The sequence below is a fragment of the Streptomyces cinereospinus genome (assembly GCF_042430725.1).
In the GTDB taxonomy this organism is placed as follows: Bacteria; Actinomycetota; Actinomycetes; order Streptomycetales; family Streptomycetaceae; genus Streptomyces; species Streptomyces cinereospinus.
In genome coordinates this window covers 1-56,206 of sequence record NZ_JBHMCY010000027.1, presented here as the reverse complement: position 1 = coordinate 56,206, position 56,206 = coordinate 1, and the positions used below count along the sequence as shown (strand labels likewise).

General features: G+C 72.7%; 48 protein-coding genes and 2 pseudogenes (1 of these 50 cut by a window edge). 26 read left to right on the top strand and 24 right to left on the bottom strand.

From position 1 onward, the window contains the following. Together ACFF45_RS16180 and ACFF45_RS16175 are read left to right on the top strand one after the other, a co-directional pair. Positions 1-767, top strand: the 3' portion of a protein-coding gene (locus ACFF45_RS16180; protein WP_381346731.1) for an amino acid deaminase. The gene continues 520 nt to the left of window position 1, outside the view; the window shows 767 of its 1,287 coding nt (coding positions 521-1,287); the start codon falls outside the window, past its left edge; it ends in the stop codon at positions 765-767. Positions 768-777: 10 nt separating this feature from the next. Beyond that, complete coding sequence (locus ACFF45_RS16175; protein WP_381346730.1) at positions 778-2,394, top strand: N-acyl-D-amino-acid deacylase family protein; 1,617 nt, start codon at positions 778-780, stop codon at positions 2,392-2,394. A gap of 19 nt (positions 2,395-2,413) precedes the next feature. Here the strand turns inward: ACFF45_RS16175 and ACFF45_RS16170 are convergent, their stop codons facing one another. Next, positions 2,414-3,040 carry a hypothetical protein gene (locus ACFF45_RS16170; protein WP_381346729.1) on the bottom strand — a complete coding sequence of 209 codons (627 nt, stop codon included), beginning with the start codon at positions 3,038-3,040 and terminating at the stop codon, positions 2,414-2,416. Positions 3,041-3,165: 125 nt separating this feature from the next. Here ACFF45_RS16170 and ACFF45_RS16165 point away from each other — a divergent pair, with 125 nt between their 5' ends. The 6 genes from ACFF45_RS16165 to ACFF45_RS16140 all read left to right on the top strand — a co-directional run bounded on the left by ACFF45_RS16165 (position 3,166) and on the right by ACFF45_RS16140 (position 9,582). Beyond that, the gene (locus ACFF45_RS16165) at positions 3,166-4,377 is read left to right on the top strand and encodes a pyridoxal phosphate-dependent aminotransferase (protein ID WP_381346728.1); all 1,212 of its coding nucleotides are present in this window, start codon (positions 3,166-3,168) and stop codon (positions 4,375-4,377) included. A gap of 99 nt (positions 4,378-4,476) precedes the next feature. Further along, positions 4,477-4,890, top strand: a complete 414-nt coding sequence (locus ACFF45_RS16160) for an SCO4983 family protein (RefSeq protein WP_381346727.1) — start codon at positions 4,477-4,479, stop codon at positions 4,888-4,890. A gap of 256 nt (positions 4,891-5,146) precedes the next feature. Next, entirely contained in the window at positions 5,147-6,238 is a 1,092-nt protein-coding gene (locus tag ACFF45_RS16155) for a hypothetical protein (RefSeq protein ID WP_381346726.1), read from the top strand. Continuing rightward, the gene (locus ACFF45_RS16150) at positions 6,235-7,446 is read left to right on the top strand and encodes a toxic anion resistance protein (RefSeq protein WP_381346725.1); all 1,212 of its coding nucleotides are present in this window, start codon (positions 6,235-6,237) and stop codon (positions 7,444-7,446) included. The genes ACFF45_RS16155 and ACFF45_RS16150 overlap by 4 nt, the downstream gene beginning before the upstream one ends. Then, the gene (locus ACFF45_RS16145; protein WP_381346724.1) at positions 7,443-8,981 is read left to right on the top strand and encodes a substrate-binding and vWA domain-containing protein; all 1,539 of its coding nucleotides are present in this window, start codon (positions 7,443-7,445) and stop codon (positions 8,979-8,981) included. The genes ACFF45_RS16150 and ACFF45_RS16145 overlap by 4 nt, the downstream gene beginning before the upstream one ends. Next, on the top strand, positions 8,968-9,582 hold the full coding sequence (locus tag ACFF45_RS16140) for a hypothetical protein (RefSeq protein WP_381346723.1): 615 nt from the start codon (positions 8,968-8,970) through the stop codon (positions 9,580-9,582). Before ACFF45_RS16145 ends, ACFF45_RS16140 begins: the two co-directional genes overlap by 14 nt. A 120-nt stretch (positions 9,583-9,702) precedes the next feature. Here the strand turns inward: ACFF45_RS16140 and ACFF45_RS16135 are convergent, their stop codons facing one another. Next, entirely contained in the window at positions 9,703-11,526 is a 1,824-nt protein-coding gene (locus tag ACFF45_RS16135) for a phosphoenolpyruvate carboxykinase (GTP) (RefSeq protein WP_381346722.1), read from the bottom strand. 323 nt (positions 11,527-11,849) lie between these two features. On the opposite strand from ACFF45_RS16135, the gene trhA reads away from it, so the two are divergent. The 3 genes from trhA (at position 11,850) to ACFF45_RS16120 (ending at position 14,033) form a co-directional block, all read left to right on the top strand. Continuing rightward, positions 11,850-12,563, top strand: a complete 714-nt coding sequence (gene trhA, locus ACFF45_RS16130; protein WP_381346721.1) for a PAQR family membrane homeostasis protein TrhA — start codon at positions 11,850-11,852, stop codon at positions 12,561-12,563. 67 nt (positions 12,564-12,630) lie between these two features. Further along, the gene (locus tag ACFF45_RS16125; RefSeq protein ID WP_381346720.1) at positions 12,631-13,269 is read left to right on the top strand and encodes a TetR/AcrR family transcriptional regulator; all 639 of its coding nucleotides are present in this window, start codon (positions 12,631-12,633) and stop codon (positions 13,267-13,269) included. Positions 13,270-13,301: 32 nt separating this feature from the next. Further along, positions 13,302-14,033: a Mut7-C RNAse domain-containing protein gene (locus ACFF45_RS16120; protein ID WP_381346719.1), complete on the top strand. Its 732-nt coding sequence runs from the start codon at positions 13,302-13,304 to the stop codon at positions 14,031-14,033. On the opposite strand, the gene ACFF45_RS16115 is transcribed toward ACFF45_RS16120, so the two are convergent. From ACFF45_RS16115 to ACFF45_RS16095, 5 genes are all read right to left on the bottom strand, one after another. Beyond that, complete coding sequence (locus tag ACFF45_RS16115; protein ID WP_381346718.1) at positions 14,030-16,435, bottom strand: galactose oxidase family protein; 2,406 nt, start codon at positions 16,433-16,435, stop codon at positions 14,030-14,032. The two genes, ACFF45_RS16120 and ACFF45_RS16115, sit on opposite strands and share 4 nt — an antisense overlap. Next, positions 16,432-17,625: a glycosyltransferase gene (locus tag ACFF45_RS16110; protein ID WP_381346717.1), complete on the bottom strand. Its 1,194-nt coding sequence runs from the start codon at positions 17,623-17,625 to the stop codon at positions 16,432-16,434. The genes ACFF45_RS16115 and ACFF45_RS16110 overlap by 4 nt, the downstream gene beginning before the upstream one ends. Next, complete coding sequence (locus ACFF45_RS16105; protein ID WP_381346716.1) at positions 17,622-19,271, bottom strand: ArnT family glycosyltransferase; 1,650 nt, start codon at positions 19,269-19,271, stop codon at positions 17,622-17,624. Before ACFF45_RS16105 ends, ACFF45_RS16110 begins: the two co-directional genes overlap by 4 nt. Next, positions 19,268-20,530: a glycosyltransferase gene (locus ACFF45_RS16100; RefSeq protein ID WP_381346715.1), complete on the bottom strand. Its 1,263-nt coding sequence runs from the start codon at positions 20,528-20,530 to the stop codon at positions 19,268-19,270. The genes ACFF45_RS16105 and ACFF45_RS16100 overlap by 4 nt, the downstream gene beginning before the upstream one ends. 204 nt (positions 20,531-20,734) lie before the next feature. Beyond that, positions 20,735-22,768, bottom strand: a complete 2,034-nt coding sequence (locus tag ACFF45_RS16095; RefSeq protein WP_381346714.1) for a thioredoxin domain-containing protein — start codon at positions 22,766-22,768, stop codon at positions 20,735-20,737. A 68-nt stretch (positions 22,769-22,836) separates the two neighbouring features. Here ACFF45_RS16095 and ACFF45_RS16090 point away from each other — a divergent pair. Continuing rightward, positions 22,837-23,204, top strand: a pseudogene (locus ACFF45_RS16090) (hypothetical protein); the annotation flags it as partial. A gap of 856 nt (positions 23,205-24,060) precedes the next feature. Here the strand turns inward: ACFF45_RS16090 and ACFF45_RS16085 are convergent. Continuing rightward, positions 24,061-24,300 (bottom strand): hypothetical protein, encoded by a 240-nt coding sequence (locus tag ACFF45_RS16085; RefSeq protein WP_381346713.1) that lies wholly within the window; start codon positions 24,298-24,300, stop codon positions 24,061-24,063. Continuing rightward, complete coding sequence (mca, locus tag ACFF45_RS16080; protein WP_381346761.1) at positions 24,293-25,153, bottom strand: mycothiol conjugate amidase Mca; 861 nt, start codon at positions 25,151-25,153, stop codon at positions 24,293-24,295. The genes ACFF45_RS16085 and mca overlap by 8 nt, the downstream gene beginning before the upstream one ends. A 166-nt stretch (positions 25,154-25,319) precedes the next feature. Between mca and ACFF45_RS16075 the strand changes: the two genes are divergently transcribed. Continuing rightward, a complete protein-coding gene (locus ACFF45_RS16075; protein ID WP_381346712.1) occupies positions 25,320-25,718 on the top strand; it encodes a DUF4307 domain-containing protein in 399 nt (132 codons plus the stop codon). Between the two features lie 167 nt (positions 25,719-25,885). Next, complete coding sequence (gene greA / locus ACFF45_RS16070; RefSeq protein WP_381346711.1) at positions 25,886-26,386, top strand: transcription elongation factor GreA; 501 nt, start codon at positions 25,886-25,888, stop codon at positions 26,384-26,386. Positions 26,387-26,782: 396 nt separating this feature from the next. Here greA and ACFF45_RS16065 read toward each other — a convergent pair whose 3' ends face one another. From ACFF45_RS16065 to ilvA, 3 genes are all read right to left on the bottom strand, one after another. Then, entirely contained in the window at positions 26,783-27,589 is an 807-nt protein-coding gene (locus ACFF45_RS16065) for an ABC transporter permease (protein WP_381346710.1), read from the bottom strand. Between the two features lie 196 nt (positions 27,590-27,785). Beyond that, positions 27,786-28,808, bottom strand: a complete 1,023-nt coding sequence (locus ACFF45_RS16060; protein WP_381346709.1) for an ATP-binding cassette domain-containing protein — start codon at positions 28,806-28,808, stop codon at positions 27,786-27,788. A gap of 216 nt (positions 28,809-29,024) precedes the next feature. Next, on the bottom strand, positions 29,025-30,254 hold the full coding sequence (gene ilvA, locus ACFF45_RS16055; protein ID WP_381346708.1) for a threonine ammonia-lyase: 1,230 nt from the start codon (positions 30,252-30,254) through the stop codon (positions 29,025-29,027). A gap of 161 nt (positions 30,255-30,415) precedes the next feature. On the opposite strand from ilvA, the gene ACFF45_RS16050 reads away from it, so the two are divergent. The 3 genes from ACFF45_RS16050 to ACFF45_RS16040 all read left to right on the top strand — a co-directional run bounded on the left by ACFF45_RS16050 (position 30,416) and on the right by ACFF45_RS16040 (position 31,893). Next, entirely contained in the window at positions 30,416-30,922 is a 507-nt protein-coding gene (locus tag ACFF45_RS16050) for a MarR family winged helix-turn-helix transcriptional regulator (RefSeq protein ID WP_381346760.1), read from the top strand. Between the two features lie 204 nt (positions 30,923-31,126). Further along, positions 31,127-31,648, top strand: coding sequence for a sigma factor-like helix-turn-helix DNA-binding protein (locus ACFF45_RS16045; RefSeq protein ID WP_381346707.1), 522 nt, complete (start codon positions 31,127-31,129; stop codon positions 31,646-31,648). Beyond that, a complete protein-coding gene (locus ACFF45_RS16040) occupies positions 31,645-31,893 on the top strand; it encodes a hypothetical protein (protein WP_381346706.1) in 249 nt (82 codons plus the stop codon). Before ACFF45_RS16045 ends, ACFF45_RS16040 begins: the two co-directional genes overlap by 4 nt. A gap of 73 nt (positions 31,894-31,966) precedes the next feature. Here ACFF45_RS16040 and ACFF45_RS16035 read toward each other — a convergent pair whose 3' ends face one another. Beyond that, positions 31,967-33,121 carry a cystathionine gamma-synthase gene (locus ACFF45_RS16035; protein WP_381346705.1) on the bottom strand — a complete coding sequence of 385 codons (1,155 nt, stop codon included), beginning with the start codon at positions 33,119-33,121 and terminating at the stop codon, positions 31,967-31,969. Between the two features lie 365 nt (positions 33,122-33,486). On the opposite strand from ACFF45_RS16035, the gene ACFF45_RS16030 reads away from it, so the two are divergent. From ACFF45_RS16030 to ACFF45_RS16015, 4 genes are all read left to right on the top strand, one after another. Beyond that, a complete protein-coding gene (locus ACFF45_RS16030; RefSeq protein ID WP_381346704.1) occupies positions 33,487-34,605 on the top strand; it encodes a hypothetical protein in 1,119 nt (372 codons plus the stop codon). Between the two features lie 102 nt (positions 34,606-34,707). Continuing rightward, positions 34,708-35,421 carry a peptide-methionine (S)-S-oxide reductase MsrA gene (gene msrA / locus ACFF45_RS16025; RefSeq protein ID WP_381346703.1) on the top strand — a complete coding sequence of 238 codons (714 nt, stop codon included), beginning with the start codon at positions 34,708-34,710 and terminating at the stop codon, positions 35,419-35,421. Between the two features lie 137 nt (positions 35,422-35,558). Next, positions 35,559-36,152, top strand: a complete 594-nt coding sequence (locus tag ACFF45_RS16020) for a DUF4291 domain-containing protein (RefSeq protein WP_381346702.1) — start codon at positions 35,559-35,561, stop codon at positions 36,150-36,152. A gap of 221 nt (positions 36,153-36,373) precedes the next feature. Next, positions 36,374-37,597 carry an FG-GAP-like repeat-containing protein gene (locus ACFF45_RS16015; RefSeq protein WP_381346701.1) on the top strand — a complete coding sequence of 408 codons (1,224 nt, stop codon included), beginning with the start codon at positions 36,374-36,376 and terminating at the stop codon, positions 37,595-37,597. 402 nt (positions 37,598-37,999) lie between these two features. On the opposite strand, the gene ACFF45_RS16010 is transcribed toward ACFF45_RS16015, so the two are convergent. Next, complete coding sequence (locus tag ACFF45_RS16010) at positions 38,000-38,578, bottom strand: TetR/AcrR family transcriptional regulator (RefSeq protein ID WP_381346700.1); 579 nt, start codon at positions 38,576-38,578, stop codon at positions 38,000-38,002. A gap of 90 nt (positions 38,579-38,668) precedes the next feature. Between ACFF45_RS16010 and ACFF45_RS16005 the strand changes: the two genes are divergently transcribed. Together ACFF45_RS16005 and ACFF45_RS16000 are read left to right on the top strand one after the other, a co-directional pair. Then, on the top strand, positions 38,669-39,115 hold the full coding sequence (locus tag ACFF45_RS16005) for an anthrone oxygenase family protein (protein WP_381346699.1): 447 nt from the start codon (positions 38,669-38,671) through the stop codon (positions 39,113-39,115). Positions 39,116-39,225: 110 nt separating this feature from the next. Beyond that, positions 39,226-39,651 (top strand): DUF4267 domain-containing protein, encoded by a 426-nt coding sequence (locus ACFF45_RS16000; protein WP_381346698.1) that lies wholly within the window; start codon positions 39,226-39,228, stop codon positions 39,649-39,651. A gap of 276 nt (positions 39,652-39,927) precedes the next feature. On the opposite strand, the pseudogene ACFF45_RS15995 reads toward ACFF45_RS16000, so the two are convergent. Then, a pseudogene (locus tag ACFF45_RS15995) lies at positions 39,928-40,386 on the bottom strand (transposase); the annotation flags it as partial. Continuing rightward, positions 40,323-41,249, bottom strand: a complete 927-nt coding sequence (locus ACFF45_RS15990) for a helix-turn-helix domain-containing protein (RefSeq protein WP_381346697.1) — start codon at positions 41,247-41,249, stop codon at positions 40,323-40,325. The gene ACFF45_RS15990 and the pseudogene ACFF45_RS15995, both read right to left, overlap by 64 nt. A 171-nt stretch (positions 41,250-41,420) precedes the next feature. On the opposite strand from ACFF45_RS15990, the gene ACFF45_RS15985 reads away from it, so the two are divergent. Next, positions 41,421-42,461, top strand: coding sequence for an NAD(P)-dependent alcohol dehydrogenase (locus ACFF45_RS15985; protein WP_381346696.1), 1,041 nt, complete (start codon positions 41,421-41,423; stop codon positions 42,459-42,461). Positions 42,462-42,590: 129 nt separating this feature from the next. Here the strand turns inward: ACFF45_RS15985 and ACFF45_RS15980 are convergent, their stop codons facing one another. The 5 genes from ACFF45_RS15980 to ACFF45_RS15960 form a co-directional block, all read right to left on the bottom strand. Next, the gene (locus tag ACFF45_RS15980; protein ID WP_381346695.1) at positions 42,591-45,899 is read right to left on the bottom strand and encodes a S8 family serine peptidase; all 3,309 of its coding nucleotides are present in this window, start codon (positions 45,897-45,899) and stop codon (positions 42,591-42,593) included. Positions 45,900-46,096: 197 nt separating this feature from the next. Continuing rightward, positions 46,097-46,780, bottom strand: coding sequence for an ABC transporter ATP-binding protein (locus tag ACFF45_RS15975; protein ID WP_381346694.1), 684 nt, complete (start codon positions 46,778-46,780; stop codon positions 46,097-46,099). Between the two features lie 58 nt (positions 46,781-46,838). Then, positions 46,839-48,272, bottom strand: coding sequence for an ABC transporter permease (locus ACFF45_RS15970; RefSeq protein WP_381346693.1), 1,434 nt, complete (start codon positions 48,270-48,272; stop codon positions 46,839-46,841). A gap of 122 nt (positions 48,273-48,394) precedes the next feature. Further along, positions 48,395-49,648, bottom strand: coding sequence for a L,D-transpeptidase (locus ACFF45_RS15965; protein WP_381346692.1), 1,254 nt, complete (start codon positions 49,646-49,648; stop codon positions 48,395-48,397). A 222-nt stretch (positions 49,649-49,870) separates the two neighbouring features. Further along, a complete protein-coding gene (locus ACFF45_RS15960; RefSeq protein WP_381346691.1) occupies positions 49,871-50,215 on the bottom strand; it encodes a hypothetical protein in 345 nt (114 codons plus the stop codon). A 109-nt stretch (positions 50,216-50,324) separates the two neighbouring features. On the opposite strand from ACFF45_RS15960, the gene ACFF45_RS15955 reads away from it, so the two are divergent. Together ACFF45_RS15955 and ACFF45_RS15950 are read left to right on the top strand one after the other, a co-directional pair. Beyond that, entirely contained in the window at positions 50,325-50,630 is a 306-nt protein-coding gene (locus ACFF45_RS15955; RefSeq protein WP_381346690.1) for a hypothetical protein, read from the top strand. Positions 50,631-50,695: 65 nt separating this feature from the next. Continuing rightward, positions 50,696-51,502 (top strand): hypothetical protein, encoded by an 807-nt coding sequence (locus ACFF45_RS15950; RefSeq protein ID WP_381346689.1) that lies wholly within the window; start codon positions 50,696-50,698, stop codon positions 51,500-51,502. A 67-nt stretch (positions 51,503-51,569) separates the two neighbouring features. On the opposite strand, the gene hutH is transcribed toward ACFF45_RS15950, so the two are convergent. From hutH to ACFF45_RS15935, 3 genes are all read right to left on the bottom strand, one after another. Next, positions 51,570-53,108: a histidine ammonia-lyase gene (hutH, locus tag ACFF45_RS15945; protein ID WP_381346759.1), complete on the bottom strand. Its 1,539-nt coding sequence runs from the start codon at positions 53,106-53,108 to the stop codon at positions 51,570-51,572. A gap of 182 nt (positions 53,109-53,290) precedes the next feature. Beyond that, positions 53,291-54,433: a GGDEF domain-containing protein gene (locus ACFF45_RS15940; protein ID WP_381346688.1), complete on the bottom strand. Its 1,143-nt coding sequence runs from the start codon at positions 54,431-54,433 to the stop codon at positions 53,291-53,293. Between the two features lie 78 nt (positions 54,434-54,511). Next, positions 54,512-55,312 (bottom strand): enoyl-CoA hydratase/isomerase family protein, encoded by an 801-nt coding sequence (locus tag ACFF45_RS15935; protein ID WP_381346687.1) that lies wholly within the window; start codon positions 55,310-55,312, stop codon positions 54,512-54,514. Positions 55,313-56,206 lie beyond the last annotated feature (894 nt).

The window sequence follows — 56,206 nt, the reverse complement described above, 5'->3', positions numbered from 1 at the left end:
GGCCGCTGGACGTCGTGGTCGAACTGGCCGCCGGCGACGGCGCCCGCACCGGCGTCCGCACCGGGGCCGAGTGCGCGGCCGTCGCCGACGCGGTGGCCGCCGCGCCGGCCCTGCGCCTGGCCGGCGTCGCGGGCTACGAGGGCGAGGTGCCCGAGGCCGACCCCGGCCGGGTGCGCGCGTGGCTGCGCCGGCTGGTGGCGCTGGCGGCGGAGTTCGACCGGGCGGGGCGGTTCCGGGGCGTGGACGAGATCGTGGTCAGCGCGGGCGGCAGCGCCTGGTTCGACGCGGTGGCGGACGTGTTCGCGGAGATTCCCCGGCTGAGCGCGCCGGTGCTGAAGCTGCTGCGCTCCGGCGCCTACGTCTCGCACGACGACGGCCACTACCGCGAGCTGACCCCGTTCGCCCGGGTCGCCGGGGAGGGCGCGCTGGAGCCCGCCTTCCGCCTGTGGGCGCAGGTGGTGTCGCGGCCCTCGCGGGAGCAGGCCTTCGTCAACGCGGGCAAGCGGGACGCGGCGTACGACCTCGGCCTGCCCGTCGCCCAGGTGGTGCGCCGGGACGGCGCCGAGCGCCCGGCGGCCGGCATCGAGGTCACCGCGCTGTCCGACCAGCACGGCTGGCTGCGCACCGCTCCGGAGGCGGACCTCGACGTCGGGGACTGGCTCGGCATGGGGCTGTCCCATCCGTGCACGTCGTTCGACAAGTGGCAGCTGATCCCCGTGGCGGAGGCGGACGGCACGGTCGTCGACTACGTCCGCACGTTCTTCTAGGAGGCCCGGCATGGCAGACCTCGTCATCCGTGACGCGGACGTCGTCGACGGCAGCGGCGGACCCGCGTACCGCGCCGACGTGGTGGTGGACGACGGCCGGATCGTGTCGATCGTCAAGGAGGCGGCCGCGGCGGGCTGCCAGCGCCCCACCGCCATGCGGGAGCTGGACGCGGAGGGCCTGGTCCTCTCCCCCGGCTTCATCGACATGCACGCCCACAGCGACCTCGCCCTGCTGCGCGACCCCGACCACAGCGCGAAGGCCGCGCAGGGCGTGACCCTGGAGGTCGTCGGCCAGGACGGGCTGTCGTACGCGCCCGTCGACGACCGCACCCTCGCCGAGGTCCGCCGCGCGATCACCGGCTGGAACGGGTACGGCGACGACATCGACTTCGACTGGCGTTCGGTGGGCGGGTACCTGGACCGGCTGGACCGGGGCGTGGCGGTCAACGCGGCCTACCTCGTCCCGCAGGGGACGGTCCGGGCGCTGGTCGTGGGCTGGGAGGACCGGCCGGCCACGCCGGACGAGCTGGACCGGATGCGCCGGCTGGTGGCGGAGGGCCTGGAGCAGGGCGCGGTCGGGATGTCGTCCGGGCTCACCTACCCGCCCGGCATGTACGCCGCGGACGCCGAGCTGACCGAGCTGTGCCGGGTGGTGGCCGGGTACGGCGGCTACTACTGCCCGCACCACCGCTCGTACGGGGCCGGGGCCCTCCGGGCGTACGCGGAGACGGTCGCCCTGGCCCGGGAGGCCGGCTGCCCGCTGCACCTCGCCCACGCCACCCTGAACTTCGGCGTCAACCGGGGCCGCGCCCCCGAGCTGCTCGCCCTGCTGGACGACGCCCTCGCGGCCGGGGCGGACATCAGCCTGGACACCTACCCCTACACCCCGGGCTGCACCACCCTGGTGGCGCTGCTGCCGAGCTGGGCGAGCGAGGGCGGCCCCGAGGAGACCCTGCGGCGGCTCACGGACGACGCCACCGCCGAGCGGATCCGCCGCGACCTGGAGGTGACCGGCGCCGACGGCTGCCACGGCGTCCCGGTCGAGTGGGACACCGTCGAGATCTCCGGCGTGACCGGCCCGGCCCTGCGCGAGTACGTCGGCCGGACGGTCGAGGACTCGGCGGCCCGGCGCGGCGAGGCCCCCTGGGTCACCGCACGGCGGCTGCTGGTCGAGGACCGGCTGGGACCGACGGTCCTCCAGCACGTCGGGCACGAGGAGAACGTCCGGGCGATCATGCGCCACCGTGCGCACACGGGCGGCTCGGACGGCATCCTGCGGGGCGCCAAGCCGCACCCGCGCGCGTACGGCACCTTCCCGCACTATCTCGGCCGGTACGTGCGGGAGCTGGGGGTGCTGTCGCTGGAGGAGTGCGTCGCCCGTCTCACCGCCCGCCCGGCGGCCCGGCTGCGGCTGCCGGACCGGGGCCTGGTCCGTGAGGGGTACCGGGCCGACCTGGTGCTCTTCGACCCGGCGACGGTCGCCGCGGGCGCCACCTTCGACCGGCCGCGCACGCTCCCGACAGGCCTCCCGCACGTGCTGGTCGACGGCCGTTTCGTGATCGAGGACGGCCGGCGCACCGACGTGCTGGCGGGGCGGGCGGTGCGCCGGACGCCCGTCCCGGCCTGAGCCCCGCCCGCGCCGCCGGCTACCTGGGCCGCTTGTCCCCGCCGTGCCCGCGTCCCGGGTGGCCGTCGCCGTCCCCCGACCCGTCGCCGGCAAGGGTCCCGGTGGCGGCCGGAGCCGGCGGGGGTGCCGTCGTGGACGCCTCCGCGGTGGGGGCCGACGAGGCGGTGCCGCCGCTCGCCGACGGGCCCGGGGCCGCGGCGGAGGTGCCGGGGGCGGGGCTGCTCGCGGCGGCGGGCGCCGTGGCCGGACCGCCGCCGTCATCCGTCGCCGCGCGGGACGGCGTCACCGGCCCGGGGTCGTCCGCGGCCGGGCTCGTCCGCTCCCGCTCGCCCTGCACGGCGCCCCCGGAGGACGACCCGGAGAAGGAGAACCCGGCGATCAGCGCCGCCGCGCCCACCGCGCCCACCGCGCCGGCGGCCACCGCCACCCGCCGCTGCCGCCAGGAACCGGGCTTGCGCCGGGACCGGCGGGGCCCCGGGGGCGCCACCGGCGGCAGCTCGCGCGTCTCGTCGTAGGCGTTCTGCCAGCCGTGTGCGGCCGCCGGGTCGGCGTACTCCTCGTAGGCGGGTATCTGGTCCGGCCGCAGCTGCGGCTGGTACACGAACGGCGGACCCTGGGATTCACCCGTTCTGGGGGGCTCTGACATGGCCACGCATCCTAAGGGCTGGCCCGAGGTCAGGGACAGCGGAGGCACACACCCACCCAAACCCGACGTCTCATGTGGCGGAAAGCACGAGCCGCGACGCGGCACACGGCCGTAAGCTCCCAGGCATGCAGGTGATCCAGTCGACCAAGCTCGCCAACGTCTGTTACGAGATCCGGGGCCCGGTGCTCGAGGAGGCGATGCGCCTGGAAGCGGCCGGTCACCGCATCCTGAAGCTGAACACCGGGAACCCGGCCGCCTTCGGCTTCGAGTGCCCGCCGGAGATCCTGGAGGACATCCTCCGCAACGTCTCCACGGCCCACGGCTACGGCGACGCCAAGGGCCTGCTGGCCGCGCGCCGGGCGGTCGTCATGCACAACCAGACGCTCGGCATCGAGACGGACGTGGAGCACGTCTTCATCGGCAACGGCGTCTCCGAGCTGATCACCATGGCGATGCAGGGCCTGCTGGACGACGGCGACGAGGTCCTCGTACCGGCGCCGGACTACCCGCTGTGGACGGCCGCGGTGTCCCTGTCCGGCGGCACGGCCGTCCACTACCGCTGCGACGAGCAGTCCGACTGGATGCCGGACCTCGCCGACGTCGAGCGCAAGGTCACCGACCGCACCAAGGCGATCGTGATCATCAACCCGAACAACCCGACCGGCGCGGTCTACGACGAGGCGGTGCTCAAGGGCCTGACCGACATCGCCCGCCGGCACAACCTGCTGGTCTGCTCGGACGAGATCTACGACAAGATCCTGTACGACGGCGCCCGGCACGTCCCGACCGCGGCCGTCGCGCCCGACCTGCTCACCCTCACCTTCAACGGCATGTCGAAGGCGTACCGGGTGGCCGGCTACCGGGTCGGGTGGGTGTCGGTCTCCGGCCCGCGCGCGCACGCCGACTCCTACATCGAGGGCCTGACGATCCTGGCGAACATGCGCCTGTGCGCGAACATGCCCGGGCAGCACGGCGTGGTCGCGGCCCTCAGCGGACGCCAGTCGATCAACGACCTGGTGCTGCCGGGCGGCCGGCTGCGGGAGCAGATGGACGTCGCCTACGAGATGCTGACGCGGATCCCGGGGGTGACGTGCGTCCGCCCCAGGGGCGCCCTCTACCTCTTCCCCCGGCTGGACCCCAAGGTCTACAAGATCAAGGACGACCGCCGGCTGGTGCTGGACCTGCTCCGGCAGGAGAAGATCATGGTCGTGCACGGCACCGGCTTCAACTGGACGGAGCCGGACCACTTCCGGGTGGTCACCCTGCCGACGGCCGGCGACCTGCGGGACGCGATCGAGCGGATCGGCACCTTCCTGGACGGATACGGCCAGTTCTGAGGCCCGCGCGGCGCGGACCCGCCGGGCTCGGTCGCCACGGCTCAACTTTAGACGAAATCCAATGTAGGATGGCTTCTGCCAAGTACAGGAGGCCATCCCATGTACGAACCGATCCGCGCCAAGTCGGTCCACACGATGGCCGGCACCTCCGACTTCCCCCACCGCTCACGCGAGGAAGAGCTGGACATCCAGCTCGCGGGGCACCTCGCGGCGCTGCTCGCCGTCACCGACGAGCTGCGCGCACGGGCTCCGTCCGACGACCTGGACACCGCCGCCGTCCGCCTCGCGGAGCAGGTCGCCCGGCTGCGGGGAGGCCGTCCGCCGGCCCGCACCCCGGCGACCGCGGCCGCCGGCCCGCACCTCACCGCCCTGCACCGGCGCGCCCACACCCTGGCCGGCCGGGCGCTGGTGGTCGCCGCGTCCCGGGCGGACACGGCGGCGGCGATCCTGACGGCCGAGCGGATGGACGCCCACGCGGCCCGTCTCGGCCCCCGGGAACTCGCCGCCCGCTGAGCCCGACCGGGGCTCCCCCGTACGGCCCCGGTCCGCGTGCACCCGCAGCGACGCGCGGACCGGGCGCCACCGCACCGCGTGCGCCCGCCGTTCCCTCTCCTCCCGCCGCGGGGCCCTGCGCCTTTCCGTTTCGTGAGGGGCTGGTCGCGCGGTTCCCCGCGCCCCTGGGGAGGTCGTTGCGTACCGGGACCTTCAAGTCACCCCCCGTTCACCCCGGACGGCAGGGAACGTTGGGTTCCGGGAGCACGCTCCCGGCGTGAGACGAATCGCAGGCATCGTCCTCGCGGTGTTGCTGATCGGCGGCGTGGTGGCGGCCGTCGTGGCAGGCCGGGACAACGGGGACCAGGGCACGGCAACGAAGACCGTGCGTGGCGTGGTCGGGTCGGAGAAGACGGAGTTCTTCGCCGATCCCCAGGTGGTGGACGCCCTTGCCGCCAAGGGCTACACCGTGCGGGCGGAGCCGTCCGGGTCGTGGGCCATGGAGGACCTGGACCTGAAGGGCTACGACTTCGCCTTCCCGTCCAGCACGGCGCCCGCCTACGCGCTGGCCGACAAGTACCGGGCGCAGCAGCCGCTGCCCCGCCCCTTCTACTCGCCGCTGGTCGTCATCGCGCACCGCAACGCCGCCGAGGTGCTGGAGGCCAACGGGCTCGTCACGCTCGACGCACCGCACCGCGGCACCCTGCGGATGGAGGCCTACCTCGACGCCGCCCGGGACGACCGCACCTGGCAGCAGCTCAAGGGGGCGGACGGGTACGGCGAGTTGCGCGGCACGCTCTACATCGCCAGTACCGATCCCGCCACCTCCAACTCCGGCGCCCTCTACCTCGCCGCCGCGTCCTGCGTCGACAACGACGGCAACGTGGTCGCGAGCGACGCCGACGTCCGGCGCACCGCGCCGCTGCTGCGCAAGCTGGTCGTCGTGCAGGGCGCCCAGCAGTCCAGCTCGGACGGCGCCTTCCGGGACTTCATCAGCGGGGCCGGCAACCCGCTGGTCCTGGTCTACGAGTCGCAGGTGGCCGCCCTGCTGGCGCAGGGCCAGGGCGTCGACGACCTGACCGTCCTCTACCCGGACACCACCGCCACCAGCGACCACACCGTGGTGCCGCTGACCGAGGACGGCCGCGAGCTCGGCCGGCTGCTCACCACCGACCCGGTGCTGCGCAAGCTGGCCGTGCGGCACGGGTTCCGTCCGCAGGGCGCCACCGCCGAGTTCACCGCCGCCACCGCCGACCTCACCGACTACCTGATGCAGAAGCTGACCGTGCGCCAGGCGCCCGTGCCCACCTCCGAGGTGTTGCAGGAGATGGCGCGCCGGGCCCGCGGACAGGGGGGAACAGCCACATGAGCGACTACGGCCTCGGCCACAGCGCCAGCCAGAACATCAGCGCCGGCCGCGACGACTCCTTCAGTCTCACCCCGCCCGAGCCGGTCGCGCCGGTCCCGCGCGAGAAGGCCGGCGGGCTCGTCCCCGTCGACGACGGCGTCCGTACGGAGATGGCCCGCAAGGCGGCCGACTACGTCGCCGGGCTCGCCGCCCTCGACGCCCGCTCCCCCGAGTTCGCCGGCAAGGTCGGCGAGATCACCGCGCTCGGCGCGGGCGAGATGCGCACCGCGGCCGCGCAGTCCAACCGCATGCTGGAGCGGACCGTGCGCAGTCTGCCCGGCAAGGGCGGCGACGCCCAGGCGAAGGTCGCCGGGTCGCTGGTGGAGCTGCGGCGGGTGGTCGAGGACCTCGACCCGCGCGACCTGCCCGCGTCCCGGGGGCGCACGTTCCTGTCCCGGCTGCCCGGCGGCAACAGGCTGCGCGACCACGTCGCCAAGTACGCCTCCGCGCAGGGGACGCTGAACAAGATCGTGGGGGCGCTGCGCGGCGGGCAGGACGAGCTGCGGCGCGACAACGCCGCGCTGCAGACCGAGCGGGTCCGGCTGTGGGAGACCATGGGCAAGCTCCAGGAGTACGTGGTGCTGACCGAGGCCCTGGACAGCGCGGTCGAGGACCACGTCGGCCGGGCCGCCGACCCCCAGCAGGCCGACACCCTCCGCGCGGACGTGCTCTTCCCCGTCCGGCAGAAGCACCAGGACCTGCTCACCCAGCTCGCGGTGTGCGCCCAGGGCTACCTCGCCATGGACGTCGTACGCCGCAACAACGAGGAGCTGATCAAGGGCGTCGACCGGGCCGCCACGACCACCGTCTCGGCGCTGCGCATCTCCGTCATGCTGGCCTCCGCCCTGGACCACCAGAAGAAGGTCGTCGACCAGGTCAACGCCCTGCGCGGCACCACCGAGGACCTGATCCGGGGCAACGCGGAGATGCTCGCCACGCAGTCCGGCGAGATCCAGCGGATCGCCGCCGACCCGGCGGTCGGCGCGGAGACCCTGCGGACCGCCTTCCAGCAGATCTACCGCACGCTCGACGCCATCGACACCTACAAGGTGCAGGCCACCGAGGCGATGGCCGCCACGGTCGAGTCGCTGACCGCCGAACTGCGCAGCGCCGGTGCCCATCTGGAACGCAGCCGCGCGCAGGACGCCCTGGACGGAGGCCGGGCATGAGACGCCGGATCGCCGCCCTCGCGCTCGCCGCCCTCACCGCGCTGTCCGCCTGCACCGGGCAGGACACCCCCGACGACGACCCCACCGCCTACACCCCCGGCACCCTGCGCGTGCTCGCCTCCAGCGAGCTGAGCGACATGGCCCCCGTCCTGGAACAGGTCCGCGAGCGGACCGGCATCACCGTCCGGGCCACCTACATGGGCACCCTGGACGCCGTCGACCTGCTGGCGCAGGACAAGGCGGACCAGGCGTACGACGCGGTGTGGCTGGCCTCCAACGACTATCTGCGGCTGCGCCCGGAGGTGCGGAAGAAGGTCGTGTCGGAGACGCCGATCATGACGAGTCCGGTGGCCATCGGGGTCCGGCCGGCCACCGTGCGGGCCCTCGGCTGGGAGTCCGGGGACGTCACCTGGTCCCAGGTCGAACAGGCCGTGCGGGACGGCGAGCTGACGTACGGCATGACCGACCCGGCCCGCTCCAACTCCGGTTTCTCCACCCTGGTCTCCGTCGCCTCCGCCCTCTCCGGCGCCCAGTCGGCGCTGACCGACGCCGACGTGCGCGAGGCGGCCCCGCGGCTGCGGGAGTTCTTCAGCGGGCAGGAGCTGACCTCCGGCTCCTCGGGCTGGCTGGCCTCCGCCTACACGCGGCGCGGCACCGTCGACGCGCTGCTCAACTACGAGTCGGTCCTCAAGGGCATCCCGGACCTGACGGTGATCCGCCCCACGGACGGCGTGGTCACCGCCGACTACCCGCTCTCCTCCCTCGCCGCCGCCCGGGCCACCGCCCGCGAGGACGTACGCCGCCTCGCCGAGGCCCTGCGCACCCCGGAGATCCAGCGCGCCATCACCGAGCGCACCTTCCGCCGCCCGGTCGTCGTCTCCGTGCCCCCCGCGACCGGCCTGGACCCCACCCGGCGGCGCGAACTGCCCTTCCCGGCCAGCCGGTCCGTCGCCGAGGGGCTGCTGGACTCCTACGAGAACGAGTTGCGCCGCCCGTCGCGCACGGTGTACGTCCTGGACACCTCCGGATCCATGCGGGGCGACCGGCTGGACCGGCTGAAGTCGGCGCTCACCGGGCTGACCGAGGACTTCCGGGACCGCGAGGAGGTGACGCTGATGCCGTTCGGGTCGGACGTGAAGAGCGTGCGCACCCATGTGGTGGACCCGGCGGACCCCCAGTCCGGCCTCGACGCCATCCGGCGGGACACCCGGGAGCTGGAGGCCGCGGGCGACACGGCGATCTACACCTCGCTGGAGAAGGCGTACGGGCATCTGGGCTCCGGCGAGGACGCGTTCACCTCGATCGTGCTGATGACGGACGGCGAGAACACCGCCGGCGTGACCGCCCAGGCCTTCGAGGCGTTCCACGGCTCGCTCACCGGCGGGCAGCGCGACATCCCCGTCTTCCCGATCCTCTTCGGCGACTCGGACCGCTCCGAGCTGGAACGCATCGCCGAGCTGACCGGCGGCCGCCTCTTCGACGCCCAGCGGGGCTCCCTGGACGGCGCCTTCGAGGAGATCCGTGGCTATCAGTGACGGGGGCGGCAAGGTGCTGGCGTACCTGGAGTCGCGCAAGAACCTCACCGGCTGCGCCTGCGGACTCGTGGGGCTGGTGCTGACGTTCACCTCGGTGGCGGGCCCGTACTGGCCGGTCGTGGTCGTGGGGCTGTACGGCGCGGGCGCGCTGATCGCGCCGCCCGAGCGGCCGGCGCTGCCCGACTTCCCGGATCCGTCCGCCCAGCTGGACGAGGTGCGCGGCGACTTCGAGCGGCTGGAGGCCTACCTCGCGGACGTGGAGCTGCCGTCCGCCGCGACCGCGCGGCTCACCGAGCTGACCGGGCTGCTGCGGGCGCTGCTGGAGCCCGGCTGGGTCGCCGCGGTGCTGGCGCAGGACGCCGAGGGGGTGCACGCGCTGTCCCGGGCCGTGCGGCAGGACGTCCCCGAGGCCGTCGACGCCTTCGTCCGCACCCGGTGGTGGCACCGGATGACGCCGGGGCAGGAGCCTCCGGAGCGGCACCTGGAACGGCAGCTGGCGCTGTTGCACGAGGAGGCGCAGCGCCTGGCCACGGCCCTGCGCGAAACGGAGGCGCGCCGGCAGGAGTCGCACACCCGGTACCTGGAGGACCGCAACCGGTGACGGGCGCGGGCCCCGCACGCCGTCGTGCGGGGCCCGCCGTGCCGTACCGCGGCCGGCCGTGACGACACTGCTGTCCAGGGCAGTGCCGGCTGGACCGGCCCGCGGAATCCGGTGGGTGCGTCAGCCCAGGCGGCGCACCAGGGCGTGGTACTCGTCCCACAGCTCCTTGGGCGTGTGGTCGCCGAAGGTGCCGAGGTGCCCGGGGACGAGCGCGGCCTCCTCGCGCCACACCTCCTTGTCGACGGTGAGCAGGAAGTCCAGGTCCTCGTCGGCCAGGTCCAGGCCGTCGGTGTCCAGGGCCTCCTTGGTCGGCAGGATGCCGATCGGCGTCTCGACGCCCCCGGCCCGGCCCTCCAGGCGCTCCACGATCCACTTCAGCACGCGGCTGTTCTCACCGAAGCCGGGCCAGACGAACGCGCCCTCGTCGTTCTTGCGGAACCAGTTGACGTAGTAGATCCTGGGCAGCTTCTCGGGGTCCTTGCCCTTGGCGACGTCGATCCAGTGGCCCATGTAGTCGCCCATGTTGTAGCCGCAGAACGGCAGCATCGCGAACGGGTCGCGGCGCAGCTCGCCGACCTTGCCCTCGGCGGCGGCGGTCTTCTCGCTGGCCACGTTGGCGCCGAGGAAGACGCCGTGGTTCCAGTCGAAGGACTCCGTCACCAGCGGCACGGCGGTGGCGCGCCGCCCGCCGAAGAGGATCGCGGAGATCGGCACGCCCCTGGGGTCCTCCCACTCGGGCGCGATGATCGGGCACTGCGCGGCCGGGACGGTGAAGCGGGCGTTGGGGTGGGCGGCCGGGATGCCCGACTCGGGCGTCCAGTCGTTGCCCTTCCAGTCCGTGAGGTGGGCGGGGGTCTCCTCCGTCATGCCCTCCCACCAGACGTCGTTGTCGTCGGTGAGGGCGACGTTGGTGAAGACGGAGTTGCCCCACAGCGTCTTCATCGCGTTGGCGTTGGTGTGCTCGCCGGTGCCCGGCGCGACGCCGAAGAAGCCCGCCTCGGGGTTGATCGCGTACAGGCGGCCGTCCTCGCCGAAACGCATCCAGGCGATGTCGTCGCCGATCGTCTCGACCGTCCAGCCGGAGACCGTGGGCTCCAGCATGGCGAGGTTGGTCTTGCCGCAGGCGGACGGGAAGGCGGCGGCGACGTACTTGGGCTCACCCTGCGGCGGGGTGAGCTTCAGGACCAGCATGTGCTCGGCCAGCCAGCCCTCGTCGCGGGCCATCACGGACGCGATGCGCAGCGCGTAGCACTTCTTGCCCAGCAGGGCGTTGCCGCCGTAGCCGGAGCCGTAGGACCAGATCTCGCGGGTCTCGGGGAAGTGGGAGATGTACTTGGTGCTGTTGCAGGGCCACGGCACGTCCTGCTGCCCCTCCTCCAGCGGCGCTCCGAGCGTGTGCACGGCACGCACGAAGAAGCCGTCGGTGCCGAGTTCGTCCAGGACGGGCTGTCCCATGCGGGTCATGGTGCGCATGGAGACGGCCACGTAGGCGGAGTCGGTGATCTCGACGCCGACCGCGGAGAGGTCCGAGCCGAGCGGGCCCATGCAGAACGGGACGACGTACATCGTCCGGCCCTTCATCGAGCCGCGGAAGATGCCGTTCTCACCGGCGAAGACCTCCCGCATCTCGGCGGGGTCCTTCCAGTGGTTGGTCGGGCCGGCGTCCTCCTCCTTCTCGGAGCAGATGAAGGTCCGGTCCTCGACGCGGGCGACGTCGGTCGGGTCGGACGCGGCGTAGTAGGAGTGGGGGCGCTTGATCGGGTCGAGTTTGCGGAAGGTGCCCTTCTCGACGAGCTCCCCGCACAGGCGCTCGTACTCGGCCTCGGATCCGTCGCACCAGACCACGCTGTCCGGCTGGGTCAGTTCGGCGATCTCGTTCACCCAGGAGATCAGTTCCTGGTGGTTGGTCGGGATGACAGGGGGAGCCGCGATGTCGCGCGCCACGATCGCTCCTAAATGAGGGATTTTTGTCTGTCTGCCCCGTGGGGGCCGCGACCCGGATGCTTCGCTCACTCCCTTTGGCGCTCATCCGGTGCCGACCGCACTCATTTGATCATCCGAGGTGCGTGCGCATTTGTCCAGAGGGCCGCCCACCTGAGCGGCGCGGGGAGGGCCACTCACCTGCGGGTTCCTCTGCGTTTCTTTGCGCACACGTTGAGTTCGGATGACCGGTTCTTGGGGGGCGCGGAGGCAACTGCCGTGAGATGATGGCCACTCCCGTGGTGACCTGATCCGTAACTTACGGTTCCGTAGGTACGATTCCGCCCATGACTGCGTCCGTCCCCGACACGCCCTCGGACCCGCCGGTCGCCGACCGGATCTCCGGCGCGCTCTCCCTGCCGCACCCGATCAAGCCCAAGCTCCGCGGCTGGCTGCACCTCGGCATGTTCCCGGCGGTGCTGGTCGCGGGGCTGACGCTGACCGCCCTGGCCGACTCGGCACGCGGCCGCCTGGCCTGCGGGATCTACGCCCTCACGGCCTGCCTGCTGTTCGGCGTGAGCGCGCTGTACCACCGGGGCACCTGGAGCCCGCGCATGGACGGCATCCTGCGCCGGCTGGACCACTCCAACATCTTCCTGATCATCGCCGGCACCTACACCCCGCTGACCCTGCTGCTCCTGCCGGGCAGCAAGGGCCTTTGGCTGCTGTGGGGCATCTGGGCCGCCGCGCTGGCGGGCATCCTCTTCCGGGTGCTGTGGGTGGGCGCCCCGCGCTGGCTGTACACGCCCTGCTACATCGCGATGGGCTGGGCGGCGGTCTTCTTCCTGCCCGACTTCCTGCGCACCGGCGGCATCGCCGTGCTGGTCCTGGTGATCGTCGGCGGGCTGCTCTACAGCGCGGGCGGCGTCGTCTACGGCATCAAGCGGCCGAACCCCTCACCGCGCTGGTTCGGCTTCCACGAGGTGTTCCACACGTTGACGCTGGCCGCGTTCATCGTGCACTACGTGGGGATCTCGCTGGTGGCGTACCAGCACGCGTAGCCGCCGGGCCGGCCGGCCCCGGACGACAGCCGGTGTCACCCCGGGGCGCATGGCCGATAATGACCCCATGACCGCCGCGCAGCCCCTCACCCCCGTGCCCCGCCCCCGGCCCGGGCTGCGCGAGCGGAAGAAGACCAGGACACGGGAGGCGATCCGGGCCGCCGCCTACGCGCTGATCGAGGAGCGGGGGTACGACGCCACGACGATCGAGCAGATCGCCGACCGCGCCGAGGTGTCCGCGTCGACCGTCTTCCGCTACTTCCCCACCAAGGAGGACATCGTCCTGCTCGGCGGCGCCGCGGACGGCCCGCCGCTGCTGGCCGCGTTCCGGGCCCGCCCGGCGGACGAGCCCTGGCAGGACTCCCTGCGGCACGTCATGCGCCAGGCCATCGGCCCCGGCGCCGACGAGCGGCCCGAGGTCACCCGGCTGCGGTGCCGGCTGACGGCGGAGATCCCCGCGGTGCGCTCCCGGATGCTGCAGAGCCTGTCGGAGACCGGCCACCTGCTCGCCCGGGCCGTCGGCGAGCGCTCCGGCCGCGACCCGGACGGCCTGGAGGTGCGGGTCTTCACCGCGTGCCTGGCCGGCGCCCTGGTGGAGGTCGCCCAGTACTGGGCCCGCACCGGCTTCCGCGGCGACCTGGCCGAGCTGGCCGACCGCGCCCTGACCGCGCACGGCGGCGGCGGTTCCGGCGCGGAGAACCACTGAGGTCCGCGCCCCGCCCGTGCGATGCTGGGCGGGTGAACCGACCCGAGATCCACGTCGAATTCGCCACCGCGCTGCGCCTGTTCGTCCCGCACGGCCGGCGCGCCGGCGCCACCGCGCTCACCACGGACGGCGTATCGACGCTGGGCCACGTCGTGGAGTCCCTCGGCGTCCCGCTCACCGAGGTCGGCGCGCTCGTCGTGGACGGCCGCGAGGTGCCGCCCGCCCACGTCCCCGCGGACGGCGAGCGGATCATCGTCCGCGCGGTCGGCCGCCCGCAGCGCGTCCCGGGCGCCCCGCTGTGCTTCCTCCTCGACGTCCACCTGGGCACGCTCGCCCGCCGGCTGCGCCTGCTCGGCGTGGACACGGCCTACGAGTCCACCGACATCGGCGACCCGGCCCTCGCCGCCCGCTCGGCCGCCGAGCGGCGCGTCATGCTCAGCCGGGACCGCGGCCTGCTGCGCCGCCGGGAGCTGTGGGCCGGCGCCTACGTCTACAGCACCCGCCCCGAGGACCAGCTCCGCGACGTCCTCGACCGGTTCTCGCCCGAGCTGCGCCCCTGGACCAGGTGCACCGCCTGCAACGGCCTGCTGCGGGACGCCGCCAAGGAGGAGGTGGCCGAGCAGCTCAAGGGCGGCACCCAGCGGTCCTACGACGTCTTCGCGCAGTGCCGGGCGTGCGGGAGGGCGTACTGGAAGGGCGCGCACCACGAGCAGCTGGTGGCCATCGTGGAGCGCGCCCTCACCGAGTTCCCGGGCCGGCGCTAGCGCCGGCGCACGTCACCCTTTCCGCAGGCCACGCCGTCCCGGTCGGCGTCGAGGCGCAGCGGGTCGTCCTTGCCGTTGACCTCCAGGCGGCCGTACTCGTGCTGCTGGAGCCAGGTGCAGCGGGCCGCCGTGCCCGTCACCTCCGCCGGGAAGGCGGTCGGCACGCAGACGTTGGCGGAGCCGTAGTGCCGGTCGCACCCGGAGACGGCGGGGCCCACCTTCTGCGCGGCGCGCTTCTTGCCGGGCCCGGTGACCTTGCCGGACAGGTCGTCCGCGAAGTCGTGCACGTGCGCGGACGGTGCCTGGGCCGCGCGCAGCGCCTTCGGGCCGCTCAGGTGCACCCACTCGGCGACCGACGGCACGCCGTTGGCGTCGACCGCGAAGAGCATGTACCAGCCGGGCGGGGCGAGGTCGGGGTTGCTCGTGACGTTGAGGTCGATGGTGTTGCCGTCCACGCTCAGCGGCAGGTCCACGAACCGCTGGTTGGGGTCGGAGGAGTGCGTCACCGCGGCCGGGCGGATCAGCTCGGCCTTCGCGACGGGCCGGTCGACCGTGATGCGCTGGGTGTCGCCGTAGTTCCACTCGGTGTCGATCACCGAGGTGATCGTCGGGCGCGGGCCCCTGAGCAGGTAGGGCGGGGTGTAGACGGACACGTTGTGGTTCCAGGTGCCGTTGCCCGGGTTGTCGCCGGTGGTCATCACCCGGCCGTCGGGCAGCAGGAACGCCGAGGAGTGGTAGCCGCGGGCCTGGGGGTCGGCGGCCACCGGGTCGAACGTGCCGGTGGCCGGGTCGTAGAGCGACGACTCGAAGACCGGGTCGGCGCGGTTGTGCAGGGCGCCGCCGGTCTCCAGCACCTTCCCGTCCGGCAGCAGCACGGCGGAGACGTACATCTTGCCCTGGCCGCCGGTCTGCGGGACGGGCCCGTTGCCGAGGTCGACCGTGCCCTGCGGGATCGGCGGCCCGGCGACGTACGACGGGCTGGGCTGCTTGAGGTCGATGACGTCCGTCAGCCGGTTCGCCTCCGGGTTGGAGTCGATGTTGCCGCCGCCGAGGGTGAGCACCTTCTGGTCCTGCGCCGGAGGCAGCAGCACGCTCGCCGACTGGTCCCGCTCGTCCTTGTTCCGCAGGCCGGGCACCTGGGTGACGGTGTTGGCGCCGTAGTCGTAGATCGCCGAGCCGGTGCCGGGGATGTTGTTGCCGAAGACATGGCTGCCGGAGTAGAAGAGGCGGCCGTCCTGCATCAGGATCATCGACGGGTACAGGCCCCAGTAGGACCAGGTCTGGTGGACCTTCCACAGCGGCTGCCACCGCTGCTCGTCCGCGGACCACAGCTCGGCGGTCACCGAACCGGTGGAGTCCTCCTTCAGCCCGCCGAAGGAGAGCACGTCACCGTTGCCGAGGACGGTCGCCGACGGGTACCAGTGCCCGTCGTTCATGTCGTTGGTCCTCACGTACGTCTCGGTCGCCGGGTCGAAGACGTACGAGTCCTTGTACCCCTGGTAGCCGATCGTGCCGTCCGCCGACGGGTAGCCCTTGTTGCCGCTCATGATCAGCACGCGTCCGTCGGACAGCTGCACGTGACCGGCGCAGAACATGTCGTCCGGCGTGGGGATCACCTGGTAGCCGCCGTTTCGCGGGTCGTAGACGGCGGAGGTGAACGTGCCCGCCTCGAACATCGAGGGGTCGTTGCCGGAGCCCGCGATCAGCAGCACCTTGCCGTTGTGCAGCACCACGGAGTGCATCGAGCGCACCGGGTTCTGCGCGGGCAGCACGTCCCACCTGCCGTTGGCGCACTCCTGCGCCGTGCCCGTGCACTGCGGCTGCGGGGCCGGGTCGGCGACCTGCTCCATCGTGTAGTCGTCGGTGGTGGCGGAGCCGGTGCCGTAGACGGAGACGCCCCAGGAGATCCGGTCGGTGCCGGCCGGGACCTCGGGGGTGCGCACCGTGGCCTCGGTCCAGGCGCCCGCCGTCTGAAGCGTCTTGAGGTCGGTCCAGTACTGCCAGCCGGCGGTGGCGTCGTGCCGGAACAGGGTGACGTTGGCGTCCGGCGTGGTCGTCTTGTACCACAGACCCAGGTCGTACTGCCTGCCCGGCGTGACGACCGGGGCGCAGGTGGCGGACTCGGTGATCAGGGCCTTGCGGTCGCCCTCCAGGCGGCGGGTGAGCGTGACCTTCATGGCCTTGCCGCCGGAGTGCGCGTCGGTGACCGTCTCATAGGCGAAGTCGTTGTCGCCCCAGCCGGACTTCGACCAGCAGTACGGCATGTCGCCGGTGCCGGCCGTCTCGAAGCCGGGGTTCTTGATCAGGTTGGCGGCGGAGGCGGGCTGCGGCGCGGTCAGGAGCAGACCGCCGGTCAGGCCCGCCACGGCCAGGAGCGCGGTCCTTCTTCGGTGCTTGTTCACGCGGCTCTCCTTGCCTGGCGGCTGCCGCCCGGTTGCCTGCGCGGCAGGTAGACCAGCGCTTCGGTACCGGCGAAGCGCAGGACGAACGTCGTCACCAGCGCGAGCGCGGTGGCGGGCAGCGCGGCCATCGCGAACACGCCGACCAGCAGCGCGATCAGCGGGATGCGCAGCAGCAGGTCGGCGTTGGCGAGCAGCGCGAACCGGCCCAGCCGGTCCCACCAGGCGCGCTCCCCGCGCCGGTCGCGGAACAGCAGCCGCTCGATGAGCAGGAAGTTCCAGGCGACGCCGAGCTGGTTGGCGAGGATCTCGGCGGGGAGGTAGTGCATGCCGAGGCCGGTCAGGGTCCACAGGCCGAGCAGGTTGGGCAGGAAGCCGGTCACCCCGATCAGCCCGAAGACGATCATGCGGGCCATCGGTGCGGCGGTGCGCAGCCCGGCCAGGTGGCGCAGGAAGCGGAAGCCCTCCTGCGCGGTCGACTTGGACTCCCCGGCGAACCGGTCCTGGAAGACGAACGGGACTTCGGTGACCTCGCGCGGACGGCTGCGCACGGCGAGTTCGAGGAGGATCTTGTAGCCGAGCGGCTGGAGGACCTCGGCGGTGACCGCGCTGCGGCGGATGGCGAAGAAGCCGCTCATCGGGTCGCTGATGCCGTGCAGCCGGCGCGGGAACAGCGACTTGGTCAGCCAGGTCGCGCCGCGCGAGACGGCGACGCGGTAGCTGCCGGCCAGTCCGGCTCGGCTGCCGCCCTTGGTGTAGCGGGAGGCGACGACCAGCCCGGCGTTCGCCCGCTCCCCCGTGGCGACCAGCTCCGGCACCAGCGACGGCGGGTGCTGGCAGTCGCCGTCCATGACGACGATCCAGTCCGACCCGGCCGCCTTCATGCCCTCGACGACCGCGCCGCCGAGCCCGCCGACGGGCTCCTCGCGGTGCAGCACGGTCACCGGGAAGGGGCAGTCCTGGGCGGCCCGCCGGATCGCCTGCGGGGTGTCGTCGGTGGAGTCGTCGACGAAGACGACCTCGCAGGGCAGCCGGGAGGGCACCGACTCGGTGATCTGGTGCAGCAGCTGACGGACGTTGGCGGACTCGTTGAAGGTCGGTACGACGATGGTGACGGCGCCCGGCTCGGGCACCTCGGCGGCGTACACCGCCGGATCGCCCAGCTCGCCGGGGACCACGGACTCCTGGCTCATCGGCTGACTCCCGTCCCGGCGCGGTCGATCCGCCGGATCTCGATCCGCTCCTGTCCGGCGCCGAACACGGCGACCGGCGTCGAGTGCTCCATCGCGGCCCTGACGTTCGGCAGGTCGGCCGCGTCCCGTCGTACCGTCGGCGAGGCCACCACGTAGTCGAGGTCCCGCCAGCCGTTCGGCATGGTCTTCGTCACGGCCGGGTCGAGGTCGGCCTTGTAGAACCAGATGACGCCGAGCCCGGGTGCGAAGCCCTGGTGCACGAGGTCCAGCCACAGGGCGTCGTCGACCAGCACCCGGGTGTCCCGCGGTCGCTCCACCTCGGCGTCCAGCCATGCGGCGGCGGCCCGGTAGGGGGCGTTGGCGTCGGCGGTCATGGCGGTGCGGTCGCCGTCGTACCAGCGCGGTACCACGTAGGCGCCCGCGGCGAGCGCGAGGACGGCGGCGAGCGCGTACCGCCCGCCGCTCAGGACCCTGCCCTCGCCCGCCCGGCGCCGGCGGCGCAGCACGGCGTGGGCGACCGAGGCCGTGCCCCCGGCGAGCACCAGGGCGAGGAACGGCAGCGCCTGGATGATGTACATGGCGGGCAGGTAGCCCGGCCGCAGCGCCATCCCGGCGAGGATCGCCACGGCGAGCGCCGGCCCGGCGAGCGCCCGCGCGGTCACCGACCAGCGCCAGGTGAGCACCAGCAGCAGCGCGCCGGCGAGTCCGCCCAGCGGCAGCACCCGGTCGTAGTACAGCCAGGACTGGAGCACGCCGTAGGAGCCGGTGCCGGGTTCGAGGACGGAGCCGGAGCCGGGGCGGCTCATCTGGTAGACGATGCCGTCCCACAGCGACACGTGCCCGCTGCCCGGCAGCAACTCGCCCTTCAGCAGCGCGAAGAGCGGGTACGAGACGCCCAGCAGCGCACAGGCGGTGACCGCGCCGGTGAGGGCGAACTTGCGGGTGTCGCGGTGGCTGTGCCGCCACATGGTCACCAGCACGGCCGGCAGCACCAGCAGCATCGTCTCCTTGGTGAGCACCGCGGCCGCGGCCGCCATGCCCGCCCCGAAGTGGTGCCACAGGTGACGGCTCGGGGAGGCGGCGAGGGTGAACGCGAGCAGCGTCCACATCACCGCGATGTTGTCCAGGAAGATCTCGCGCTGGAGGACCACCGACAGCGGGGAGAGCCCGAACAGCGCCATGGCGAGCCCGGCCGCCCAGCGGGGCAGCGACAGCCGGCGCGCCAGGACGTACACGAGGACCGCGCTGACCGCGCTGACCAGCAGCATCATGGCCCGCATCGAGCCGACGGTCATCGACTCGGGTGCGAGGTGGGCGGGGATCCAGGTCAGCAGGGCGAGCTGGATCCAGCCGAGCGGCGGGTGGTCGTACCAGTACGTGTAGTGGGCCAGGCCCCGGCCCTCCTGCACCGCCCAGGCCTGGGCGAGGTAGGTGCCCTCGTCGTCGCTGAGGGAGGGGTAGTCGGCGATGTTCCAGCCCTGCACGACGAGGACCGCCACGAGCAGCAGGCCGCACAGGACGAGGTCGGGGCGGGAGGAACGGAGTCTCTTGGGCGGCTTCGTCTGGTTCGCCGGGCTGGTTCTGGGCGCAACTGTCCGCTGCGCGGGGACCTCGACTCCGGTCGCCGCGGGAAGTGTGGAGGTCACGCAGGAACGTCCTCTCGGTCCACGTGCGCGAGATGTGCGCCGACGTGGCTGGTCAGCTCCCAGTCGTTGCGGCCGCGCTGCTCGCGCCAGACGGCGCGGACCGCGGCCCCGGCCAGGAGCACCTGGTAGAAGGGCCCGCCGACGATCAGCTTGAGATAGTGCACCAGGCGGACCCGCAGTCCGTACTGCTTGCCGAAGTCGTGCAGTCCGACCACCTCGAAGACGAAGGTCACGAGGGCGGTCACGGCCGGCAGGAAGGTGATGAAGGCGACGCCGACCGGTACGTCGAGGAAGAGCGCGATGGCCACGTTGAGCGGGATGACGACGCCGGAGACCGCCTGGAGGTAGGGCGTCATCAGGGTGTAGCGGGCGAGCAGCCGCTGGCGGAAGCCGGGCAGCTGCTTCCAGTCCCGCTTGCGGTAGACCTGGAGGAAGCCCTGGTTCCAGCGGGTGCGCTGCTTGAGCAGGGACATCAGGGTGCCCGGGGTCTCCTCGCGGGTGACCATGTCGGAGTCGTAGGCGACGACGACCTTCTTGCCGACGCTGGACAGGCGCACGCCCAGGTCGCAGTCCTCGGCGAGGCAGTCCGGGTCCCAGCCGCCGGCCTCGCGCAGCACCCCGGTGCGGACGAAGACGGTGTTGCCGCCGAGCGGGATGAACCCCTTCTGCGCGTGCAGGTGCAGCCGGGAGCGGAACCAGAAGAAGTACTCCAGGCAGTTGCGCAGGCTGTACCAGCTGGAGTGGAAGTTGATCAGCTGCACGCCGCCCTGGACGACGTCCGCGCCGGTGGCGCGGAAGGCGTGGTCGACGTGCGCGAGCAGTTCCGGGTGCACCTGGTCCTCGGCGTCGAAGACCCCGACGACGTCGCCGCGGCAGTGCGGCAGCGCCGTGTTCATGGCCTTCGGCTTGTTCTTCTTCTCGTGGGTGTCGACCACGACCCGCACGCGCGGGTCCCGGGCCTCCGCCCGCCGGGCCACCTCGGTGGTCTCCGGGTCGTCGTGCCCGACGATGACGACGATCTCGAAGTCGGTGTGCGTGGACTCCAGCAGCCGCTGGATGGTGTGGTCCAGCACGGCCTGCTCGTGCCGCGCCGGCAGCAGCAGCGAGAACGACAGGTGCTCCGCGCCGTCCGGCCGGCTGAAGCGGGTGGAGGCCAGCACCTCGGGCGTGCGCCACGCGTGCATCTGCCACCACAGAGTGAAAGCCGCCATCCAGAACAGAGCGAACGAGACGACGGCTATGAAGACAGACGTCAGCAAAAGATCCCCCCAGATCTTTGAAATCCCCCCAGCCGCGGCGGAGTTGCACGCCCGCCTCGGCACTGTGGAGAGAGTAGGGGGGAACGGTGAAGCGCGGTAGCTGTTCCGATAAATAGTTTGTTTCGCGACGGTCCGGGGTCTAGCAGGATGTGGGGGGACGTGTCCGAACACATGCGTAATTGCGCACCGACGTTCGACTTGTGATCAGGTGTTCAGCGCCGCGCGCAGCCGCTCCGGATCGGTCGTCGGGGCGTCGCAGGTGAAGTTGCGGCAGACGTACGCCGTCGGTTCACCGCCGCTCAGCGGACGGTCGGCGAGCAGCGGGAACTCGTCGCTGCCCGGGACGCCGTACGCGACCACCGCGCCCGGCGCGGTGCCCAGCAGCGCCGTGCGGTGCAGGGACCTCGCCGCCGCGTCGTCGAGCGCGGGCCCCACCACCGCGACCTCGCGCGGCCCGTCCAGCCGGGCCTCGGCGACCGCCAGACCCCAGCCGATGAACCGCGGCACCCGCGGCCCGAGCGTCTTCACCACGCCCAGCGCCCGTTCGGCGGCGGTGCGGTGGGGCTCGGCACCGGTCTGGGCGGCATAGCCGAGCAGGGCGCCCGCGGCGGCGGTCCAGCCGGACGGGGCGGCGTTGTCGGTCGGGTCCTGCGGGCGGCGGATCAGCTGCTCGGCGTCGGCGGCGGTGTCGAACAGCGCGCCCGTCCGCTCGTCCGTGAACCGGACCAGGACGTGGTCCAGCAGCAGCCCGGCGAACTCCAGCCAGACGCCCTCGCCGGTCACGGACGCCAGCGCGAGGAAGCCCTCGGCCACGTCGGCGTAGTCCTCCAGGACGCCCGCGTTGCCGCCGACCCGGCCGTCCCTGCTGGTCCGGGCGAGCCGGGCGTGGTCGTCGAGGTGGACGCGGACGAGCAGGTCGGCGGCGGCGACGGCGGCCTCCACCAGATCGGGGCGGTCGAAGTAGGCGCCGGTCTCGGCCAGCGCGGCGATCGCCAGGCCGTTCCAGGCGGCGACGACCTTGTCGTCCCGGCCGGGCGCGGGCCGCTCGGCGCGCGCCGCGCGCAGCCGCCGCCTGACCGACTCGACCCGCTCCGCGTCGGCCATGTGCTCGCTCAGCGGGAGCTGGAGCACGGAGGCGCCCTCCTCGAAGGTGCCCTCCTCGGTCACGCCGAAGTGCCGGGCGGCGAGTTCGGCGTCGTCGTCGCCGAGGACGTCGCGGAGCTGCGCGGGGGTCCACACGTAGTACGCCCCCTCGACGTGCCGGCCCGTCCCGTCGTCGCTGTCGGCGTCCAGCGCGGAGGCGAAACCGCCCTGTTCGGTGCGGAGTTCGGCGACCATGAAGTCGGCGGTCTCCAGCGCGACCCGCCGGGCCAGCTCCGAGCCGGTGGCCCGCCACAGGTGGGCGTACACCCGGCAGAGCAGGGCGTTGTCGTACAGCATCTTCTCGAAGTGCGGCACCACCCAGTCACGGTCGACGGAGTACCGCGCGAAGCCGCCGCCGAGCTGGTCGTAGATGCCGCCCCGGGCCATCCGCTCGCAGGTGTCGCGGGCCATCTGGAGCGCGCCCTCGGCGCCGGTGCGGGCGTGGTGGCGCAGCAGGAACTCGATGACCATGGACGGCGGGAACTTCGGCGCCCCGCCGAACCCGCCGCGCTGCGGGTCGTACTCCCGGGTCAGCCCGAGCAGCGCCTGCGCCGTCTGCTGCTCGCCGGGCGCCTCGCTGCCGCCGAAGCCGATCTCCCGCTCCGCCAGGTCCCGCGCGATCTTCCCGGCCACGTCGGTGACCTCCGCGCGGCGGGCCCGCCAGGCGTGGCTGACGCCCTCCAGGACCTGCCGGAAGGACGGCATCCCGTGCCGCGGGGCGGGCGGGAAGTAGGTGCCGAAGTAGAAGGGCTCGGCCCCCGGCGTGAGGAACACCGTCATGGGCCAGCCGCCCTGCCCGGTCGCCGCCTGCACCGCCTCCATGTAGACGGCGTCCACGTCGGGGCGCTCCTCGCGGTCGACCTTCACGTTGACGAAGTGCTCGTTGAGGTAGTCGGCGGTGGCCTGGTCCTCGAACGACTCGTGCGCCATGACGTGGCACCAGTGGCAGCTGCTGTAGCCGACGCTGAGCAGGACCGGTTTGTCACTCCCGCGCGCCTCCTCGAACGCCTCCCGCGACCAGGGCCACCAGTCGACGGGGTTGTCGGCGTGCTGGAGCAGGTACGGGGACGTCTCGTGAGCCAGTCGGTTCGGCATACCCCCATCCTGCCCGACGGGGAGGCGGGCCGCCGGGACGACCGGCCGGACCGCGTGATCGCCGCCCTCTCGCCATCGCGGTGGTCGACGCGGGCAACGCCCGTGCGGCGGCGGCGCTGGCGCCGTGCGACGAGGCGGCCGGCCTGTTCGCCTCGTACGGCGACCGGCGCGGCGAGGACTGGGCCCGCTTCCTGCGCGGCACGCTGCTGCCGTACGCCGCTCCGGGCGGCGTCGAGGTCGGCACGGCGGTGGCCCAGGAGAGCCGGCGCAGCTGTCCCGCGCCGGCCGTCCGGCCCGCGACGAGAAGCTGGACGACTACCTGGAGGCCTCCCAGCTGCTGCTGGAACGCGGCGTGGAACTGGAGGCCGGCTGGCAGGCCTGGCGCCTGGGCATGGTCCCCAGCCGCCGCGCCCGGGAGATCATGGGCGTACCGATCCCACCGACACCCTGGCCCCGGGGGACCGTCCGGGGGCGACCGGCTGGACGGGGTCGGCGGGGACCACCCCGGGCCGGGGCGGGGACCGCCCCGGGCCGCGCAGGCACCGCCCCGGCGGGGGACCGCGCAGGCACCGCCCCGGGGGCGCAAGGGCCGGGGCGGCAAGGGGCCGCCCCGAGGGCCGCCGGGGCCGGGGCCGCAAAGGACCGCTCCGGGCGCCGGTACCGGGGCCGCAAAGGACCGCTCCGGGGGCAGAGGCGGGCCGAGCGTCCCTCGGGCGGGCGCGGGGCGCGGGACCACCCCGAGCAGAGGCGCGCCAAGCATCCCTCGGACAGAGACACCTCACGGGACCACCCCGAGCAGAGGCGCGCCAAGCATCCCTCGGACAAAGACGCCTCACGGGACCACCCCGAGCAGAGGCGCGCCAAGCATCCCTCGGACAAAGACGCCTCACGGGACCACCCCGAGCAGAGGCGCGCCGAGGTGCCGCCCGCAGAAGCCGCCCGGGAGGCCGCCGACCGCGCACAGCGTCGTGGGACCACCCTCGGCGGGAGCGGGCCCGGGTGCCGCCCCGGCCAGGCCCGGCGAGAAGCCGCGGTCGGGACAGGCCGCGGAGTCACTCCGGACGGCATGGGCCAGGGAGCCGCCCCGGCAGGAGCCGGCCGACAGGCCGCCCCCCCCCGGGGCGGAGGCGAGCCGACCGGCCGCCCCGGCCAGGCCCGGCGAGAAGCCGCGGTCGGGACAGGCCGCGGAGTCACTCCGGACGGCATGGGCCAGGGAGCCGCCCCGGGCGCGACAGGCGAGGACCCGTCCCGGCGGGGCAGCCGGGTGGCTGGCTCCGCCGGGGACGGCTCGTTCAGCCGCGGGCCGGCCTGCCCGGGTCGCTCGCGGGGGCCGCCGGGTCCGGGGCCTCCCTGAAGTCGACCCGGCCCATGTGCCGGTTCATCGACTTCATCAGGCCCCAGACGGCCAGGGCCATCACCGCGAAGACGATGAAGCCGAGGACGCCGGGGGTCACCTTGTCCTCATCGACCTCCTTGGCGAGGGTGACGAGGTGGGTCATTGCCAGGCTCGCGCTTGCGCTCATGTCAGGCATTGTCCCGGATGCCCGCGAAGAGGTCGTCCTCGGGGAGGGAGGTGTCCACGAGGGACTTCGCGAGCTCGTACTCCTCCGTGGGCCAGACCTCCTTCTGCAACTCCATCGGCACCCGGAACCAGCCCCCGTCGGGGTCGATCTGCGTGGCGTGCGCGATCAGCGCCTTGTCGCGGATCTCGAAGAAGTCGGCGCACGGGACGTGCGTGGTGAGCGTGCGGTCCTTGTGGCCGGAGTCGTCCCAGCGCTTGAGCCACTCCCCGTAGGGCGACTCCAGACCGCGGTCGAGCATCGCCTGGTGCAGTGCCTCGGTGCGCGGCCGGTTGAAGCCCTGGTTGTAGTACACCTTCAGCGGCTGGTACGCCGGGCCGTACTCCGCCTCCGGGTACTTCTCGGTGTCCGCCGCCCCCTCGAACGCCACCATCGTGATCTTGTGGGTCATGATGTGGTCGGGGTGCGGGTAGCCGCCGTTCTCGTCGTAGGTGGTGATCACCTGGGGGCGGAAGGAACGGATCTTGCGCACCAGCTCGCCGGCCGCCTTGTCCACGTCCTCCAGGGCGAAGCAGCCCTCCGGCAGCGGCGGCAGCGGGTCGCCCTCGGGCAGGCCGGAGTCGACGAAGCCGAGCCACTCCTGCTCGACGCCGAGGATCTCGCGCGCCTCGTCCATCTCACGCCTGCGCACCTCGTGAATGTGCTCCTCGATGTACGAGTCGCCCTGGAGCTTGGGGTTGAGGATGGAGCCGCGCTCCCCGCCCGTGCAGGTCACGACCAGCACGTCCACCCCCTCGGACACGTACTTCGCCATGGTGGCCGCGCCCTTGCTCGACTCGTCGTCGGGGTGCGCGTGGACGGCCATCAGTCGCAGCTGGTCAGTCAAGACTCAATCCTCGTTTGGTCGGCGCCCGGTGTGACCGGGTGCGAACGGCGGCTTCTATAGTGACCGAATCGGGGGGCGATTAATTCCGGGCACGGCCCGGAAGCCCCTACGGGACCCCCGTCCCGCCCCGGCCGAGAGGACGATCATGAGCACGGTGAGCACGCGACTCCCCGAGGGCCGTTACGGCCGCTCCTCGGACGAGCGCGCCGACCGCACCCTCAGGACCCTCGGCACGGTCCTCGGCGTGCTGTTCCTCGCCGTGATCGGCTTCTTCGCCTATCACTACATCGCCCAGAACAAGATCAGCGCCGAAGTGATCAGTTTCGAGCTCTCCGACGACGCGGTGCGGGTCACACTGGCGGTGGAGAAGGACGCGGGCACCTCCGGCTACTGCACGATCCGCTCGCAGGCGGCCGACGGCGCCGAGGTCGGCCGGGCGGACTACCGCTTCGGCGGAGACGCCACCCGGGTCACCGAGGTCGTCACGCTGCGCACCACGGCGCCGGGCTCCACGGCGGAGCTGCTGGGCTGCCACGCCGACTGATCTCACCCGTCAGACGTAGGCACTGACCTGCATTGACGTGATTTGGGCACTAATGTCCTCCCCTTTTCGCCACTGAATTGTTAGGCTCGTGGTTTCGCCCACTCATGGAGGACCATTCTTCTGGGTAGGGCGATGCTTTGTATTCCCAGTACCGACGAGGAGCACCTGTGACCCAGACCAGCGAGAACGTCACCTGGCTGACCCAGGAGGCGTACAACAAGCTCAAGGACGAGCTTGAGTACCTTACTGGTCCTGCGCGCACGGAGATCGCCGCCAAGATCGCGGCTGCGCGCGAGGAGGGCGACCTGCGCGAGAACGGCGGGTACCACGCGGCCAAGGAGGAGCAGGGCAAGCAGGAGCTTCGTGTGCGCCAGCTGACCCAGCTGCTGGAGAACGCCAAGGTCGGCGAGGCGCCGACCTCGACGGACGGTGCCGTGGCACCCGGCATGGTCGTGACGATCGCCTTCGACGGTGACGAGGACGACACGCTGACGTTCCTGCTCGCCTCGCGCGAGTACGCGAGCGCCGACATCGAGACCTACTCGCCGCAGTCCCCCCTGGGGGCCGGCGTGATCGGGCACAAGGTCGGCGAGGACGCGGAGTACGAGCTGCCGAACGGCAAGAAGGCCTCGGTGAAGATCCTGAAGGCCGAGCCGTACAGCGGCTGACCCCGCGCGCCCCGTTCCCGGCCGGGCCCCCGGCGTCCGCACGACGCAGGGGGCCTCGTCATGCTCAGGTCAGCCCGGCGCGGCCGGCAGGGCGCCGGCCTGCGTCCCGCCTTGTGCTCGCCCTCACGGCCGCGCTCGCGGCCGGCCTCCGCGGCGACGCGGAGGCCGGCACCGACGCCCGCTCGGCTGGCGTCAGTGGATCTTCCAGGGCCTGCTGGTCGCCGCCTGTGCAGGGTCATGGCTCTGTACTGGATCTCGACCTCTTGGTCTTCCGCCCCCGAGGTGACTGCCCGGCCGTATTCCCCCTGGCAGAACGCCTCAAGGGCGGAACCCGGCGAAGGAAGCCCTCCCTTCTCGGGAAAGGGCTTCCTCGTCCTTGATGCAGAACGGAACTGATCAGCCGTCCGCCGCCCGGTACTTCCGCACTGCCAGGGTCCGGAAGACCGCGATGATCAGGACCGACCAGATCAGCGAGGCCCAGGCGGGGTGCTGCATCGGCCAGGCGTCGGACTGCACGACGCCGGGGTTCCCGAACAGCTCGCGCGCCGCCTGCACCGTCGCGCTGAACGGGTTCCACTCGGCGATGTGCCGCAGCCAGGGAGTCATCTGGCTGGAGTCCACGAAGGCGTTCGAGATGAACGTGACCGGGAACAGCCAGATGATCCCGCCCGAGGTCGCCGCCTCCGGGGTCCGGACGGACAGTCCGATCAGCGCACCGATCCAGGTGAAGGCGTAGCCCAGGAGCAGCAGCAGGCCGAAGGCGCCCAGGATCTTCCCGGCGTTGGTCGGCTCGGCCGAGCCCGTGCGCCAGCCCACGATCAACGCCACGATCGCGAGGACGAGCACAGTGATGCACGTCTGCACCAGGTCCGCGACGGTACGGCCGGTCAGTACGGCACCGCGAGCCATGGGCAACGACCGGAACCGGTCGACGAGGCCCTTCTGCATGTCGTCCGCGATACCGGCGGCCGATCCGGCGGTGGCGAAGGTGACGGTCTGCGCGAAGATGCCGGCCATCAGGAAGTCCTTGTAGACGTCCGGGTCGGTGGACCCTCCGACGCTCATCGAGCCGCCGAAGACGTACGTGAAGAGGACGACGAACATCACGGGCTGGATGACCCCGAAAAGGATCATCTCAGGAATCCTGGTCATCCGGATCAGGTTCCTGCGGGCGACGACCAGCGAATCGGCGACCATGCTCATGCGGGGCACCCCTTCCCGGCACTCGGGCGCCGACCGGGAGCGCCCAGCGAGTTGACACGAAGTCCGAGCGAGCGAACGGGATTCTGGACCCAGGACATCCGGACCAGGTTGCGCCGGGCGACCACCAGGGAGTCCCGGACGGACTGGCCCGGCGGATGCGGGCGGGCGGCCCGGGGGGCGGCGTCGGTGGCGGCACTCACGTGGCGGACTCCTTCTTGCGCTTGCGGCCCCTGGCGTCGGCGGGCGTGCCGCCGTGGCCGTCCCCGTCCCCGGCCTCGACTGCGGCCGCGTGCCCCGTCAGGGACAGGAACACGTCGTCGAGGGTCGGGCGGCGCAGGCCGATGTCGTCGATCTCTATGCCCCTGGTGTCCAGCTCGCGGATCACCTCGGCCAGGAGCTTGGCACCGCCGGTGACGGGGACGGTCAGCTTGCGGGTGTGCTCCTCGACGGTGGTGTCGCCCTTGCCGAAGCCGGCCAGCACCTCGGCGGCGGACGCCATGTCCTCGCGCTCGTGCACCACGACCTCGACGCGCTCGCCGCCGGTGCGGGCCTTGAGCTGGTCGGAGGTGCCCCGGGCGATCACGCGGCCCTGGTCGACCACCGCGATGTCGTGCGCGAGGTGGTCGGCCTCCTCCAGGTACTGCGTGGTCAGCAGCAGCGTCGTACCGCCGGAGACGAGCTGCTTGATGACCTCCCACAGTTGCTGGCGGTTGCGCGGGTCGAGGCCGGTCGTCGGCTCGTCCATGAACATCACGGGCGGCGAGACCACCAGCGCGGCGGCCAGGTCGAGCCGGCGGCGCATGCCTCCCGAATAGGTCTTGGCGGGCCGGTCGGCGGCGTCCGCGAGGCGGAACTGCTCCAGCAGCTCGCCCGCGCGGGCCTTCGCCGCCTTCGCGCCCATCTGGTAGAGGCGGCCGACCATCTGGAGGTTCTCCCGGCCGGTGAGGTATTCGTCGACGGCGGCGAACTGGCCGGACAGGCCGATGGAGCGCCGTACGTCGTCGGGTCGGTCGAGCACGTCGATGCCCGCGACGACGGCACGGCCGCTGTCGGGGCGTAACAGGGTCGTCAGACAGCGCACCGTCGTCGTCTTGCCCGCGCCGTTGGGCCCGAGCAGGCCGAGGACCGTGCCCTCGGGGACATCGAGGTCGACGCCGTCCAGTGCCCTGACGTCACCGAAGGTCTTGACCAGGCCTTCGGCATAGATGGCGCCTGGCATATGAGTCTCCACGTCGTCGGGGACAGTTCACGAACTGGGGAAGAGCGGGGTGGTCCGAGCAGTGCGGACCACCCGATGGTGCTGCCACGCGAGCCACCATATCGCGATGTATCGCGTCCCTCAACGGTCTTTCCCGAACGGGTGACGAAGAGTCAGCGATCTTGACCCGGCTCCGGCCCGGCACGGGCCTTCGCGGGTCGTCCGCCGCCCGGCGGCTCAGTCGATGACGGTGTAGCCCGCGGTGCGCAGGGCCTCGCCGACCTCGACGCAGTGCGCCGGGCCCTTCGTCTCCAGGTGCAGCTCGACCTCCGCCTCCGCGAGTCCGAGCCGGGGGTCGGTCCGCACATGGCTCACGTCCAGGACGTTGGCGTCGACCGCCGACAACACCCCCAGCAGCGTCGCCAGCGCACCCGGCCGGTCCGTCAGCCGCAGCCGTACGGCCAGGTAGCGGCCCTGGGCCGCCATACCGTGCCGCAACACCCGCTGCATCAGCACCGGATCCACGTTGCCGCCGGACAGCACCGCCACGACCGGACCCTCGAAGGCGTCCGGACCGCTCAGCAGCGCCGCCACCGGACTCGCCCCGGCGGGTTCCACGACCAGCTTGGCCCGCTCCAGGCAGAGCAGCAGCGCGGCGGACAGCTCATCCTCGCTGACCGTGCGCACCTCGTCCACCAGATTTCCGACGATCGCGAACGGCACGTCGCCGGGCCGCCCGACCCTGATGCCGTCGGCCATCGTCGCCGGGTTCCCGATCGACACCGGGCGCCCCGCCGCCAGCGAGGGCGGGTACGCCGCCGAGCCCGCCGCCTGCACGCCGATGATCCGCACGTCGGGCCGCAGCGCCTTGACCGCGACCGCTATACCGGCCGCGAGACCGCCGCCGCCGATGCCGACGACGATCGTGCGCACCTCCGGGCACTGCTCCAGGATCTCCAGGCCGACGGTGCCCTGACCGGCGATGACGTCCGGGTGGTCGAAGGGGTGAATGAAGACGGCGCCGGTCTCGGCCGCGTACTCCTGCGCGGCGGCCAGGGTCTCGTCGACCACCTGCCCGTGCAGGCGCACCTCCGCGCCGTAGTCACGGGTGGCACTGATCTTCGGCAGCGGGGCGCCGTTCGGCATGAACACCGTGGAGCGGACGCCGAGCAGCGAGGAGGCCAGGGCGACGCCCTGCGCGTGGTTGCCGGCGCTCGCGGCGACCACGCCGGCCGCGCGCTCCTCGGGCAGCAGGCCGGCGATCCGGACGTAGGCGCCGCGCAGCTTGAAGGAGCCGGTCCGCTGGAGGTTCTCGCACTTGAGGTGGACCGGGGCACCCACCAGCTGGGTGAGGTATCTGCTGCCCTCCATCGCGGTGACACGTGCGACGCCGCTGAGCATCTTCTGCGCGCCGCGCACGTCGTCGAGGGTGACCGGGGGCAAGGGGTCGGCCTTGCGGTAGTTCATGAGTCGAGTCTCGCAGTTCACACGCCGCGACAGCGGTTGTGACCAACGTCCGGGACCGGTTTCCGCAGCGCCGGTACGACCCGCGTCCCGGCCGCGTACCCTGTCCCCCAACCCAGCACCCAGCATGAAGTGAGCCTCCGGCCATGCCCACAACACCTGACATGTCGATGGACATGACGACCGTCGGTGACACCGGCCTTCTCGACGCGTTGCAGCACGAGATGGCGGTGTTCGCCCGACGTGCCGAACAGACCCGGCTCGGCGGGGTCGGGCAGGTGCGCAACTCCATGGACCGCGCCGCGTACCTGCTGCTCAACCGGCTCGACAAGGAGGGGCCGATGGGCGTCAAGGCGCTCGCCGCGAGCATGGGCATCGACTCGTCGACGGTCACCCGGCAGGTGGCTCCGCTGGTCGACACGGGCCTGGTCAAGCGGACCTCGCACCCCGAGGACGGGCGGGCGGTGGTCCTCCAGCTGTCCCCGCGCGGGTCGGCGCGGCTGGAGGAAGTGCGCTCCTCGCGGCGTCAGTTGATGGCTGAACTGACCCACGACTGGGCGCCGGAGGAGCGCGAGGCGTTCCACACGCTCCTCACCCGCTTGAATCACGCCCTCTCGGCCCGGATGTCGCCCCAGGGCGTGCCGGGGGCGGAGGCGTCGCCGGCTTCCTGACCGCCGCCGGGCACCCGCGCGGGACCGGGGGCACGGGCCTGGCCGGGCCCGGGCAGCCACGTCGTGCGCGGCTCTTGACCGAAAGCGCGCACCTGCCCTCAGATGAGACCGGGTTCGCGGTCGTACGCCGGTGCGCAGCCCGTACCGGGACGCGCCGGTGCGCCGCGAGCCCTCTCCTCAGGTCGGCCTCAGGCGGGAGGCGCGGTGCGAGCACGGCAAGCGTCCCGAGGTGCCCGCCGGGGCCGGGAGTTCGAGGCGTTCGTCGCCGGGGCGGCCGGGCGGCTGCTGCACACCGCCACCCTGCTGACCGCCGAGGCCCCGGACGCCAACCCGCGCGCGCGGCGGCTGCTGACCCGGGCACTGGCCCACACCTACGCCGCCTGGGGACGGCTGCGCGGTGAGGACCCGTACGACCGCACGCGCGCGTACCTCGCCCTGCGCTTCGCGCACCGCGCCCGGCACCGGTACGGCGCCCGGGGCCGGGCCGGGCCGGCCCCGGGCAGCACCCTGGCGCACCTCACCCCGAGGGAGCGCCTGGTCCTGGCCCTGCGGCTGTACGAGGGGGTCGCCGAGGAGCAGACGGCAGCCCTGCTCGGCCTGCCCGCGGACCGCGTCCGCACCCTCTGCGACCGGGCCACGGCGACCCTGCTGCACCCGCCCCGGCCGCGCGCGCCCGAGGCGGCGGGCGCCGAGGCGGCGGGCGCCATGACCAGGAGGCCCCGGTGAGCCGGCCCGGACGGGAGGCCGCCGCACGGCGGATCATGGAGCGGACGCCGCCGCGGGTGCCGCCGGACCTGTGCGCCGACGCGGTCCGCCGCGGCGAGCGCCTGCTGCGGCGCCGGGCGCTCGTCCTGCGCGTGGCCTGGCTGCTGCCGGCCGCGGCGACGGTGGCGTTCACCGTCTGGGCGCTCACCGCGCGCCCGTGGGCGGTGCCGCCGGCGCGGAGGACCCCACCGCTCACCGGCTGGTAGCCGCGGGCCGGGTGCGCTCCGGCAGTCGGCGTCGCCGGGCGGACGGGAACGGCCGGGGAGGACCCGGGTGTCTCTAGCCCAGCGCCTGCTGCAGGTCCTCCAGCAGGTCGTCGACGTTCTCGATGCCCACGGACAGGCGCACCAGGTCGCCGGGGACCTCCAGGGCCGAGCCGGCCACCGAGGCGTGCGTCATCCGGCCCGGGTGCTCGATCAGCGACTCGACCCCGCCCAGCGACTCACCCAGGGTGAACACCTCGGTGCGGTTGCAGACCTCGACGGCCGCCTCCTCGCCGCCCTCGACCCGGAAGGAGATCATGCCGCCGAACGCCCGCATCTGCTTGGCGGCGATCTCGTGACCGGGGTGGTCCGGCAGCCCCGGGTACAGCACGCGCGTCACGCGCGCGTGCCGGGTGAGCATGTCGGCGACCTTCGCGGCGTTCTCGCTGTGCCGGTCCATGCGCACGGAGAGGGTCTTGGTACCGCGCAGCACCAGCCAGGAGTCGAAGGGCCCGGCGACCGCGCCCATCGCGTTCTGGTGGAAGGCCAGCTCCTCGCCCAGACCCTCGTCGGCGGTGACCAGCGCGCCGCCGACGACGTCGGAGTGGCCGCCCATGTACTTGGTGAGGGAGTGCACCACGACGTCCGCGCCGAGCGCCAGCGGCTGCTGGAGGTAGGGCGTGGCGAAGGTGTTGTCGACCACGAGCCGGGCGCCGGCGTCCCGGGCGACCTGGGCGACGGCGGCGATGTCGGTGATGCCGAGCAGCGGGTTGGAGGGGGTCTCCACCCACACGGCCCTCGTCTTCGGGGTGAGGGCGGCCCGTACGGCCGCGGGGTCGCCGGAGTCGGCGACCGACCATTCCACCCCCCAGCGGGCGACGACCTTCGCGAACAGGCGGAACGTGCCGCCGTAGGCGTCGTTGGGGATGACCACGTGGTCGCCGGGACGGAGCAGCGTACGCAACAGGCAGTCCTCGGCCGCCAGTCCGGACGCGAACGCGAGCCCGCGGCGGCCGCCCTCCAGGGCGGCGAGGTTCTCCTCCAGGGCCGTCCTGGTCGGGTTGGCGCTGCGGCTGTACTCGTAGCCGCCGCGCAGGCCGCCCACCCCGTCCTGCTTGTAGGTGGACACCTGGTAGATCGGCGGGACGACCGCTCCGGTGAGGGGGTCGGCCGTGTTGCCCGCGTGGATGGCGAGCGTCTCGAAGTGCTGACTGATGTGCCTGTCGCTCATGGGAACCGAGCGTAGGCGCTCCACCGGGGGTGCCGCAGGGCCCGGGCGGGGTACGGCGGGGCGTTCCCAGGACCGGCGCGGCGTTCCGAGGACCGGCGGGTCGTGTCCGGGACCGGCAGGTCGTTCCCAGGACGGGCAGGTCGTTCGGCGTGCCGTTCCCAGGACCGGCGCGGCGTTCCGAGGACCGGCGGGTCGTGTCCGGGACCGGCAGGTCGTTCCCAGGACGGGCAGGTCGTTCGGCGTGCCGTTCCCAGGACCGGCGGGGCTTCCGGCCGTCCGTCCCGTGCGCCGTGGCCGCCGCGGTTTTCCACAGGCCCGGCGGAGGGGGTTGGCCAATCGTCGGCGGCGTCTGGTTCGCTTGAGGCATGGAAATTCTCTGGGTCCTGATGGGCCTGCTCATGATCGGCTTCGTGCTGGGCCCGTTCGTGATGCGCAGGCGCCGGGGGATAGAGCTGGTCACGCCGGGCCACCCGGACGCCGCCGACCCCGCGCACTACGGCTTCGTGCGGCAGGAGGGGCTGGACATCCGCATGCCCGGCCCCGACCAGGACCTGCTGGACGTGCTGGACCTGGTGCAGCGCACGCAGGACTACCGGGCCGCCGCGCAGCTCCTCGCGGGCACGGAGGCGCAGGGCGAGCTGCGCTGGCAGCGCGTGCAGGCCTTCGCCGGCGCCGCGGCGCTGGAGCTGCAGCAGCGGCCGGGCGGCGTCAGCGAGACGCCGGGCGGCCAGTGGCTGCGGGTGTGGCGGACGGAGGCGCCCAAGGACGCGGGCGGCGCGGCGGTGCACGCCGAGTTCCTGGTGCAGCAGGCGTGGCGGACGGCGACGCCCGGCACGGACGAGTTCCGGATCATCATGGAGGAGGCGAAGGCGGCCTGCGGCGAGGCGGCGCTGCTCGCCCCCGGTGACCCGGTCCCGTACATCGTCGAGCTGTCGGTGGCCCGCGGGCTGGTCTACCCGCGCGCGGAGTTCGAGCAGCTGTGGCTGAGGATCCTGGACCGCGCGCCGAACCACATGGGCGCGCACCTGGCCGCGCTGCACTACTGGTGCGAGAAGTGGCACGGCTCGCGGGAGCTGGCGACCCAGTTCGCGGAGGCCGCGGCGGCCCGCGCGCCGCAGGGCTCGCTGCTGGCGGCGATGCCGCTGTTCGCGGTGTTCGAGCACCTCCCCGAGGTCAACCTGGTCGCCGGCTTCTACCAGAGCGAGGTCGTGACCAAGGCGATCCACGGCGCCCTCCACGCGGTCCACTCGGCCCGCGCCGACGACCCGATGCTGGCGCACGTGCGGCATCTGCTGGTCTTCTTCCTGGTCCGCTCCGAGCGCTGGGCGGAGGCCATGAGCCAGCTGATACACATCGACGGCCATGTGGGCGCCCTGCCCTGGACGCTGTCGCCGGATCCGGCCGCGGAGTTCGCGGTCTACCGGGCGCTGGCGGTGGCGGGCTACGAGGCGAACGGCGGCAGCCCGGCGACGCTGCCGCGCTGAGGTCCCGGCCGGAATGCGGGGCGGTGCCCGGACGTTCACCTGATGCCGCCCCGTGACGACCGGGAAAGCCCCCTTGTAAGCCCGGGAAGAAGGAGCCCCGCCATGCTGTTCGGCCGTACGCCCACCCTGCCCACCCCCGAGCAGGCGCTCAAGGGCCGCCCGGAGCCCGCCTTCACGGTCCCCGACCGCCACACCGTCCTCGGCAACCCGCTGCTCGGCCCCTACCCCGAGGGCCTGGAGACCGCCGACTTCGGTCTCGGCTGCTTCTGGGGCGCCGAGCGCACGTTCTGGCAGCTCCCGGCGGGGGTGTGGACCACCCTCGTCGGCTACCAGGGCGGCCACACCGAGCACCCCACGTACGAGGAGGTCTGCTCGGGCCTGACCGGCCACACGGAGGTCGTGCGCGTGGTGCACGACCCGCGGGTGATCTCCTACGACCGCCTCCTGAAGACCTTCTGGGAGTCCCACGACCCGACGCAGGGCTTCCGCCAGGGCAACGACGTGGGGACGCAGTACCGCTCGGCGGTCTACACCCACAGCGCGGCTCAGGCCGCCACCGCGGAGGCCTCCCGCGCGGCGTACCAGAAGGTCCTGACCGCCTCCGGCTACGGCCGGATCACCACGGAGATCCTCCCGGCCCAGGACCGGCCGTTCTACCCGGCGGAGGGGTACCACCAGCAGTACCTGGACAAGGACCCGGCGGGGTACTGCGGGATCGGCGGGACGGGGGTCAAGCTGAGTGACCCGTTCGAAACGAACTGGGGCGCGTCCTGCCCGACGGGCATCGCTCCGGCGCCGGAGGCCACGGACAAGTAGCCGGTGTGAGCCCGGGTGTCCGAAGAGGGCGGCCGTGGCACCGACACGCGCACGGTGCTGCTGCGCGCCCTCCTTCACAGTGAACGGCGGTCGAAAATCAGTGGCCGCCTGATCCGGCCGACCGCAGGCTGTACGCCATGGAAGAACCGCAACGCGGGATCCGTGCGGCCTATGCCGAGTCCACGATCACCGTCTACCAGGCCTACTCCCCGGAGATCGGCCTGCCCGCCGTCCGCGAGGGCCGTTTCCCCTCCTCGTGGCAGCGGGACAGGATGACCTGGATCAAGCCCTCGTTCCTGTGGATGATGTACCGCTGCGGCTGGGGCGCGAAGGCGGGGCAGGAGACCGTCCTGGCTGTCGAGATCGGTCGTGACGGCTTCGAGTGGGCGCTGCGCCACGCGTGCCTGTCAGGCTACGCCCGCGGAGTACACCCCGACCGAGCCACTTGGCAGCGTCAGTTGAAGCGTGCGCCCGCTCGCGTGCAGTGGGACCCCGAGCGAGACCTGCATCTTCAGCCCCTGCCGTACCGGTCCCTGCAACTCGGTCTCTCCGGTGAGGCCGTACGACGCTACGCGGACGAATGGACGGTCGCCATCCGGGACGTGACCCCACTCGCCCACGAGATACACGCCCTCGTCAGCGGTGGTGACCTGGACTCCGCCGCCCGACTGCTGCCCCAGGAACGCGCATACCCCGTTGGAGACGAGCTTCTTGCCCACCTCCGGGGATGACGGGGAGCACCTGCCGCCCCTGGGTCACATGGCGGCACAGGCTCGGCGGACGGGCGTCTCCTGCCCGATCGGGGTGGCCCGGGCGGAGGGCCGAGCGCCGGGGCGCCACCGTATCCGGTGGTGCCCTTCCGGTGCAGCCAGGCGGGCGGGGAGCCCGCGCTGTGGGAGAGCCCGGCGCTGCTCTACGATCACCTGGCTTCTACAGGAGGGGGACACGCTTCATGCGGAATCGTTTCTACCGGGGCATGGCGACGCTCGCCGGCCTCGCGCTCGCCGGCACGGGGCTGGCCGCGGTGAACGCCGGGCCGGTGGCCGCGAGTTCGTACGACTGCCCGGCGGGCTACTTCTGCGGCTGGACGGGCGAGAACGCCGGCGGCACGATGTGGAAGACCGACAAGAGCGTCGCGGACCTGGGCAGCTGGGACAACAGGATCCGCTCCCACGTCAACCGCACGACGTCGATCGCCTGCGTCTACGAGGACAAGGACTACGTGCCGTGGGGCGGCTACGGTGTCGCGGAACCCGGCCTTCCCGGTGAGTACAGCGGGTACCCGGTCGCGACCACCAGCTCGATCAAGTTCGTCCGTACCGGGCGCGAGTGCGGTCAGCCCGCCTACCCGCGCTGGGTCTCCGAGACCTCCCCGAAGGCGCTGGGCTTCGGGGACCTGAACGGCGACCGCAAGGCCGACGTGGTCACCCGTGACGAGGCCGGACGGCTCTGGTTCACGCCGGGCGACGGCACCGGCCGGCTCATCGGCGCGGGCGGCTGGAACAGCATGGACGCCCTCACCCGGCACGGCGACTTCAGCCGTGACGGCCGGGAGGACCTCCTCGCGCGCGAGCGGGCCACCGGCAAGCTGTGGCTCTACCCCGGCACCGGCACCGGCTCCCTCGGCGCCCGCCGGCTCCTCGGCTCGGGCGGCTGGAACGCCATGCGCCTGATCACCGCCTTCGGCGACCTGACCGGGGACAGCCGGTCCGACCTGATCGCGGTCGAGAAGGCCACGGGCAGGCTGTGGCTCTACCCGGGCACCTCCACCGGCAAGCTGGGCACCCGCAAGCTCATCGGCTCCGGCGGCTGGAACGGCATGAACGCGCTCGTCGCCATGGGTGACGTGACCGGCGACGGCCGTTCCGACCTCTACGCGCGCGAGGCGGCCACCGGCAGGCTGTGGCTCTACCCGGGCACCTCCACCGGCAGGCCGGGCACCCGCGAGCTCATCGGCTCCGGCGGCTGGAACGCCATGGCGGCCTTCGTCTCGGTCGGCGACTTCTCCGGCGACGGGCGGCCCGACCTCGCCACCGTGACCAACGACCGCTATGTGATCGACGGCTACCCGGGCCACCTGGGCTGGCTGGTCACCTACCAGGGCCGGGCCGACGGTTCCCTGGCGCCCGGCCTGCGGGCCGACGGCGAGTGGTGGGGCCTGAACGGGTTCTGCTGAGACTCGTCCGCCGGACGGCGCGTACAGGCCTCGAAGAAGCCCTCGGCCGGCCTGGCCTGCGGCGGCGTCCCGGTGGGCCTGCGGAGTGACCCACCCGACCAGCGGGTGAGGCGGGTCGAGTGCGGCAGAACGGGACACCGACGAGGATTCCGTGCCGGTGAGCTGAGGCTTCGAATCCCTTGTCAACGGCACGGAAGCCCTGTCCCTTGCGGACACCTGCCTCGTCGCCCGATCAGTGGCCACGCTGATGGAGCGCGGCTTCCGGGACGGGTGTCCGTCCCGGGTGACGGGGCCCGGCGATCCGCGGTCGTGCCGTGTGGGTGCGAGTGACCGGAAGCGATGCCGCAGGCAGGCAGCAGCGGGGCCCGAGGGCCCCGGCCGCGTGCCCGCCGGGATGGCGTGTCAGACCATGGCGAGCCGGTCCACCAGCAGCTCCACCCTCGGCTCGGTGTACTCCGGCGGCAGCCGTCCGGACCGGGTCAGGGTCGCCACCCCGTGCAGGGACGCCCAGAACACCTCGGTGAACAGCCCCGGGGCGACGCCGTCCCCGGCGACCTCGTCCAGGCTTTCCAGCAGTGCGGCGAAGGCGTCCTTGAGGGGTTCCGGGGTGTCCTCCTGTGCGTACGCCAGACCGCCGTCGAGCTGGAAGATGGCGTCGTAGACCGCCGGGTTGCGTTCGGCGAAGCCGAGGTAGGCGTGCGCGAGGGCGGCGACCCGCTCGCGCGGGCCGTCCGCGGCGGCGGTCGCGGCCCGCATCGCCGCGGCCAGCTCGGTCGCGCCCTGGAGGGCGACGGCGCCGATGATCTCGCGCTTGCCGCGGAAGTGGCTGTAGAGGACGGGCTGACTGTACTCAATGCGTTCGGCGAGCCGGCGGGTGGTGACCGCGTCCCAGCCCTGCTGCTCGGCGAGTTCGCGGGCCGTCGCCACGATGAGGCGCTCGCGCTCCGCCCGCTCCCGCTGTTTGCGTTCCTGTACCGACATGATTCGATCCTAGCACCGCTAGACAAAAGAGCGACAGTAGAACTAGCGTTGCCTCATCATCTAGCGACACTAGATTCCAGGAGGGTCATCATGCTCAGCGCACTCGAGGTCGTCACCACCGTGGCCGTCGGCGTGATGGTGGGGGTGGAGTTCTCCGTCGCCTTCGTCATGAACCGGATCCTCAACGCGCTCCCGGAGGACAGCGGCCAGCTCGGCCACGCCCACGGGGGCCGGATGCTCGGTGCCGTGATGCCGGTCTGGTACATCGCCTCGCTCGTCCTCGTCGGCGTCTGGGCCGTCGCCGGCCGGCACCACCACGGCACCGGCCTCGTCGTCACCGCCTTCGCGCTGCTGCTCCTCAGCGTGGTCATGTCGCTCCTGCTGCTCGTCCCGATCAACAGCCGGAACAAGACGTGGACCCCTGACAACCGGCCCGCCGACTGGAAGCAGCAGCTGAACCGCTGGGAGCGCCTCCACTACGTCCGCGTCGCCGTCATCATCGCCGCCTTCACCCTGCTGGTCGCCGCCCTCGCCTGAGCCCACCGGCTCACCCGCCCGGTCGTCAGCCGCGGCCGCGGCGCCTGATCAGGCCCCGCGCGGCTCACCACGCCCGGTCGGGCTCACGAAGACTCACAAGGAGACGAACGATGGCGCTGAAGAAGATCAACACCGTCCTGGCCGCCGCCCTCATCCTCTTCATCCTCTGGTTCGGGACGGAGTTCGTCCTGAACCCGGAGACGACGGCGCCGGGTTTCGGCCTGCCGAGCCGGCCGTCCGGCGACGGCGGCGGATTCCTGATCATCAAGGGGATCCGCGACGTCGTCCTGGCCCTGGTCCTGGGCATCCTGCTGGTGACGGGCCACCGCCGGGCGCTGGGCTGGGTGCTGCTGGTGGAGGCCCTCGCCGCCTACGGCGACATGACCACCGTGCTGGCCCACCACGGCTCCGTGGCCACCGCGCTCGGCGTCCACGGCCTGACCGCGACGCTGATGGTGGTCAACGGCCTGCTGATGATGCGCGAGACCCGCAAGGTCGCGGCCGCTCCGGCGACGCCCGCCCCGCAGCCCGCCTGATCCCATCGGTCCACGGTGGCCCGGTCGCCGGCCGGGCCACCGTGGCGCGTGCCGGTATGCGCGTGTCAGCGCCCGCCGGGAAAGGCCGGGCGGACGGTACTCCTCCAGTGAGCGACGCCCTGACGGCCGAGGCGGCCTGCTGCGCCGCAGCGGCCGCGACCGCCGGCAGGCATGACGGCCCCTCAGAAAACCTCCCCGGGCGACGCGGACGGCGTCGAGCGCCGCCCCTGCCCGCGCTGCCGGGCCGAGCGGCTCGCCGTGCCGCTCGCGCTCCGGCGCGGTCGCCGGCCGGCACTTCGTCCCAGCCACCGCATGGCGACAGGGCCGCCCGGCCCAGCACCGAGCGGCCCCTCGGCCTTCGCGACCGAGCCGGAAGGCAGTGCTGACGCCGCAGCCGGCATCGGCGACCACGACCGGCCCCTTGAGCCGCCCCTCGGCGAGCGTGTCGAGCAGGCCGAGCGCGAGGCGCCACTTCTCCTGGTGGACGACGCGGTCCGGCACTCCTGCCCTGCGGCATCGGTCCGGCGCATCCGTCCACGCACGCGGCAGACACGACTCCCCGTCAGTGGGCGGGACGCGGTGCCGGCGGCGGCATGGACGCGGACCGCGACCTGGCTGTCCGCCCGTCTGCCGACCGCTCCGCGGTACTGGTCCGGTCGGTTCCGACCGGACTACGAGGCGCCGCCGGTCTCCGCCAGGCCCTCCGCACCCGCGCGGGTCGCGTCCCGGCCCCAGCTGGCGAGCAGGCGGAGGGCCTCCGCGGACGGGGAGTCCGGTTCCGCGTGGTACGTGATCAGGGACTGCTCGGCGTCGTCGACCAGGCGGAACGTCTCGAAGGAGAGGGTCAGCGCGCCGACCAGCGGATGGTGCAGCCGCTTGACCCCGTGGTTCTTCTCCTTGACGTCGTGGGTGGCCCACAGCCGCCGGAACTCCGGGCTCTTCACCGACAACTCGCCGACCAGGGCCGACAGCCGCGGGTCGTCCGGGTGGCAGCCGGCGTCCATGCGCAGGAACGCGACGACGTCGGCCGCCTTCCGGTCCCACTCCACGAACAGCTCGCGGTAGTCCGGCTCCAGGAAGACCAGCCGCGCCCAGTTCCGCTCCTGCGCCGGCAGCGTCCCCCAGTCGCCGAAGACGGCCGCGGCCATCCGGTTCCAGGCCAGGATGTCCGAGCGGCGGCCCACGACGTACGCCGGGACGCCGTCGAGCGCGTCCAGCAGCTGCCCCAGCGCCGGACGCACCTGCTGGGTGCGGGCCGCCGGCTTCTTCTTGTGCTGCTTGGGCTTGGCCAGGTGCGTGAGGTGGGCGTGCTCGGCGTCGGTCAGCCGCAGCGCCCGCGCGATCGCGTCCAGCACCTCCGCCGACACGTTCCGGCCGTTGCCCTGCTCCAGCCGCGTGTAGTACGCCACCGACACCCCGGCCAGCTGCGCCAGCTCCTCCCGGCGCAGCCCGGGGACCCTGCGGTGCCGTCCGTAGTCCGGCAGCCCCACGTCCTCCGGCTTCAGCCGGGCCCGCCGGCTGCGCAGGAACTCGCAGAGCTCGGCCCGCCGGTCCAGACCGGCACCGCGCTCCTCCACGGGCGTCAGCTGTTCGTCCATACGTCCAGTATTCACGGTCGTACGCACAGGATCCTGTCCCCGCCAGTGCTACGCACAGCCGACATACGCAAACGGGTGGCCTGGGTGGGTAGGCGGTCCGGCGGCACCCTTGAGGTGTGCCCGGTCAGAAGGCGGCCGGGCATTGACCACGTCGCTAGGAGACCCCCCGGCATGACCACTGTCAGCGCGTACGCCGCCCCCGCCGCCAAGGCTCCGCTGGAGCGCACCACGATCGAGCGGCGGGAGGTCGGTGAGTTCGATGTCCTGATCGACATCAAGTACGCCGGAATCTGTCACTCCGACATCCACCAGGCCCGTGAGGGCTGGGGCGAGGCCATCTTCCCGATGGTGCCCGGCCACGAGATCGCCGGCATCGTCGCCGAGGTGGGGTCCGGCGTCACCGGGTTCGCCGTCGGCGACCGGGTGGGCGTCGGCTGCATGGTCGACTCCTGCCGGGAGTGCGACAACTGCAAGGCCGGCCTGGAGCAGTACTGCACCCAGGGCGCCGTGATGACGTACAACGGCGTCGGCGGGGACGGGGAGCCGACCTACGGCGGCTACTCGCAGAAGATCGTCGTCGACGAGAACTACGTCGTCGGCATCCCCGAGGGCATCGGCCTCGATGAGGCCGCGCCGCTGCTGTGCGCCGGCATCACCACGTACTCCCCGCTCAAGCACTGGAACGCCGGCCCCGGCAAGAAGGTCGCCGTGCTCGGGCTGGGCGGCCTCGGCCACATGGCCGTCAAGATCGCCCACGCGCTCGGCGCGGAGGTGACGGTCCTGTCGCAGTCGCTGCGCAAGAAGGACGACGGGCTGAGGCTGGGCGCCGCCCACTACTACGCCACCAGCGACCCGAAGACCTTCGAGGAGCTGGCGGGCACCTTCGACCTGATCGTGTCGACGGTGTCGGCCTCGCTCGACTTCGGCGCGTACCTCGCGCTGCTGAAGACCGACGGCGCGCTGGTGAACGTGGGCGCCCCCGAGGAGCCCGTCTCCCTCAACCTCTTCTCGGTGATCAACGGCCGCAAGACCCTCGCCGGGTCGAACATCGGCGGCATCCGCGAGACCCAGGAGATGCTCGACTTCTGCGCCGCGCACGGCCTCGGCGCCGAGATCGAACTGATCCGCGCGGACCAGATCAACGAGGCGTACGAGCGGGTCCTGGCGAGCGACGTCCGCTACCGCTTCGTCATCGACACCGCCACGATCTGACCCCCGTCCGATCCCGCCGTCCGACGCGCGACGGTCCGTCCGACGCACGAGAGCCCGCCGGGGGCGTTCCCCCGGCGGGCTTTCGTTCACCGTCTCATCGGCGGTGGCAGGACGTGGTGCGGCAGGTGGTCACTTGCCGTAGTAGGCGTTGTAGACGGAGATCGCCGACGTGTTGTTCTTCTTGTCGGTGATCTTCGCGTGGAACGAGATCGCCTTGCCCGCGGCCGGGTTCCTGACGGTGATCTTGCCGCTCTTGACGGTGGTCTTCTTCCAGGTACGGCCGTAGTCGTAGGACACCCAGACGCCCAGCGACTTGAGGTTGGCGCCCGCGGCCGAGCCCTCGACGGTGACCGGGAAGGTGACCGTGCGGCCGGCCGGGACGCGGCCGTCCAGGCCGGCCGGGCCGTTGAACCGGACGGTGGACGCCGGCAGCTTGGCCCTCTCGGTGGCCGGCTTCTTGGAACGGAACGTCCAGCTCGCGTCGATCCGCGTGGACGCCGCCGCGACCCTGACGCTCCGCTGCACCGAGGTGGTCAGCCGGTACTCGGCGTCACCGGCCGGGACCCGGAACCGCTTCTCGCCGAAGAGCGGGTCGTCGTTGGAGCCGACCTTGACGCCGTTGCGGTACAGGGTCGTGTTCACCGAGGTGAACAGCGACGAGCCGGCGTGCTTGGAGCTGTCGGCGTACAGCGGCAGGGAGCCGTAGATGTCGTTGCCCACGCGGTACAGCCCGTACTCGCTGTTCAGGGTGGGGCCGAAGACCGCCTTGTTGAAGGTCCGGGTGTACGACTTGCCCGCGGCGAACACCCGCGGGTCGCCGAGCGTGTAGTACGCCTCCGGTATCGGGTTGCCCTGGGCGTCCCGGCCGCCGTACTGCTCGAAGTCGAACGTCCACCGGATGTTCTGGGCCGTCGACAGGTAGAGCGTGCGGCTGCCGGGCAGCTTCTGCTCGACCGGTTCGCCGAGGTAGAAGTCGGCGGGGAAGATGCCGAGCGGCAGCAGCGCACCGGTCTTGCCGGAGGCCGCGGCCCCCAGGTGGGCCTTCACGGTGGCCAGTTCGCTCCTGCTGAACCGGCGGACCTTGTCACCCTGGATCTTCTTGACCCCGGCGGTGGTCGCCACGTCGTACTCGGTGGACGCGCCCTTCGTCCACTGGCCGCCCCAGGTCTGGGTGAGGCCGCTCGTGATCTCGCCGCCCAGGTGGGCCATCCGCAGGTCGGCGAAGGAGTTGGCGCCGAAGCCGAAGCCGATGCCCGCGCCGTCCAGGTAGTAGCTGACCGTCGCCGAGCGCTGCTTGGCGGCGGCGTCCGGGACCGTGATCGTCGCGGACTTGGTCCGGCGGGCGTCGATCGTCACCGAGGTGTTCCCGGTGACGGACAACCGCGGCTGGACCAGCCAGTCCAGGCCGCCCTCCAGGTTGACGAAGTCCTTGGCGATCCAGGCGTCCAGCAGGTACGTGCCCTTGGGCACCCGCAGGGTGGTGGTGCCGGACGCGGCGACCGGCACCTGGTAGGCGCGGCCGTCGCCCAGCCCGGAGTAGCCGAGCAGCGCGGTGTTGTAGTCGTCCGTCCCCTGCCCGTCCCGGCCGATGTGCCGCACGGTGACGTCGTACGACTCCACCTCACGCTGTACGGCGGCGGCCGTGCGGACGCTCTGCCCGCCGCCGGTCGCGGTCACGTACGCCGAGTACGCGCCGTCGACGGTGCCGCCCAGCCTGGTGTCGACGGTCATGGGCACGGAGGCCCGGCCGCCCGCCGGGACGGTCACCCGGGCCGCACCGAGCGTGAAGAAGCCCGCCGGGGCCGCCTGGCCCCTGGGGTTGGTGGCGGTGACCTTCAGGTCCAGGGTGACGTCGGTGGTGCCGAGGTTGCGGTACGTCAGCTGCTCGGTGTCCGGGGCGTCGTCGCCGTGCGGCCACTGCTGGACGCCGAAGCTCACCGAGACCGGGTCGGCGATCACCGTCTGCCTGATCGCGCGGTCGAGCTGGACGCGGCCCGAGCCCTGCTGGAACGGCGTGTAGGCGCCGCCCTTGGTGGACGCGGTCAGCGCGCCCTTGATCTCGGCGTAGGTCCAGTCCGGGTGCTGCTGCTTGAGGATCGCCGCGGCGCCCGCGACGTGCGGGGCCGCCATCGACGTACCCGAGATGCTCACGTAGCCGGCCGGGCTCTCGCCGACCTCCTGGGCGATGACGCTGCCCTTGGCGGAGGCGGCGGCGATGTCCACGCCGGGCGCGGTGACGTCGGGCTTGACGGCGCCGTCACCGGCGCGCGGGCCGGTGCTGGAGAAGTCGGCCAGCTCGTCCGCGCCGTCCACGGCGCCGACGGTGAGCGCGGCGTCCGCGCTGCCCGGCGAACCGACGGACTCGGGACCGGAGTTGCCGGCCGAGATGGCGAAGAGGACGCCCTTGTCGGCGGAGAGCCGGTTGACGGCCGCCTCCAGCGGGTCGACCTCCGGGGTGTCCATGCCGCCGAGGCTGAGGTTGACGACGTCGGCGCCCTGCTCGGCCGCCCACTCCATGCCGGCCAGGATGCCGGAGTCGTCGCCGAAGCCGTTGTCGTCGAGGACCTTGCCGTTGAGGATCTCGGCGCCGGGCGCGACGCCCTTGAACCTGCCGCCGGACTTCGCGCCGGTGCCGGCCGCGATGGAGGCGACGTGCGTGCCGTGGCCGTACTTGTCGGAGGCGTCGGCGGCGGTGGTGAAGTTCTTCGACGCGGTCACCTGGGACGCGAGGTCCGCGTGCGTGGTGTCGACGCCGGTGTCCAGTACGGCGATCTGCACGCCCTCGCCGTCGTAGCCGGCGGCCCAGGCCTGGGGGGCGCCGATCTGCGGCACGGACTTGTCCAGGGTGACCCGGCGGACCCCGTCGAGCCAGACGTGCGCGATGCCGGAGACGGTCCTGTCGCCGTTGGTGACCGCGTCCCACAGCTCGGGCGTGTCCTGGTCGGCGGTCTGCACGGCGTCCGCGTTCAGCGTCTTCAGGCTGCGGCGCAGGGTGCCAGCGTCGCGGACCTCGGCCTTCGCGGCGGTGGCGGCGCCCCGGTAGCCGACGATGACCTTCAGGCCGTTCTTCTGCGCCGTGCGGGTCGCGGACCTGTTCAGCTCGGTGATGTCGAACAGGCGCTGGTCCAGCTTGCCGGTGGCGACCAGGCGGGCCGCGTCGGCGGGTATCACCAGGGTGTGGCCGTTCGCCTTGCGGATCTGTACCGGTATGTGTTCGCGGCCCTCGGCCCGGTCGAGGCCGACGATCCGTCCCCTGGCGTCCACGGAGACCCGGTCGCCGGTGATCAGGGTGATGCGGTGGTGAGACGTGAGCGTCGCCGGGCCGTCGGGGCCCTGTTCCGGCTTCGCGCTCGCCGGGCTGGTCAGGCCCGCGGCGAGGGCGACGGCGGCCGCGGTGGCTACCGCGGCGGCACCGGCACTCTTCAGTTGTCTGCGCAAAACTCCCCCTGGAGTTGATGAGCCGGGTGAATTCCCCGTTCACCCGGCCGGGGGTCGTTCCGCACACATGCGCGCGCACCCCCCGGAGACACGCAGTATGCCGGGGGGTGATCAGCGGCCTCAAGGGAGCGCGCCGTCACGAGTCGGCCATAAAAGCACCATGTCGGTGAACGCTCGATGGCCACATCGGTTGGGCGCTAGGAGTTGGCGCTCTCCTTCACCGTGATCCGGCCCTTGCGGATCGTCACCAGCCGCGGTGCCTTCTTCGCGAGGGCCGAGTCGTGGGTGACCATGACGAAGGTCAGCCCCAGCTCCTTCCAGGTGCGTTCGAGCACGTCCATGATCTCGTCGCGCATCGACTCGTCGAGGTTGCCGGTGGGTTCGTCGGCCAGCAGCACCTTCGGCCGCTTCACCAGCGCCCGCGCGATGGCCACGCGCTGCTGCTGGCCGCCGGACATCTCCCCGGGCAGGTGCCCGAGCCGCTCCCCGAGACCGACCGACTCCAGCGCCTCGGCGGCTCGTTGACGCCGCTGCGCGGTCCTGACGCCGAGGGGGACGAGGGCGGTCTCGACGTTCTCCTGGGCGGTGAGCGTCGGGATCAGGTTGAAGCTCTGGAAGACGAAGCCGATGTTCTCGCTGCGCACCCGGGTGAGCCGGGCCTCGGGCAGCCGCGCCAGGTCGGTCCCGTCGAGCACGATCTCGCCGGAGGTGGGCCGGTCGAGTCCGCCGAGCATCTGGAGCAGGGTCGACTTGCCGCCGCCGGTGGGGCCCTGGATGACCAGCCGGTCGCCGTCGGCGATGGTGAGGTCGACGCCGTCCAGCGCGCGCACGGTGTCCTTGCCCCGGGTGTAGTGCTTGGTGACGCCTCTGAGTTCGTACATGGTGGTGCAGCTCCTGGGATGGGGTGCGGTGGGGTGGGTCCGGGGTGCCGGTGCGCGGCTACGCCACGCGCCGCAGCGCGTCCGCCGGCCGCAGGCGCGACGCGCGCCACCCGCCGAACGCGCCCGCGACGAGCCCGCCGGTCACGGCCAGCCCGACCGCGAGGGCGATGGTCGTCACGCTGACGGGGGCCGTGAGGGCGACGTCGAGCGTGCGGGACGCGGCCTGCCGCCCCGGGCCGCCGCCGAAGCCGCCGCCGGGAACGGCCGTCTCGCCGCCGGTGCCGCCGAGTTCGGCCCGCAGGGTCGGGCTGACCGCGGTGACCGCGTACGCCCCCGCCAGCCCGAGCGCGATGCCGAGCACACCGCCGACGAGCCCGTTGACGACGGCCTCCCCGACCACCTGCCGGGTGACCCGCCCGGACCGCCAGCCCAGCGCCTTCAGCGTGCCGAACTCCCGCACCCGGCGGGAGACCGCGGAGGAGGTGAGCAGCCCGGCGACCAGGAACGCGGCCGCCAGCACCACGACCGACAGCCACCTGCCGACGCTGGTGGCGAGGTCGGAGGCGGTGGACAGGGAGCCGGAGACGGTGCCGGCGAGGTCGGCGGAGGTGGTCACGGTGGTGCCGGGGACGTTCTTCTGGATCGCCGACTTCACGGCGTCGATCTGCTGCGAGTCGGTCGCCTTGACGTAGACCGTGGTGACCTGGCCCGCCGAGTCGCTCAGCGTCTGCGCCTGCTTGAGCGGGACGTAGAGGTTGGCCGCCGCGTCCCCGCTCTCCGGGGTGGCGATGCCGATGACCTCGTAGGTGACGTCCTTGACGGTGACCGTGTCGCCGACGGCGAGCTCATTCTCCTGGGCGTAGGAGGCGTCGGCGACGGCCACCTCCGCGTCGGTCTCGGAGGACGTGAAGGTACGGCCGCTGGTGATCTTCGAGGAGGTCAGCGGGCCGAGCTCGGGCTCGGTGACGTCGGTGCCGAAGACCGAGTAGGTGTCCACGCCGAAGTCGGCACCGCCGCCCTGGACCCGGCCCTCGCCCTGCGGGGCGGACGGCCGGCCGCCGCCCTGCTGGAACTGGCCCCGGGTGAACTGGCCGCTGACCTTGATGACCTGGAGGCTCAGCCCGCCGACCGCGTGCGCGACGCCGTCCTGCGAGCCGACCTGCGTCACCGTCGAGCCGGCCAGGGTCTGGAAGCCCTGCACCATGACGCGGTCGCTGCTCTGCTCCTCGTCGGAGCCGTCGTCCTGCGCGTCGAACCGGAACCGCGGCCCCCGCGCCTGGCCCTCCTGCTCGGGGTCGGCGGCCTGGGTGACGGTCATGTCGGTGCCGAGGCCGTACAGCGACTCCAGGACCTTGTCCTGCGCCTGTCCCATGCCGGAGGACACGGAGTTGACGACGATGACCAGCGCGATACCCAGCGCCAGGCCGGAGGCGACGACGAGGGCCGCCTTTCTGCGGCGGCGCAGTTCGCGCCTCAGGTAGGTGAAGAACATGCGCCGCAAGCTAGGGACACACCGTGATGACCGAATAAGGCGGGGATAAAAGGAAGATGAGAAGCACGAAGGCCGCCCGGACGGGCGGCCTTCGTGGTCGACGGGGTGTCAGCGAGCGGGCGTCAGACGGCGGATCCGGCCTTCCACTGCTCCCAGCTCATGTTCCAGCCGTTCAGTCCGTTGTCCGGCGCGACCGTCTTGTCGCCGGTGTTCTGGACGACCACGACGTCACCGATGATCGAGTTGTCGTAGAACCACGCGCCCTCGGTCTCGGGGTCGTCGGCACCCTTGGTGTCGTTCAGACCGACGCAGCCGTGGCTGGTGTTGACGCTGCCGAAGATGGAGTCGGCGGCCCAGTAGTTGCCGTGGACGAAGGTGCCGGACGTGGTCAGGCGCATGGCGTGCGGCACGTCCTTGATGTCGTACTCGCCCTCGCCGTCGTCGTCGGTGAAGCCGACCGTCGCACCGTTCATCCGGGTCTCCTTGAACTTCTCGGAGATCACCATCTGGCCCTCGTACGTCTTGTTCTCGGGCGAGCCGGCGGAGATCGGGATGGTCTTGACGACCTTGCCGTCCTGCGTGACCTTCATCTGCTTGGTCTGCGCGTCGACGTAGGTGACCTGGTTGCGGCCGATGGTGAAGGAGACCGTCTTCTGCTGGACGCCGTAGACGCCCTCGGCGCCCTCGACGCCGTCGAGCGCCAGCTTCAGCGTGACGGTGGCGCCCTCCTGCCAGTACTCGTCGGGGCGGCAGTCCATGCGGTTGGCGTTGAACCAGTGGCAGACGACCTCCTGGCCGCTGCTGGTGCTGACGGTGATGCCCTTCTGGACGTCCGCCTGGTTGCTGATCGCCTTGTCGAAGGTGATCGAGACCGGCATGCCGACGCCGACGGTGGTGCCGTCGTCCGGCGTGAAGGTGCCTATGAAGCTGTTGTCCGGCGAGACCGTGGTGAAGGACGCGTTCTCGTGCGCCTCCAGGCCCTCGGAGTCCTCCGCCGACACCGCGATCTTGTAGCGCGTGGAGCGCTCCAGCTGGGCGCTGGGCTTCCAGCTGGTCCCGTCGGCCGAGATCTCGCCCTCGACGGCCGTGCCGTCGGCGGTCGTCATCGTCACCTCGGTGAGCGTGCCCTCGCTCACCGTGACGGTGGCCGAGTTGTTGATGGAGGCGTTGGTCGAGCCGTCCTTGGGGGTGATCTCGATCTGGGCCTCGGACGTCTTCTGCGCCGCCGCCTCGTCGACCTGGGTCTGCGAGCTGTCGTTGCCGCCGCCGTCGCTGCCGACGGCCTCCTCGCTGCCGGAACAGGCCGAGAGCACCAGTACGCCGCCGAGCAGTGCGGACGCGACCGTGAGGCCGCTGCGCCGCTTACTGTTCGTCATCACACGCTTCTCCATCGTTGCCGAATCCCCAGATCCCCGAAAGTCCCCGTAAGTGTTCAACGCTACGACCGGTTCGTCCCGTTCCCCATTCCCTCGACGTGTGGGGCTCGCCACGTCCGCCGGGCTGGTGGTCCGTGGTCCGAGTCTCGGTCCGCGCGCCTGTGGAGACGACGGAACCCGGACGACGGTTGCCGCCCGGGATCACGATGTCCCCAAGCCGCGTCAGCCGGCCCGCTCTTCCTCTTCCTCGTCGTCGACATCATCGTCGTCAAGGTCCCAGTCCGGCGAATCAGGGTCGTAGTCCACCTGCTCGCTGCTCCAGGAGGCCTGCTGCAGCTCGATCCCGGGCACCTCGCCGACCAGGTCGAACGGGTCCACGAGATACGCCAGCGCCTCCGCGGTGTCCTCCGTCACAGCGCTCTCGGCGTGTACCCGCTCCTCGGCCTGCATATCGGCGTCCTCGGAGATCCGCCGCTGCGCGGCCCGGATCACGGCCTGAGGGTCGTCGACCTGGAGGACGAGTTCCACCCGAAGCCGTACAAAACCTGATGTCTCTGGAGTGCTCATGCTCGGAGCGTAAGGCCCGGGGCCCCCGCGACTTTCCCACGACCCGCGGCTTTCACTAGCATCGCCCCACACGGCCAATTCACCAGCGTCACAAGGGGATCGATATTCCGTGTCATCCGCTCGCCGTCCGTTGCTGACCGCCACCGCCGCGGGCGCCCTGCTGGGGGCCCTGTGGTTCGTCCCCTCCGCCAACGCGACGGCGGACGCCCCGGTGAGAGAGCGGTCGGTGACGGTGCTGACGACACAGGCCAGGGCCACGACCGCGGACCCGGCCGGCGCGGTGGCCGACGGCACCCGGCTCGCGGACACCGGCAGCTTCGACAGCACGCCGTACGTCGTCGGCGGCGCGTTCTGTCTCACGCTGGGCGCGGGCTTCGTGGCGTACTCGGTGCGCCGCGAGCGGCTCGGAGTCTGACGCGCGGGTGTCCCGCAGGACCACGTCACTTGACGTGTTCTTGACGCGGACCTCATAGTCCGATCATGAACAGATCATCGGGTGCGCGGCTGCGCGCCACGGTCGCCGTCGGCGCGCTGTCGCTCGCCCTTGTCACGGGATGCGCGGAGAGCGGTTCGGACGACTCGGAGGGGTCCGGGTCCGCTTCGGCCGCCCCGGCCGCCCCGGCCGCGCAGGTCCTCGGCGCGGCCGAGTTGAAGAAGCTGATCCTCGCTCAGGGTGATGTCGAGGGGTACGAGATCCAGGCGGACGACAGCCGGCTGCCCGCCTCCCAGAGCGATGTCCGGGTCGACAAGGCGGAGTGCGAGCCGCTCGCCCACGCGATGAGCGGCTTCGCTCCGGGCGACTCGGCCGGGGAGGCCCGCACCATGGCCACCGAGCGGACGTCGCCCACCGACACGGCCTCGAAGTCCATGGAGGACATGAGCGAGGGCGAGTTCGAGAACGCCATGGCGGACGCGCTGAGCGTCGACATGACCGTCGTCGGACTCTCCTCGTACGACGGGGAGGGCACCGCGGAGACCTTCGCGTCCGTCACCGACGCGATCACCGCCTGCGCGGGCGGCTTCACCCTCACCGCGCAGGGCACCGACCAGAAGATCACCGAGGTCGCCACCGCGAAGGCGTCCGGCACCGGTGACGAGTCGGTGGCGTTCACGGCCTCCGTCGACGTGGAGGACCAGGAGAAGCCGGGCACGGTGCACGGCGAGGTGGTGCGGCACGGCGGCACGCTCGTGACGTACTACACGGTCAACATGGGCGCGCTGATGAGCGGCGAGGCGTACGACGTCCCCGCCGCCGTGATCGACGCGCAGGCGGCGAAGCTCACGTGACCGGTCGCGGGGCCCCGGCCGTCGCGGGCCGGGGCCCCGCCGTACACACCTGTGGGGAAGAGGCCGCCTAGCGCAGCGGCCCGGTGACCGCCTCCGCCGCCGCCACCAGCCTCCCGTCGCGCACGAACGCGTCGGCCGCGGCCAGGTCGGGGGCGAGGAAACGATCCGGCCCGGGACCGGCCACCCCGGCGGCCCGAAGGGCGTCGATCACGGCTTGGGTGGCGGGGGCGGGCGTCAGCCCCTCGCGCAGCTCGACGGCGCGCGTGGCGGCGTACAGTTCGACCGCGACGACCCGGGAGAGACCGTCCACGGCCGTGCGCAGCTTGCGCGCCGCCGACCAGCCCATCGAGACGTGGTCCTCCTGCATCGCGGAGGACGGGACGGAGTCCGCGGACGCCGGTACGGCGAGCCGCTTCATCTCGCTCACCAGCGCGGCCTGCGTGTACTGGGCGATCATCAGCCCGCTGTCCACCCCGGCGTCGTCGGCGAGGAACGGCGGCAGCCCGTGGCTGCGGTTCTTGTCCAGCAGCCGGTCGGTGCGCCGCTCGGCGACGGACGCGAGGTCGGCGGCGGCGATGGCGAGGAAGTCGAGCACGTAGGCGACCGGCGCGCCGTGGAAGTTGCCGTTGGACTCGACCCGCCCGTCGGGCAGGACGACGGGGTTGTCCACCGCGGCGGCCAGTTCGCGGTCGGCGACGAGGCGGGCGTGGGCGAGGGTGTCGCGTCCGGCGCCGGCGACCTGCGGGGCGCAGCGGACCGAGTAGGCGTCCTGGACGCGCGGGGCGTCGTCCTGGTGGTGACCCGTCAGGCCGGAGCCCTTCAGCACGGCCAGCATGTTGGCGGCGCTCGCGGCCTGGCCGGGGTGCGGCCGGATGGCGTGCAGCTCGGGGGCGAGCACCTTGTCGGTGCCGAGCAGGGCCTCCAGGGACAGGGCCGCGGTGACGTCGGCGGACTTGTAGAGGGTGTCGAGGTCGGCGAGGGCCATGACCAGCATGCCGAGCATGCCGTCGGTGCCGTTGAGGAGGGCGAGGCCCTCCTTCTCGCGCAGCTCGACGGGCGCGATGCCGTGCGCGGCGAGCAGCTCGCCGGCGGGCCGCACGGCCCCGTCCGGGCCCTCGGCCTCCCCTTCGCCCATCAGGGTGAGGGCGCAGTGGGACAGCGGCGCGAGGTCGCCGGAGCAGCCCAGGGAGCCGTACTCGTGCACGACGGGGGTGATGCCGGCGTTCAGCAGGCCGGCCATGGCCTGCGCGACCTCGGGCCGTACGCCGGTGCGCCCGGAGCAGACGGTCTTCAGCCGCAGGAACACCAGCGCCCGTACGACCTCCCGCTCGACCCTCGGGCCCATTCCGGCGGCGTGCGAGCGGACGATGTTGCGCTGGAGCCGGGTGCGCAGCTCCGGGCCGATGTGCCGGGTCGCGAGGGCGCCGAAGCCGGTGGAGACGCCGTAGACCGGGTCGGGCCTGGCCGCCAGGGCGTCCACGATCGCGCGGGCCGCGGCGAGGGCGGCCACCGCCTCTCCCGAGAGCTCGACGCGGGCGCCGCCGCGCGCCACGGCGAGGACGTCGGACGCGGTGACCCCGGACGTCCCCACCACCACAGTGCGCATATCCATATTCAGGAGCGTACGCAGTGAATTCGATGATGTCACGAGTGGGCGGGGGATGTGCCCCTTACCGCGCCGTGAGCCTTACCGCGCCGTGAGTTTTACCGCGCCGTGAGCCTTACCGCGCTGCGGCTTTCACCGCTCAGGGCGCGGCGGCGCCCGCCCCTCGCTGACCGGCCGCGTCCTCAGCGGCGGCCGCGGAAGCGGCGGCGCTCGCCCGCGGGCCCCTCGGGCGGTGCGTCGGCGAGGCGGACGACGGGGTCGTCGGGGCCTTCCCGGCCGGCCACCACGGCCCCGGCGGCGCGGACGCCCTTGGCCCGGTACTGGGCGGCGTCCGCGAGCCGGAAGAGACGGCGGGCGGAACGGACCGGCCCGATCGGGTCCGCGGTGGACGCCACGCCGCAGGCGACCCCGTCGCCGAGCTCCAGCTCGATGGCGCGGCGGCACAGCTCGTCGGCGACCTTCACGACGTCGTCGGCGGGCGGCCCCACGGCCAGCAGGCAGAACTCGTCACCGCCGAGCCGGGCGGCCAGGGTGCCGGGCAGCATGGCGCCGCACAGGGAGAGGACGGAGCCGAACCGTTCCAGGAGCCGGTCGCCGACGGCGTGCCCGTGGGTGTCGTTGACGCGCTTGAGCCCGTTGAGGTCGCAGACGACCAGGCTGACCACGACGCCCTCCCGGCGGTGCCGCTCGACGGCCTCGTCCAGGTGCATGTCCACGGCACGGCGGTTGGCCAGGCCGGTGAGCGAGTCGGTGAAGGCGAGCCGCCGGGCCTCCTGGAGCCGCTCGGTCTGGGCGATCCCGGCGGCGACGACGGCGGCCAGGACGGTGGCGAAGTCGGCGTCGGCCCGGGCGAAGACGGGGGCGCCGAGGGGCCGGGCGACGTACAGCTCGCCCCAGGCGCGCCCGTGCAGCACGACGGGGGCGACGACACAGCAGCCCCGGCCCCTGCGCCGCAGCGCGGCGACCCGCTGGTGACAGAAACCGGCCCGCCCGGCGGTGGGTCCCTCGGCGGTCTCGACCCAGGCGTCGGGTTCACCGCCGCCGGCCCACCGCTCGTGCAGGAACTCGGTGATCTCGGCGAACTGGTGCACCGGATAGGCCTCGCGCTCCGGGAACTCCTCCTCGCCGTCCGTCAGCTCCCCCACGTTGACGAGCACCCGCAACTGCCCGAGGTCCCGCTCCCACACCGACAGTGCGGCGAAGCTCCCGTCCAGCGCCCGGCACGCCCCGAGCGCGGCGGCCCGCCACGACTCGCGCACCGACTGTGCCGCGGCCATCCCCTGCGCCAGCGCCACCACGGCCGCGAGCCGGTTCTCCTCACCCATCACTCCAGGCTAGGGAAATCAGGGGGGAAAGGGGATGTTTGCGGGGCGGTGGGGTGAGGGCGTACGGCGCCGGTGCGCTCACTCACCCGGCCACTGCGGCTCGCGCTTCTCGTTGAAGGCCGCCACCCCCTCCGCCCGGTCCCCCGAGAACGCCACCGAGCGCCAGGCCGCGTCCTCGACCTCCAGGCCGGCCGGCAGGTCCAGCCCGTGCCCCAGCCGCAGGGCCCGCTTGGCCGCGCGCAGGCCCACCGGCGAGTTCGCGGCGATACGGGACGCCAGCGCCAGCGCCTCCGGCCGGTCCCGGCCGTCCTCCACCAGCACGTCCACCAGCCCCAGCTCACGCGCCTCGGCGGCCTCGACCCGCCGCGCGGTGAAGATCAGCTCGGCCGCCCGGGCCGCGCCCACCCGCCGCGGCAGCAGCTGCGTACCGCCGCCCCCGGGGATCACCCCCACCGACACCTCCGGAAGCCCCACCACCGCGGTTCCGTCGGCGACGATCACGTCGCACGACAGCGCCAGCTCGAAGCCGCCGCCCAGCGCGAACCCGTGCACCGCCGCCACCGTGGGGACCGGCAGCTCCAGTACGCCCGTGTACGCCTTCCGCGCCACCGGCCGCTGCCGCACCAGCTCGGCGTCGCTCAGCGCGTTCCGCTCCTTCAGGTCGGCCCCCACGCAGAACGCCCGCTCGTGCGTCGACGTCAGCACGACGACCCGGACGTCCCGGTCCGCACCCAGCGCCGCGCACGCCCCGGCGACCGACCGGGCCATCTCGGCCGACATGGCGTTCATGGCCTGGGGCCGGTCGAGTGCCAGCTCCGCGACATGCCCGTCCTCGTGCCGCCGCACCAGCACGAACTCCCCGAACCGCTCCTCACCCATGGCACCCTCTCGGTTAACGCGGGTTAACAAGACAGCTCCCGATCATCCCAGTCCGCCCCCGCCGGGGGAAGGCCGGACGGTGGCGCGCCCGGTTCCCGGCTCACCCCCCGACACCCCGTTCGAGTGACATCCCGCCCGACTCGCCGCTTCCGCCCCGGGGGAGCGCATAGCGTGCGCACCGCCACGGCGCACCGGGGGGCGCGAGCGCATCGGGGAGGGATCGCCATGAGGACCGACACGTCGACGGGCCCGCACCACGGCCGGACGGACGACACGAGACACGACGCCACGGGCGCCGGCGGGCCCGCGTCCGCGGGCGCGAGCGACCGCGCTGGCACCGAGGGCCGGCCACCGGCGACCCCCACACCGCCCGCCCCGGCAGCCCCGCCACGCCCCCAGCCGGTCCGCCCACCCCAAAGCCCACCCACCACGGGACGCCCACCCCAAAGCCCACCCGCCACCGGACGCCCACCCCACAGCCCACCCGCCACGGGACGCCCACCCCATGCCCGCCCCCAACCGGGCCCCACCCCCCAGCACCCACCCGCCACCGGACGCCCACCCCAGCCCCAGCCCCAGCCGGGCCGCACACCCGCCGCCGCGGCCGGACGGCGACCGCAGCCCCCAGCAGGTCACACACCCACAACCGAACGCCCACCCCAGCCCCCACCAAGCCACACCCCTGCGGCCGAACGCCCACCCCAGCCCCCACCAGGCCACATGCCCGCGGCTGGCCCCCTCCCCCAAGGCCGACCCCACCGCCCCCGCCCGAGCCGCGCGCCGCAGAGCCCGCCCGCGACGGGGCGCGAGCCCGCCTCCCCCGCGGGAGCGGCCATCCGCCGCGCCGCCCCCGACACCCCTGCCGCCCACCCCTGGACCCCCGGCGGCCGCGGC

Excerpts from the sequence above, each read along its gene's own strand:
- ACFF45_RS16175 (WP_381346730.1), top strand. The coding sequence starts at position 778 with ATGGCAGACCTCGTCATCCGTGACGCGGACGTCGTCGACGGCAGCGGC.
- ACFF45_RS16050 (WP_381346760.1), top strand. The coding sequence starts at position 30,416 with ATGTCGATGGACATGACGACCGTCGGTGACACCGGCCTTCTCGACGCG.
- ACFF45_RS16170 (WP_381346729.1), bottom strand. The coding sequence starts at position 3,040 with ATGTCAGAGCCCCCCAGAACGGGTGAATCCCAGGGTCCGCCGTTCGTG.
- msrA (WP_381346703.1), top strand. The coding sequence starts at position 34,708 with ATGCTGTTCGGCCGTACGCCCACCCTGCCCACCCCCGAGCAGGCGCTC.
- ACFF45_RS16060 (WP_381346709.1), bottom strand. The coding sequence starts at position 28,808 with ATGCCAGGCGCCATCTATGCCGAAGGCCTGGTCAAGACCTTCGGTGAC.
- ACFF45_RS15970 (WP_381346693.1), bottom strand. The coding sequence starts at position 48,272 with ATGTTCTTCACCTACCTGAGGCGCGAACTGCGCCGCCGCAGAAAGGCG.
- ACFF45_RS16000 (WP_381346698.1), top strand. The coding sequence starts at position 39,226 with ATGGCGCTGAAGAAGATCAACACCGTCCTGGCCGCCGCCCTCATCCTC.
- hutH (WP_381346759.1), bottom strand. The coding sequence starts at position 53,108 with ATGCGCACTGTGGTGGTGGGGACGTCCGGGGTCACCGCGTCCGACGTC.
- ACFF45_RS16085 (WP_381346713.1), bottom strand. The coding sequence starts at position 24,300 with ATGCCTGACATGAGCGCAAGCGCGAGCCTGGCAATGACCCACCTCGTC.
- ACFF45_RS16075 (WP_381346712.1), top strand. The coding sequence starts at position 25,320 with ATGAGCACGGTGAGCACGCGACTCCCCGAGGGCCGTTACGGCCGCTCC.
- trhA (WP_381346721.1), top strand. The coding sequence starts at position 11,850 with ATGACTGCGTCCGTCCCCGACACGCCCTCGGACCCGCCGGTCGCCGAC.
- ACFF45_RS15940 (WP_381346688.1), bottom strand. The coding sequence starts at position 54,433 with ATGGGTGAGGAGAACCGGCTCGCGGCCGTGGTGGCGCTGGCGCAGGGG.
- mca (WP_381346761.1), bottom strand. The coding sequence starts at position 25,153 with ATGGCCGTCCACGCGCACCCCGACGACGAGTCGAGCAAGGGCGCGGCC.
- ACFF45_RS16020 (WP_381346702.1), top strand. The coding sequence starts at position 35,559 with ATGGAAGAACCGCAACGCGGGATCCGTGCGGCCTATGCCGAGTCCACG.
- ACFF45_RS16065 (WP_381346710.1), bottom strand. The coding sequence starts at position 27,589 with ATGAGCATGGTCGCCGATTCGCTGGTCGTCGCCCGCAGGAACCTGATC.
- ACFF45_RS16110 (WP_381346717.1), bottom strand. The coding sequence starts at position 17,625 with ATGAGCCAGGAGTCCGTGGTCCCCGGCGAGCTGGGCGATCCGGCGGTG.
- ilvA (WP_381346708.1), bottom strand. The coding sequence starts at position 30,254 with ATGAACTACCGCAAGGCCGACCCCTTGCCCCCGGTCACCCTCGACGAC.
- ACFF45_RS16145 (WP_381346724.1), top strand. The coding sequence starts at position 7,443 with ATGAGACGCCGGATCGCCGCCCTCGCGCTCGCCGCCCTCACCGCGCTG.
- ACFF45_RS16125 (WP_381346720.1), top strand. The coding sequence starts at position 12,631 with ATGACCGCCGCGCAGCCCCTCACCCCCGTGCCCCGCCCCCGGCCCGGG.
- ACFF45_RS16035 (WP_381346705.1), bottom strand. The coding sequence starts at position 33,121 with ATGAGCGACAGGCACATCAGTCAGCACTTCGAGACGCTCGCCATCCAC.
- ACFF45_RS15960 (WP_381346691.1), bottom strand. The coding sequence starts at position 50,215 with ATGAGCACTCCAGAGACATCAGGTTTTGTACGGCTTCGGGTGGAACTC.
- ACFF45_RS16010 (WP_381346700.1), bottom strand. The coding sequence starts at position 38,578 with ATGTCGGTACAGGAACGCAAACAGCGGGAGCGGGCGGAGCGCGAGCGC.
- ACFF45_RS16160 (WP_381346727.1), top strand. The coding sequence starts at position 4,477 with ATGTACGAACCGATCCGCGCCAAGTCGGTCCACACGATGGCCGGCACC.
- ACFF45_RS15965 (WP_381346692.1), bottom strand. The coding sequence starts at position 49,648 with ATGACGAACAGTAAGCGGCGCAGCGGCCTCACGGTCGCGTCCGCACTG.
- ACFF45_RS15950 (WP_381346689.1), top strand. The coding sequence starts at position 50,696 with ATGAACAGATCATCGGGTGCGCGGCTGCGCGCCACGGTCGCCGTCGGC.
- ACFF45_RS16165 (WP_381346728.1), top strand. The coding sequence starts at position 3,166 with ATGCAGGTGATCCAGTCGACCAAGCTCGCCAACGTCTGTTACGAGATC.
- ACFF45_RS16030 (WP_381346704.1), top strand. The coding sequence starts at position 33,487 with ATGGAAATTCTCTGGGTCCTGATGGGCCTGCTCATGATCGGCTTCGTG.
- ACFF45_RS15985 (WP_381346696.1), top strand. The coding sequence starts at position 41,421 with ATGACCACTGTCAGCGCGTACGCCGCCCCCGCCGCCAAGGCTCCGCTG.
- ACFF45_RS15935 (WP_381346687.1), bottom strand. The coding sequence starts at position 55,312 with ATGGGTGAGGAGCGGTTCGGGGAGTTCGTGCTGGTGCGGCGGCACGAG.
- ACFF45_RS16095 (WP_381346714.1), bottom strand. The coding sequence starts at position 22,768 with ATGCCGAACCGACTGGCTCACGAGACGTCCCCGTACCTGCTCCAGCAC.
- ACFF45_RS15990 (WP_381346697.1), bottom strand. The coding sequence starts at position 41,249 with ATGGACGAACAGCTGACGCCCGTGGAGGAGCGCGGTGCCGGTCTGGAC.
- ACFF45_RS15975 (WP_381346694.1), bottom strand. The coding sequence starts at position 46,780 with ATGTACGAACTCAGAGGCGTCACCAAGCACTACACCCGGGGCAAGGAC.
- ACFF45_RS16005 (WP_381346699.1), top strand. The coding sequence starts at position 38,669 with ATGCTCAGCGCACTCGAGGTCGTCACCACCGTGGCCGTCGGCGTGATG.
- ACFF45_RS16150 (WP_381346725.1), top strand. The coding sequence starts at position 6,235 with ATGAGCGACTACGGCCTCGGCCACAGCGCCAGCCAGAACATCAGCGCC.
- ACFF45_RS16015 (WP_381346701.1), top strand. The coding sequence starts at position 36,374 with ATGCGGAATCGTTTCTACCGGGGCATGGCGACGCTCGCCGGCCTCGCG.